We start from the raw sequence: 56,461 nt of genomic DNA on the forward strand, positions 1-56,461 counted from the left end.
CGATATCGCCGACCTTGATGGGTTGTTCGGTCATGATTTTTCCCTTTCGAAGATGGGCTCCCCGGCGGGAAGCCGCTCGTTTTCGTCGTGGGCACCCAAGGGTGCATCGGAAATCTCCATCGCGTCCAGCAGCGCGGCGATCCTCACCGTGGCGAAATGGCAGAAGCTGTCCGACACCGCATAGGGCAGGACGATCATATCGCCGTGGCGCATCGCGCCGCAGGTGTAGACGACGTTGGGAACGTAGCCTTCCCGTTCCGAGGGCTCGGGCTGGACGAAAGGCTCGCGCAGGCGAGCCAGCACCTTCGACGGATCCGCCTTGTCGAGCAGAACCGCGCCGATCGTGTATTTCCGTACCGCTCCGACGCCGTGGGTCAGCAGCAGCCAGCCCTCGTCAAGTTCGATCGGGGAGCCGCAGGTGCCGATTTGAACGAACTCCCACGGAAATCGCGGCGTCAGGATCTCGACCCCGCCGTTCCAGACAAGGAGATCGTCCGAATAGATCAGATAGAGGTTCTCATTGTCCTGTCTCGCGATCATGGCGTAACGGCCGTCGAGCTTGCGCGGAAACAGCGCCATGCCCTTGTTCACGGCGGCGGAGCCTCGCAGCGGCGACAGCCGGAACGACAGGAAATCACGCGTCTCGATCAGCTCAGAGCGGATCGCCCTGCCGTCATAGGCGGTATAGGTGGCGCGATAGACGGTCTCGCTGTCCTCCTCGCATGCGACGAAGCGCGCATCCTCGATGCCGTTCGCCTGAGGCGCGGTCACGGGAAAGATCACGCGCTCGCTGATGTCGCTATCGGCCGCGAAGACGACCTCGACGTCTTCACCGTCGAGGCGCGCCATGCGGTTGTGCAGAGTCGCGATCGTCGCCAGGCGCGAGGTCGGATCGATGCTGATGCCGCCATCGGCCGCGATCGATCCGGAGCGGAACGTCAGCGACGAGATATGCCCCTCGCCGACGGCGCGAACGCTCAGGATGAAGCGGCACCCCCCTGCGGGAGCGCCGGTCTGGTCGGGATGCAGCACGATGCTGGGATTGAAGAGCGCTGCCGCCTCGAACGAATACTCATGCAGAAAATAGGCTCCGACCAGCTGGCGCTGAACCCTTGTGAAGGCGCCATGCGTGGCGAAGGCATCCTCCATTTCGTCGGCCCGCGCCTCGAACCTTTCCAGCAGGTTGCGGTGCCGACCGTTGAAATTCTCGAGCACATCGGCAAGCAGGTTCGCCGCCGCCGCCGGGTCGAGCGACAGCACCCGCTCGACGATATGGTTCGCCTTGGCCTTCTCGGCGGCGTTGAAATTCCGCGGCTCGGCCGCGGGCCCGAACCGGCGCACGACGACCCTTGAAGGGTCGGGGTGCAGGGAGAGGGCCTGCCTGTTCAGAAAAGTGGGCTGGGACAAGACGTCCGCCGATCTGTTTGTGCAAGTTCGCCGAAGGCTCAGGCGTGCAAGACCCGAAGCGGCGCCAGTTTCGGGCGATCCCCGCTGATGCGGGCAAGCTGGCGAATCTCGGCGAGACTAAGCAGATAGGATACCACGGATTCGCCGCCGCGGTTCTCATTCGGCCGATCGCGATGCAGCCCGTCGCGGCAGGCGCCGCTGTCGAGGTCGACCAACGGTACCGAGAGATCGTTATCGCCCAGGAACCAGGCGAAAGCGCGCGCGGCTTCGGTGCGCCATTGCGGGTCGCCATCGGCACTCCAGGCTGCCAGGCATGCGGAAATCGTCGCCGTCGCTTCCAGCGGCTGCTGGTCGAACGCTTTCGGCGCGCTGCGCTTGTCGCCGAAGCTCTCCGAGCCGACCGGCCTGAACAGGCCCGCCGGCGTGGTCTGGAGATGCGCGAGCCAGCGCAGCGAGCGCAGGCCGGCCTCGACATAGGCTGGAACCTTCATCGATATCCCCGTCGCGATCAGCGCTTGCGGCAGGCGCGCATTGTCATAGGAGAGCCCGTCCTCGAACCAGACCCAGTCCGGCGTCTCGACCGCCGCCATCAGGCCGAGCAGACGGTCGGCGAGCAGCGCGCGCAACGACGAGACGGCAATGGCCGCCCCGCCGGCGATGGTGCAGTAGGCATCGAGGCCGAGCAGGGCGAAGGCCCAGGCGCGCGGTGAGCTGAAGCTCTCGACGACAGGCAAGGCTTCGGCGAAGAGGGCGGCGGCCCATCGCCGCCGCGAAACGCTCGCGTCGTCACGCGCGCAGACACCGAGCGCCCAGAGCGTGCGCCCATGGCTGTCTTCCGAACCGGCATCCTCGAGCCAGCGCCTGTCGAAGCTCATGAAGTTGCGGAAGCGCCGTCGGTCGGGATTCCAGGCATGCTGGACGAAGGAGGCGAAGCGCGCCGTGAGCACGTCCGCTAGAGGCGGCTCGCCAGTGTCGTTCAAGACACTGGCGAGGAGCAGCGCACGGGCATTGTCGTCGATGCAATAGCCATGCGCACGATCCGGCACGGAGTGGACGGCGTGCTGGAACAGCCCGGTATCGTCGCACATGCTCAGAAGATGGCCGGTCTGCAGCTTGGGCGGTGCCGTCATTGCCGGCACAGGCCTCGGCTCGCCGTCGCCAGCGATGACGCTCAGCATGCGGCCCCGACGGGCCGTCTCGAAGGCGGCGAGATAACGCTTCGCGGTCCGCTCCCAAGTCATCGAGCGACTGCTCGCATAGGCGCGCAGCCTCATGGCCTGGCGCCGGGGAGCATCGGTCAGCAGGCTGGCGATCTCGTTGCCGATCGCGATGGGATCGCCGAACGGCACGAGGATGCCGCGCCCGTCGGCGAGCAATTCTCGGGCATGCCAGTAGGGCGTCGAAACCACGGCCTTGCCGAGCCCGAAACTGTAGGCCAGCGTGCCCGATGTCATCTGCGCCTCGTTGAGATAGGGCGTGACATAGACATCGCACATCGAGATGAAGCCGAGCAGCGTCGCCTGATCGACGAACTGGTCGAGGAAGACGACATGGTCCTCGACCCCCAGCTCGCGCACGCGCCGCATCAGGCTCTCGCGATAGGCCTCGCCACGCTCGCGGACGAGATTGGGATGCGTCGCACCTAGAACGACATAGATCGCATCGGGACGGCGCCTCAGGATCGAGGGCATCGCGTCGATCATCACCTCGATGCCCTTGTTGGGCGACAGCAGGCCGAAAGTCAGGATGACCGAGTGGCCGCTGAAACCCAGCCGCTTCTTCGCCTCATCGGGCTCGACGAAGGCGAATTCGGGAATGCCGTGTGCGATCACCTCGATCTTGTCGGCCGGCAGCCGATAGACGGTGCGCAACAGATCGCGGCCCTTCTCGGCCATGACGATGACGCGCGCCGAGGCATCGACGACCCGTTCCATCACGTTGCGCTGCAGCGGCGTCGGCTCGGCCAGGACGGTATGGAGCGTGGTGACGACCGGCATCGTCAGGCGCGACAGCAGCGTCATGATATGGCCGCCGGCCTCACCGCCGAAGATGCCGAACTCGTGCTGAAGGGAGACGACGTCGAAACGGCCCTCGTTCAGGAAGTCGGCGGCGCGGGCATAGTCCTCGAGCCGGTCGTCGGCGATCTGGCAATGCACGGAGATCGGGTAGTCATAGCCATCACCATGGTCGTTCATGGCGATGATGGAGGTATCGACATCGGAAGACGCGATCGCCTGCTGCAGATCCGTGGTGAAGGTCGCGATCCCGCAGCGGCGGGGCAGCGAATTGCCGATAAAGGCGATGCGTTTGGTCGGACTCATGATCTTACCTCCGTGGACGGAACCGGCGATTGCGCGAATGTCGGAGGCGGTCCGGTCGGCGGGGCGACCGTCTCCCGGAGCGCTGGGATGCCGTGGCCGTCGACACGATGCAGGAGATCGCGGCCGGGCGTTGCGGCGTCGTAGGCGACCAGGCAGGACAGCCCGCCCTCGCCCGGCACGATGCGCACGGTCTGCGCCTCGATGAAGCAGCCTTGGCCGATGCCGATCTGCAAGACGTCGATCGTGGCGTCGCCGGCGATGGCGGCCAGCCAGGTCTCGCGGCGGGCATCGAGATCCCAGATCGATCCGGCAGGCAAGTCGATCCGCTCGAAGACGAAGTAAGGATTTGCGACGAGCACGGTCCGGACATCGCCCAGCCGCCGCACCGGCACGGCAGGCTTCGCAGGCCGGGCATGAGCGACCGCGACGCCCTGCTCGATATGAAGTTCGCGGGCACGGCCATGGTCGAACAGCCGGAACGTTGTATCGCTGCGCTGCTGGATCTCGGCGAGCACGAGGCCCGGGCCGATCGCGTGGATGGTTCCGGCCGGGACGGAGATGACGTCGTCCTTCAGCGGCTGGTGCCACGCCACAAGCTGGGCGATCGAGCCATCGGCAATCGCGGCGCGCAGCCGCTCCGGAGTGATGACCGATGTGAGGCCGACACCGACCGTGGCATCAGCCGCGGCGGACAGGATGTACCAGGCTTCCGTCTTGCCGCGCGGCAGCCCCATTCCATGGGCGGTGGCGTCGTCCGGATGCACCTGGATGGACAGCGCCTCCCTGGTGAACAGCAGTTTGAGCAGCAAGGCCGGCTCCGGTGCATGCGGGTCGCAGCGCTGGAACCAGAGCTCGCCGATCGGAACGCTGGGGTGCCCGGTCGTGCTCCAGGGAAGGAGGTCGGTGGACCCCCAGGGTTTAGGCATCATCTCTATGCAGGCTTGTTCGAGCGCCATGTCGGGCTCCTGGTTCGCAGGCCGGCAATCGCTCGACGGATTGTCGCGCGATGCGGCCATGGTCGGCGGCGGCGTGTCGTGACACCGGTGCGGGCTGCCACCCTTCATGGGCGGTGCCGGGCGGCCGGCGCGCGTCGGAAGGGCGCCGCCTGCGCTCCACATGTTGGAGCAGTCTTCCGAGCGATCGTGCTGAGCGAGCCGCTTTCGACGCAGCGGCGACATACGCGATGGCAGGTGAGGGGCGAACTGCCAGTTGCGCGAAACCGCATTCAACGGGTTTCGCAGAGGTTGTCCGCGCGGCGCCGCCTCGCAGACGTCCGTTTAAGCGCCGACGTCGGCCTCCAGCGCGCTCGCCAGCTCGCCGGAGTTCACCGTGAACACCTGGGAACGGCCGGACGAAGACAGCGCCGGGGTGTGCAGCATGGTGGCAATCTGGCGATAGGCGAGGAAGGAGACGGCCGGAATCTCCTCCTCGTCGACCACCACACGGTAGGTCCCGGCAGGCTGCACGTGGTCGAGCGCGCTCAGCCTGAATGGGTTGTTGAATGTGACCGTGGTTTCCCGGCTGCGAATGTTCACTTCAGCTCTTTTTCTTGGTTTTGCTCGCAAGTTCGAGCGGCGCCGGCATTCCTCTGACCGCTACGGCCACCGCCGCGGCTTCCTTTTTCTTCTTGGGTTTCTTGGCCTCTCGATTCCCGCGTGTCTGTCCCTTGGCCATTGTGATCTCCGAATGTCGGGTTTGCAGGTGCCCAGCATGCCCAATGCTCCGCGCGGATCGCATGGAGCAGCGCATGCCAGCTCGATAGACGTCGCATCCTTCGCGGCGATCGCAGCGATCGGGCTCAGGTCTTGGGCATGCCGAGAGTTTCGGCACAGGCCTTTGCGACCGCCGAGTCCGCCGACGTGCTGCCGACCATCGTGGCCCAGCCGCCCTTGGCGATGAAATCGCCCTGACTCCACGAACTGATCTTCTTCAGTTCAGAGAGTGCGGCATCGGCATTGGGTTGCTTTTGAAAATTGCTCACGCAGATCGGCGACAGGACGGAGACAACGGCGTTCTCGGCTCTCAGTTTCGCCAGGCGTTCACTTGACGAGGCCGTTGACCAGCCGCCCCAAGTGAACCCGACAACGGCAAGGGCAATCGCACCACCAACGGCGCCCCAGATGGCAGGCTTGGTTTGTGTGGGGATTTTCATGGCACAGCCTTCCGTTCTACGGAAGAAAACACCTTCCGAAGAACATAATAGCACATTGCGGCGCAAAATATTTATAATAATTCACTTTTAAAGCTGAGGCCGAATATTCCGATTTATCTGGTAACTTCCTCATCAATCCAATTGATTAATCAGGTTTTGCGCGAAAACGATCGGTCATCGAGACGCTATTTGCCGCTGAAATCGCTAGAATATTAGAGATTGCGACTGCGGGCTGTGCAACAAGACCGATCGCGAGTGCCAGGCGCGCGGATACTGGTCCAGAGAGCGTCGTGGCCGAATTCGTCATGCCAATCCACTCCGGTGGGCGATCGACGAGATCGGCGCAGAGATCAGTTCGAGGCTGTCCACCGGGCGCCGTGCCGGCTCAACGGCCAACAGGCATGGCATTCCAAAGACACATGCGGGCGGAGGCCGGCGCGGCCTGGATTGCTCGCGGTGCCCGTTCAGGAGCTCGCTGCCATGGAGATCCTCTTCTCAGACCGGCGAAGCGGAGGTCCGAGACAGGGCTGTGTTGAGATCGGCGGCGAGGTCCGCGTCCAGCGGAGCGCCGTCGCTCCAGCAATGGCGGACGATGGCGATGCGGCCGGAATCGATCAGGCTGTTCTCGTCGCCCGGGCGGCTGGTATGCGGCCGGCCGCGGCGGATGCGCCAGACGATGCGGTCCCCGTCCTCGGCCTGTACGTCGGCGGCGCCGGCGATCTTGTCGCGGCCGATCGTGGCGAGGCCGATCGTGGCCGGAAGCTCCTTCGGCAGGTTGACGCTGAGATAGGCGCCTTCGCGGCTCCAGGCGGCGCGGCGCTGCCAGAGATTGTCGATCAGGGCCGCCAGCGCGGCGACATCCCGCTCCTCGGACGTCCCGCCCTTGGTGCGGGAGAAGCCGATGGCGGGAACGTCCCAGAAGCTCGCCTCGCGGGCGATCGAGAGCGTGCCGGAATAGGCGGCGTCCTCGGCGGCGTTGCGGCCGTCATTGACGCCGGAGAGCACGAGGTCCGGCTTGCCGCCGTCACGGAACAGCACGGTCATCGCGGCAACGACGCAATCGGCCGGCGTCCCGTCGAGCGCATGGACCTGCTTTTCGCGACGCGTCAGCGTCAGATCGCGATCGAAGGAGAGGTGATGGCTCGCCGCCGTCCATTTCCGCTCGGGCGCGACGACCCAGATGTCGGTGGCGACACGGGAGGTTGCCCGTCGCAGCAACGCGATGCCGGGGGCGTCGATGCCGTCGTCATTGGCGATCAGGATACGCATGGGTCAGATCTCGATGATATCGCCGGGCTTGAGGTCGGCGATGAGGTTTGGAATGTCGGCTGCGAGCGCGCGGGCCGTCGCCGCATCGCAGGAATGGGCGAGGACGCGGCCAGCCCCGCTCGCCGCGGCGATGGCCGCGTTCTCGGCCAGGGTCGGATGGGTCGGGAAGCGCAGCCAGTCCGCCGCTCCGGCAGCACGCATGGCATCGGCGGGGCTGCCTTTGGGGACATGGCCGGTCAGCAGCACCGGGTGCCCGTCGCGGCGTGCCTGGGCAAGCGCGGCCTTGGACGGACCCGAGAGCCCCATGCCGTCGTCGCACAGCAGCGCCGCCGGCGGCAGCTTCTGCCCTTCTTCCCACAGTGACGCCTCGGCGAAGCGCGCCGACAGCAGGTCGACGCTCCCCGGTTTCAGCCAGGCGGAGGCCGCTATCTGTTGAGCCAGTGCGGCGTGCATCGACTGGTGGATGGCGATGGGGCCTTCGATGAGCCCGATCAGCTCGATGGAACGGCCGGATAACGGCGTCGGCAGTACGGCGCCCTGCGGATGCCCCGCGAGCCAGCGCCTGATGGCAGCGCCGCGTTCGGCCGCCGGGATACGGTCCTCGCCATAGGAGGCATCGACCAGCAACAGGTCGCAGGGCGGCAGCGGGTCCATGGCGAAGACCGGGCTCGCCGGCACGACATCGCCGCAATAGCCGACGCTACGACCTTCCGCACTCAGATGGCACCAGACGCCGCCGACGACATGCCCGCTGCGGCCGGTCCGGACCGTGATCGGGCCAATCCCGAAATCCTCGCCAGCGGTGATGATCTCGGGCTTGGCCTGCTTGGCAAGCGCGCGCTCCTGCGGTGTCGCATAGGCCGCGAGTGTGGCGTCGGTTTCGGCGGCACTCTCGGCCGTCATCAGGATGCGGCCCGAAAAGCCGTTGGCGATGCACCAGCCGAGGGCCGCGACATGGTCCTCATGCGCATGCGTCACGACGATCGCATCGAGCCGCTTCAGTTCGTCAGGCGTGATCGCGGGATAGTAGCCGGGCCCTCGCGGCGCGCTGGTGTCGACGCCGACATCGAGCAGAAGCCGGGTTCCGCCGTGTTCGATACCGATGCAGGTCCGGCCCTTCTCGCCGATCCCGCCGTGGATCTTCAGTTTCATGCGGCCGGTCTCACGCGGCTTTGTCCATGATTCCGGCTTCGGGGATAACCCAGCCGTCATGGATCGCGATGCGGATCGCGTCGCCGGCCTGGGCCGGCGTGGGTTCGGCGGCATCGAGATGCAGCACGAGATCGTTGCTGGCTGCGGGGCGGGCTTCGAGCCTGAAGAACCCACCCTGATAGGACAGGCGCTCCACCGTTCCGGTGAGCCCTTCCGCGCCCGCCGGGGCAATTCCGATGTCGCGCGCCCGCAGGCAGAGCTTCGCCTGGTCGGTCACGGCCTGGTCCGGCCGGCAACGCACCACCGCCTCGACGCCGAGCACGCTGACCTTGCAGCGGCCGGCCTGGGGCGCCGACAGCACCGTCGCGGGCAGCACCATGCCGTCGCCGATGAAGCCGGCAACGGTGACGTTGGCGGGCTCGCGATAGAGCATCGAGGGCGTGGCGAGCTGGAGCAAACGGCCCCGATCCATCACGGCGATGCGGTCGGCCAGCGCCATCGCCTCGGCCTGATCGTGGGTGATGTAGACCATGGTGGTGCCGGTGCGCTCATGGAAACGGGAGAATTCCTCCTCCATCGAGGCGCGCAGGTGGACGTCGAGATTGGCGAGCGGCTCGTCGAGCAGCACCAGCGAGGGCTCGGTGACGAGGCAGCGGGCGAGCGCGACGCGCTGGCGCTGGCCGCCGGAAAGCATGCCCGGCCGGCGCTCGGCGAAGCCGTTCAAGCCGACGAGATCGAGGGCCGCCGCGACGCGACGCGCCCGCTCGGGATCGCGCACGCCGGCGACGGTCAGCCCGTAGGCGACGTTTTCCGCCACCGTCATATGCGGCCAGAGCGCATAGGACTGGAAGACGATGCCGAGCTTGCGATGCTCGGGCGGAACATGCTGCTCGGGGGAGGAAACGAGCCGGTCGCCGATGCGGATCGCACCGCCGTCGAGCTTGTCGAAGCCGGCGATCTGGCGCAGCAGCGTGGTCTTGCCGCAGCCGGAAGCGCCGAGGACGGCCAGGAACTCGCCGTCCTCGACATCGATCGAGACGTCGTCCAGGGCGATATAGGAGCCGAAGCGCTTCTGCGCCCGGTCGATGGTCAGTCGCGCCACGGCAGGACTCCCTGGGGCAGTTTTTGGGCGAAGAGGGTCGTCGAAGCCATCAGGGCGACCGTGACGAGCACGGTGATCGTCGCCAGCGCCGAGGCGTAGGTGGAATCGCCGCCCTGCTCGAAGGAGAAGACGACGACGCCGAGCGTCTCGGCCCCGGACGACCAGAGTAGCGCGGACACCGTCAGCTCGTTGAAGGCGGTGAGGAAGATCAAGAGTGCGCCTGCCACCGCCGCCGGCGCGACCAGCGGGAAGATGATGGTGACGAGGCGGCGCGGCAGGCCGGCACCGGCGATCTGCGCGGCCTCCTCCAGCGTGCGGTCGATCTGCAGATAGCCGCTGACGATCGGCCGCAGGCCGAGCACGAGGAAGCGGGCGAGATAGGCGAAGACGATGATCCAGACCGTGTTGTAGATCGAGACGCCGAGCACGGGCAGCGGCTTCAGGAAGAGCAGGATGGCGGCAATGGCGAGCACCACGCCGGGCATGGCGTAGGGCAGCTCGGCCGCGAGGTTGAGCAGTCGCAGAGCGCGCGACTTCTTCCAGACGATGAAGTAGCCGAGCGGCACGCAGATCAGCACGATCAGGATCGCGGCTCCGGCCGACATCAGGAAGCTGTTGACGAAGGCGCGCTTCGAGGCGGCGTGCTCGAACAGCACATAGGCGTAGTTCGCGAATGTCGCGGTCGCCGCGTTAAGCGGCACGCCGAAGGCCGGGATCAGCGAGGTCGAGAGCAGGCCGAGGAAGGGCAGCGCCAGGACGAGGATGGCGAAGGTCCAGATCAGCGTCTCGACCGGCGCGCGCCAGCGCCCGAGCTCGAAGGGCCGGGCGGCGCTCGAGGTCGTGGTGATGCGGAAATCGCGACGGCGCATCATGAAATCCTGCAGGAGGATGCCGACCATGGCGATGATGCCGATCAGCAGCGACAGGATCGCGACCTCCGAGAGCACGCCCGGTCCGAGGCCCGCGAGGCGCTGGTAGATCAGCGTCGGCAGAACGAGGAAGTTGCCGGGAATGCCGAGGAAGGCCGGGATGCCGAAATTGCCGAGGCAGGAGACGAAGCAGAGCGCGATGCCGGCGACGAGCGGCGGCGTCATCAGCGGCAGCACGACGGTGCGCAGCACGGTGAGCGGGCTGGCGCCGGCGGCAAGGCCGGCCTCGATCAATTCCTTGGGCAGGGCGCGCAGGCCGGCGCGCAGCGTCAGGAAGACCAGCGGCGCATATTGCAGCCCGAGCAGCAGGATGATGCCCTCGCGCGAATAGAGCGGGTTGCGGCTGCCGAGCGGCGGCGCCATGCCGATCAGCTTGAGCAGCGTGCTCGACGGGCCGAAGAGCTGGAGCCAGGCGAGCGCCGTGACCTGCGGCGCGATCATCAGCGGCAGCACGAAGCAGAAGGTGAAGGCGTTGCGGGCGCGGATGTCGGTCAGCGTCGCCAGCAGCGCGACCGTGCCGCCGATCAGGACGGCAAGCACGGTGCCGGATATCGCGGTGATCAGGCTGTTAGCGGTCGCCGTCCAGGTCGCCGGGCTGGCGAGGACCTTGCCGAGCGCCGTCGTCGAGAGCTGGCCGCCCGGGGCAAGCCCCTCGACGACCAGCCGCCCGATCGGCAGCAGCGAAAGCAGCGCGACGAGACCGACGAGCCCCCAGAGGAGGCCCGTCTCCTCGACGCGCGTGCGCAGCGTCGCGGTATCGGCGAGGGACATGCGCACCCGTCCGGAGCTCAGTTGCCGAACATCGTGGCGAAGCGGGCCTTGTCGGCCTCGGTCGCCTTGACCACGGCCGCGATGTCGGAGGCCATGACGTTGATCTTGGTGCCCTCCGGCAGCCAGGCGGGCGAGCCGACACTCGGCTTGGCCGGGATGTAGCCCATCGAGAGCGCGAGCTTCTGCCCGTCATCGGAGAGGATGAAGTCGACGAAAGCCTTGGCGGCCGCCTCGTTCTTGGTCGATTTCACGATCGCGACGGGTTCGGTCACGGCCGGAGCGCCTTCCTTCGGGAAGACGAAGTCGATCGGCGAGCCCTGCTTCTTGGCGTTGTAGGCCATGAAGTCGACCAGCACGCCATAGGCCTTCTCGCCGGTGGCGACCGAGCGCAGCACGGCGCCGTTGCCGCGCACGGCGACAGCCTCGTTGGCTTTCAGCCCCTCGAAGAGCTTCCAGCCGAGATCGGGGCGGGCCGTCATGGTCGAGAGCATGATCGCGGCCGCACCCGAATAGAGCGGGCTCGGCATCGAGATCTGGCCCTTGTAAGAGGGCTTGTCGAGATCGGTCCAGGAGGTCGGCTTCTCCTTGGCGGCGGTGTTGTAGGCAATGCCGGTGGTGATCAGCTTCGAGCCGAAATAGGTCTTGTCGGCGTCGAAGGAGCCGGCCTGCAGGCCGTCGGTCTTGGCGCCGGGATAGGCGAGAAGCTGCTTCTGGCCCTTCAGGATCTCCATGCTCGCGGCATCGGCGATCAGCAGCACGTCGGCGCTGGGCTGGCCGGCCGAGATCTCGGCGGCGAGCTTGCCCATCACCTCGGTCGTGCCGGAGCGGAAGATATCGATCTCGACATTCGGGTAGGCCTTTTTGAAGGCCGCCGTCGTCTGGGCCGCATCCTTCTCCGGCTGCGAGGTGTAGAGCACGAGCTTGCCCGAAGGCGCTTGCGCGAAGGCCGGAGCAGAGGCGATCAGCGCGCCGAAGGCCGCCGCCATCATGAATTTGCGTCTCGTCTGGGTCATCATTTCATCTCCTCCGTTGTTCGCCGTCGACCTTTACGCCCGTTGCGATGGCCGATCTTGCACTGCGATGATCTATAGCCGGCAATTCGCGTCCTTGCTCGGCCGCGAACGCCCTTCAATCACAAAAGTACCTCGGGGCTTTCCAGCGCCTCGCGCAGATCGGCCATGAAGCGCGCGGCGGCGACGCCGTCGACGATCCGGTGATCCGAGGACAGCGTGAAATTCGCCATCGGCCTGAGCACGATCTGCCCGTCCCGACCCACCGGCTTGTCGACGGTGCGGCCGACCGCGAGGATCGCGCCCTGCGGCGGGTTGATGATCGCGGTGAAGCTGTCGACGCTGTACATGCCGAGATTGGAGATGGTGAAGGTGCCACCGCCGAGCTCTGACGGGGTGAGCGTGCGCTTCGCCATGCCGTCGCGCAGCCTCGCGAATTCGCGCGCCATCGCCGGCATGTCCATGCTGCCGGCATCGCGCAGCACGGGGACGACGAGATCGCCGTCACGCTCCATGGCGATGCCGATGTCGACGCGCTCGTGGAAGCGTGTCGCCTCGCCCTCGGCGGATGCGTTGATGACCGGGTGGTCGCGCAGGATGCGGGCGGCGATGCGGGCGATCAGCACGGTGATGCTGGGCTTGGGCGCGCCGATGCGCTCATGACGGGCGGCGAGGCGGCGCAGCAGATCGCGCGATGCGCTCATCTCGATCTCGGAGGTGAGATAGAAATGCGGCGCCGTGCGCATACTCTCGGAGAGCCGGTTCGCGACGATGCGGCGGATCGCCGAGAACGGCTGCAGCCGGCCTTCGGAAGCGCTCGCGGTGGCAGGCGGGGTCGGGCGTGCCTCCTGCGCCGGAGCGCAGCGGGGCCTCTGTTCCAGATGGCGCTTCACATCCGCTTCGCCGATGCGTCCGCGGGGGCCGGTTCCGGCCACGATGCTGAGATCGAGGCTGTTCTGACGCGCGATGCGGCGGGCGAGCGGCGTGGCGCGCAGACCGGACGTGGTGGATGCGGTCGGAGCCGGAGCGACCGGTGCCTCCGGCGGTGCGAGTGTGGCAGCCGCTACGGGAGCCGCAGCGGCTGCCGGCTCGGACGGCGTGGTGGCGGCCTCGCCGTCGAGGTAGATCCATGCGACGGGCGTGCCGACCGTGATCGGCACGCCGGTTTCGAGCTTGAGGCCGCGGATTGCGCCTGTTGCCGGCGCCTCGACCTCCATCACGGCCTTGTTGGTGCCGATCTCGAAGATCGTGTCGCCCTGGCGGACGAGGTCGCCTTCCTTGACATGCCAGGCCTCGATCGTGCCCGTCTCCATGTCCATGTCGACCTTGGGGAGGATGACCTCGACCGGCATCAGGCTTCCCCGCGGCGGACGAGGTTGGTGGCCGCGGCGACGATGTCGTCCTCCTGCGGGACGGCGGCCTTCTCCAGCACCGGATTATAGGGGATCGGCGCATCGGCGCCGCCGAGCCGGATGATGGGCGCGTCGAGGAAATCGAAGACCTCGCTCTCGGCGATCATCGCCGAGATCTCGGCACCGATGCCCATGGTCTTGACGCCCTCGTAGACGACGAGCAGGCGGTGCGTCTTGCGCACGCTCTCGGCGATGGTGGTGAAGTCGATCGGCCGGATCGAGCGCAGGTCGATGACCTCGGCCGAGATGCCATCGGCGGCGAGCCGCTCGGCGGCGGCTTCGGCCTTGCGGGCCATGATCGAGGAGCCGACGATGGTGATGTCCCCGCCCTCGCGGCGGATCGCCGCCTGACCGATCGGCACGCGATAAGCCTCGGCCGGGACGTGGCCCTTGGTCTTGTAGAGCAGCTTGTGCTCGAAGATCAGGACGGGGTTGGGGTCGTCGATGGCGGCGAGCAGCATTCCCTTGGCGTCATGCGGGGTGCTCGGCTGCAGGACCTTCAGCCCCGGCACATGGGCGAACCAAGCTTCCAGGCTCTGGCTGTGCTGGGCAGCGGCGCCGGTGCCGGAGCCGCCGGGCAGGCGCACCACCATCGGAACGCTCGCCTTGCCGCCGAACATGAAGCGGATCTTGGCCGCCTGGTTGACGAGCTGTTCCATGGCCAGCGTGACGAAATCCGAGAACTGAATCTCCAGCACAGGGCGCATGCCGGTGATCGCGGCGCCGACCGCGGCGCCGGCAATGCCGAGCTCGCTGATCGGCGTATCGATCACGCGGTCCTTGCCGAAGCGGTGGACGAGGTCACCGGAGACGCCGAAGGCGCCGCCATAGACGCCGACATCCTCGCCGAAGAGGAAGACGCGCTCATCGGCCTCCATCGCCTGGCCGAGCGCCTCGCGCACCGCCTCGGCATAGGACAGCTCGCGGATCTCGTTTGCGGCTTCGAGCGTGTCAGAGGGCATAGACGTCACGGGTCAGGTCTTTCGGATCGGGGTCCGGGCAGGTGCGGGCGAATTCGACGGCGGCGTCGATGTCGCGCTGGGCGTCCTCTTCCAGCTTCATCAGCGCGGTGGCGTCGAAGCGGTCATGCGCCTTGAGCTCGTCCTCCAGCCGCCGGATCGGGTCCTGGTTCCGCCACTCCTCGATCTCTTCCTTGGTGCGGTAGAGATTGCGGTCGCTCTTTGAATGGCCGCGCCAGCGATAGGTCTTGCACTCGATCAGGGAAGGGCCTTCGCCGGAGCGGGCCCGCGCGATCGCTTCCTTCGCCACCGCCGCGACGCCGGCGAGGTCGTTGCCGTCGAGGCAATGGCCGGGCATGCCATAGGCGCTCGCGCGGTCCGCGACGTTCGCCACGGCCATGGCGCGGTTGATGTCCATCGACATGCCGTATTTGTTGTTCTCGCAGACGAAGACCACCGGCAGCTTCCAGATCGAGGCCATGTTCAGCGCCTCGTGGAAGGCACCTTCATTCGAGGCACCGTCGCCGAAGAAGACCATGCAGACCCGGCCGTTCTTCTGGGCCTTGATGCTCATGCCGACGCCGACCGCGATCGGCAGGCCGCCGCCGACGATGCCGTTGGCGCCGAGGTTGCCGCCCTCGACATCGGCGATGTGCATCGAGCCGCCGCGGCCCTTGCAGTAGCCGGTCTCCTTGCCGAAGAACTCGGCGAACATCAGCTTCGGCTCGGCGCCGCGCGCGATGCAGTGGCCATGGCCACGATGGGTCGAGAGGATGTAGTCGTGCGCTTCGAGCGGCAGCGTCGTGCCGACCGCGCTCGCTTCCTGCCCGATCGAGAGATGCATCGTGCCGTGGATGAGCCCGCGCATATAGCTCGCCTCGGCGGCTTCCTCGAACTTGCGGATGAGGTGCATGCGCATCAGCGCGCGCGCGATCGTCTCGTCGTCGAGCGCGGCGAGCTCCGGCCGCTGGTTCGGCTTGAGCCCGGCGCTCGCCATCTCGTCTGTCTTGCGTGCGCTCATGCCTGGGCTCCGGAGGTCAGCGCGGCGATCATCGCGTCCTGGGCGCGGCGCACTTCGACGATCTTGAGCCGCTCGTCGGGGGTGGCGTCGGCCAGCGTGATCAGCTCACCCTTGCGGACGGGACGCGTCATCGTCGCACCCTGGGCGAGGCCGATCGGCAGGGCCTTGCGCGCCTGCGCATCGGCTCGCGACAAGGCGAAGCCGCGATAGCCGTATTCGCCGATGGCATCGAGCGTCTCGCCGGCGGCAAGGTCGCGCTTGGCAATGCAGCCGACTTCCGAGGTCGGTATCGGCAGCGGGCGCATATGGCTCTGGTTGAAGATCGTGGCTGCGGCGGCGGAGAGCGGCACTTCCAGGCTGGTCAGGTGATAGGGCCTGAAGAAGGAGTAGTAGGGGCCGGGGCCGAGATGCAGGTCGCTCATCCGCTCGCGGACGCGGGGATGGCGCATCTCGGCGATGGCGAAGACGCCGGGCGCGACGCCCTTGGCCACAGAGAAATCGACCACGCCCTTATGCGAGAGCAGGCCGCCCTCCTCCTTCGGGCAGAAATAGTTCTGCAATTCGTCCTTCGGCGCGGCCGGGCCGTGCATGCCGGGGGTATCGGGGGTGAAGCCGCAGGCATTGGCGATGGCGACCATCTCGACCATCGTCTTCGAGCCGTCGACGAACTCGACGAGCATGCGCGGGTTCATGTTCCGGCGCTTGGCTTCCTCGACATAATCGGCCGGGACGGCGTCGATGCGGAAGGGGTTGTTCTTGCCCTTGCCGGCAGCGACGACCGGGTAGCCCATGGCGCGGATGAAGTTGATCAGCTCCATCGCGGCGGCGGGCTCGTCGCCGGCGCCGAGCGTGTAGACGACGCCAGCCTTGGCCGCCTCGACAGCGAGATAGGAGCCGATGGTGATGTCGGCCTCGACATTCATCATCACGATGTGCTTGCGCGCGGCGATCGCGGTCAGCGCGACGCGCGAGCCGGCCTCGGGATTGCCGGTGGCGTCGATGATGACGTCGACCGAGGGCGAGCGGCAGATCAGGTCGAGCGAGGTCGTCGCGGCGATGCGACCCTTACGGCGGGTGGCTTCGAGCCCGGCTTCGTCGGAGACCGAATCGACCTCGCCCTTGCGGCCGGCGAGCGCGGCGGCCTCGGTGACGCGGTCAGGTGCGATGTCGGCCACCGCCGCGATCTCGATGCCGGTCATCTGCGAGATCTGCACGACGATGTCGGTGCCCATCTGGCCGGCGCCGATCAGACCGACGCGCACAGGCTTGCCGGCCTTGTCGCGCAGGTCCAGCGCCTCGGCCAGGGACAGGCCGGCGGCGGGCGCGCCGAGAGGCGGCTGCGTCAGGATCGCGGCCATGTCGTGACATCTCCCTAGGACATATGTTCTTTGACTGGCACAAAAGAACATAGCTTTGGTGCTGTCAAGCGCACAGATGTTCAAACAGGTTGCCTTCGGGGGCGTGATGCTGTGATGCTGCAGGAAGACAGCCGGAGGCGAGGCTGCGGGAGCAACGGTGGAAGACGCATTCGGAGCGGGACAGATTCACGGCGATGTGCCGGTCGCGGACGCCAAGGTCCGCGCCGCCTGGCTCTATTATGTCGAAGGGCTGACTCAGGAGCATATCGCCGAGGCTCTGGGCCTGAGCCGGATCAAGGTGATCCGCATGCTGGCGGCGGCCCGCAACGAAGGCCTCGTCAAGATCAGGATCGACGCGCGTTCGGCGCGGCAGGCCGGGTTGGAGCGCGGCCTCGTCACGGCCTTCGGCCTGGATGAGGCTGTCGTGGTGCCGGCGGCACGGGATCCGGCCAATGTCTCGTCGCTCGTCGGCTACGCTGCCGGCCTGTGGCTCTCCGACAAGCTGACGGACAACATGTCGCTCGCTGTCGGCTGGGGTCAGACGCTTAATCAGGCCCTGCGCGGCATCCAGCCGCGCCAGATCGAGGCGATGTCGGTGGTCTCGCTGCTCGGCGGGCTCACCCATTCGCGCAGCATCAACCCGTCTGCCGTGGCGCGCCGCGTCGCCGACATGTTCGGGGCGGATTGCTTCCAGCTCACGGCGCCGGTCTTCGTCTCGAATGCCGAGCTGCGAGAGGCGCTCTGGCGCGAGCCGACGCTGCGCGAGTTGCGCGAACGCGCCAGGGCGGCGGATATCGCCCTGGTCAGCGTCGGTGACCTCGTTCCGGGTTCGACCCTGTTTCGCGAAGGCCTGTTGCCGCAATCGGATTTGGCGTCTCTTAGAAAGGCCGGAGCCGTCGGCGACCTGGTCTGTCATTTCATCGATGCAGAGGGACAGCTGGTCGACCACCCGGTCAACCGGCGGGTCATGGCTGTAAGCCCCGCCGATCTGAAGGGGATCGGGCTCGTCGCGATCGCGGCCGGCGGTGCCGACAAGGAGGCGTCGATCCGCGCGGCTTTGCGGGCCAGCGACGCGAAGGTGCTGATAACGGACGAACGTGCCGCCGAGGCGCTTCTGAAAACCAGCGCCTCGCAGATTCAAAAAGAAGCGCGAATCAGCGCATAGGGAGCAGGTACCATGGCGAACAACTTCGAGCAGTTTGCTCGTAACTCGTTGCAATTTCGGCCGTCGGATATCCGCCTTGTCCTGGAACGGGTGCATTCGCACGTTGTGAAGCCGCGGATGTCCCCGGAAGAGCTGCTCGACGTCGTTCGGGGCCTCGGCTTTGAAACGGTCGAAGCCTTCGGCGATCAGATCGGGCTGGAACGGCGGACGGCAGAAAGCTGGGCCCGCTACGGGCTTTCGCGAGACGCCGCTCAGTTGCTGCTGGCCTTGCTGAGCTATCGGCAGCGGCTCGTCGACGCGATGGATGATTTCGAGAAGACGACGCAGATTCCGTTGGACGGCTTCTTCGAAAACCAGCACCTGCCGTGACGGCGGGTTCACGCTTCGAGACACGGCTGGGTCCGGATCGCGAAACGCTCCGCGACTGCTGACGCTCTATGTTCCAGGGTATCCATGGTCGGGGGACAGCGTCGAGCCCCCAGGCGCCGCTACGTGTAGCGACGCCTGACCTTGCCCGGGCGGGTCAATGCCCGGCCCGCGCGCCGGTCGGGTTGGTGCTCAATCGCGGCAGGAACCAGGCCAGCAGTCCGATCAGCGGAATGAACGAGCAGATCTTGTAGACCGCCTCGATGCCGATGATGTCGGCGAACTCGCCGAGCAGCGCTGCAGCCAGGCCGCCGAGACCGAAGGACAGGCCGTAGAAGAAGCCGCCCACCAGCCCGACGCGGCCGGGCAGCAGCTCCAGCGCGTAGATCAGGATCGCCGCGAAGGCGCTCGACATGATCAGGTTGATCAGGATCGTCAGCACGCCCGTCCAGAATAGATCGGCATAGGGCAGGATCAGCGTGAACGGCAGCGCGCCCAGGATCGAGAACCAGATGATCTTGTTGCGGCCGATCCGGTCTCCCAGCATGCCGCCGCCGAGCGCTCCCGCCGCCGAGGAGGCCAGGAAGAGGAACAGCATCACCTGCGAGTTCTGCACGGAAATGCCGAACTTTCCGATCAGGTAGAAGGTGTAGAACGAGGTGAAGCTCGCCGTATACGCGTTCTTCGAGAACAGCAGCACGATCAGGATCGTGATAGCAAAGGCGACCGAACGCCGACCGGGCCGGGCCGGTGCGGCGCCGGCTGGGGCCGCAGTCTTGGCGGGACGCGCCTTGTCGAGCCGGGCATAGCTCGCGGCGGTCCAGACCATCAGCACCATTGCGATGAGAGCCGCGACCGAAAACCAGGCGAGGCTGCCTTGCCCGCGCGGCACGATGATGAAAGCTGCCAGCAGCGGCCCGAGCGCTCCGCCCGTCTGCCCGCCGACCTGGAAGATGCCTTGCGCCAGCCCATGCTGCCCGCCCGAGGCATTGCGCGCCATGCGCGTCGCCTCCGGGTGGAAGATCGAGGAGCCGACGCCGACGCATGCGGCCGAAGCCAGCAACAGCCCGTAGCTGCCGGCATAGGACAGGCCCACGAGGCCCGCGAGCGTGAAACCCATGCCGACGACCATCGAATAGGGCATCGGATGTTTGTCGGTGTAGAGACCGACCGCGGGCTGCAGCAGCGAGGCCGATACCTGGAAGGTCAGCGTGATCAGGCCGATCTGCCCAAAATCCAGCCGGTAGCTTTCCTTGATGATCGGGTAGATCGCCGGGATCAGCGACTGGATCATGTCGTTGAGCAGATGCGTCAGGCTGAGCGCGATCAGCACAGGCATCATGGCGCTTTGGGTCGGGGAGGCGGTCGGTGCGCTGGCGGTCATCTCGGAAACTTCCGGCAGGTCTCCGGCAGGAAAGCTTTCCGGTAGACAGCAAGACGGGCTCTAGACGATCCCGAGGGCGCAGACAATTCGTTAGCCGGTCTGAAAGCAACGCGCGTGCTGCATGGCGCAGTCGAAGAGGCTCGTCGGCTCCCGGCGGCGAGCAGCGAGCGCGAACAGCGCGCAAACATTCCGATCGGCCCCCTCCGGTGCCACATGCATCTGGTGCAGGTCGGCCCACTCTCAACCGGTCTCGACCGCGCCTCTGCATTGCAAGAAGACCCGTCCAAGGCTGCGATCCGCCGAATCCGTTGCGGATGTTCGTGGACGCGCCGTCGCGGGCATGCGGCTTGGAGGAGCGGGATTGAAGCTGCCATTGTGGGTGAGCGCCCTGAGCGCGACTCTCGTTGTGCAAGTCGTCAGTTCGTTCGCTGCCGCCGCGATCCCGCTTCTGGGGCCGATCCTGACCCGGCGCTGGGGCCTGGCGCCTCAGGATATCGGCTATGTCTCGGCCGTGGTCTCGACCGGGATTTGCTGGTTCCTGGCATGTGGCGGCCCGATGCTGGATCGCTACGGACCCATCCGCACCTTGCAGTTCGGCCTCGTCTTCGTTGCCGCGGGCCTGGCGTGTCTGGCGCAACCGATGGCCTCGGTCGGCTTCATCGGTGCGCTGCTGGTCGGGCTCGGTCTGGCGCCAAACACGCCTGCCGGCAGTCAGATCCTGATGCGCGCCGCGCCGCCGGACCATCGCACCCTTATTTTCTCGATCAAGCAAGCGGGAGTGCCGCTCGGGGGAGCCATCGCCGGCATTGCCGTCGCCCCGCTGGTCCTCGCATTCGGTTTCGTCGGTGCCGTGTCGACGCTCGTCGCCGTCGTGCTCCTCTGCACGTTGTCGGTTCAAGCTTTTCGGCACAGTCTCGACACGGAAAAAGGGCCGCAGAACAAGGCTTGGGCTCGCCTGTTCCTGTCGCCCTCGTCGCTGACGAGATCGGCCCGGGTCCTCAACTCGCACCCGGTCTTGCCGATGCTCACCGCCATGGGCGTGTCGTTCTCGATCACCCAGGCATGCATTACGGCGTTCACGGCGACCTATATGGTCACGCAGCATGGAAAGAGCCTGGCGGAAGCGGGCTTCTACATGTCGGCGCTGCTGGCGGCGAGCACCGTCGCCCGCATCTTCTTCGGATGGCTGGCGGACCGCCTGGGCGCCGGCCTCTTGCTCCTGTCGGTTCTCGCGCTGGGGGCAGGCGGTTCGATCCTGCTGCTGGTGTGGTCCGCCGCGGCCAGCCCCTGGCTGATATATGGCTGCATGGCATTGGTCGGCGCGACCTCGATGGGGTGGAACGGCGTGCATATGGCCGAATTGGCCCGGGCCTCACCTCCGGCGCTGATCGGGGAGATCACGTCCGGTGCCAGCCTGTTCGGCTTCGTCGGCTCGATCTGCGGGCCGCTGGCCTTCGCCATCGTCGCCAGTAAAACCGGAGGCTTCACATGGCCATTCGTGCTTGTTGCCGGTCAGCTGATCGTTTTCGGCGCGTTCGCCCTTTGCCGCAGGCCAAGTGCTGCGCCGACCGGATAGTCCGGCCGAGTGGAACGGCTTCCCGCTGCGCAGCTATGCGGTGCGCCCACCACGTGCCAAATAGAGGCCCTCCACCTCCGAGGACGGTTGGCTGCTCCTCGAAATCAACGACGTCGATCCGGTCTGATATGCCCATGGCCCGCACACTTTCCGCTCTTGCCGACGATCTCGCCTCGGGACGGACGAGCTCGCTTGCCCTCGTGCGCGAGGCGCTCGCGCGGATCGACGCGCCCGACGGGGAGGGCAGGCTCGCCTTCATCAAGGTCCATCGCGAGGCTGCGCTGATCGCGGCCGAGGCGATGGACAGGTTGCGCGCCGCAGGGATCGCGCCATCACCCTTCGCCGGCATCCCGATCTCGGTGAAGGACCTGTTCGACCTTGCGGGCGAGCCGACGACGGCAGGCTCCACCGTGCTCGCCGATGCGGCGCCGGCCGAGCGCGATGCGCCGGCGATCGCGCGGCTGCGGCGCGCGGGCTTCGTCGTGATGGGCCGCACCAACATGACCGAATTCGCCTTCTCAGGCCTCGGTCTCAACCCGCATTACGGCACGCCGGCCTCGCCCTATGACCGCGCGACGCGCCGCATTCCAGGCGGCTCCTCATCGGGGGCTGCCGTCTCGGTGGCGGATGGAATGGCCTTCGCCGGGATCGGGTCGGACACCGGCGGCTCCTGCCGCATCCCAGCGGCGTTCTGCGGGATCGTCGGCTACAAGCCGACCGCGTCGAGCGTGCCGCGCGAGGGCGCCTTTCCGCTGTCGCAGACGCTCGATTCGATCGGGCCGCTCGCCAACAGCGTCGCATGCTGCCGCATCCTGCATGAGATCATGAGCGGGGCGGAATTGACCCAGGAGGGGCCGACCGGCCTCAAGGGCTTGCGCATCGCCGTGCCGCAGACCGTCGCGCTCGACGGGCTCGACGCGCATGTCGCTGCGAGCTTCGCGCGGGCGCTGGATACGCTGTCCAGGGCCGGCGCCATCGTCACCGAGGAGCCCTTCGCCGGTTTCGCCGAGGTTGCGCGCCTGAACGCCAAAGGCGGCTTCGCGGCGTCCGAGGCCTATGCCCATCACCGCGCGCTGATCGAGGAAAAGGGCGACGGCTACGATCCGCGGGTGCGGATGCGCGTGCTGCGCGGCCGCAACCAGGATTGCGCCGACTATATCCAGCTCACGCACGCCCACGCCGCCTTCGTCGCGGCGATGCGCGAGGAGGCCTCGGCCTTCGACGTGCTGGCCATGCCGACCGTGCCGACGATCGCACCGACGATCGCCGAACTGGCGGAGGACGACGAGGCGTTCACCCGCATCAACCTGCTGATGCTGCGCAACCCGAGCTTGATCAACATGATGGATGGCTGCGCGATCTCGCTGCCGATGCATCCTGCGGGCGAGGCGCCGGCCGGGCTGATGCTGGCCAGGGCCGGGGGAGGCGATGCCGCATTGTTCTCGATCGCCGCGGCGGCGGAAGCCGCGCTGGCGAGTGGTCGCTGACGGCTGGACGATCCCCAGGCGAAAACGCTGGCATCGGCAAAGCAGCGGCTCGATGGAAAGCCGATGCGAGGCCAGTCATCGACCGGCCTCGGCTCTCCTCGACGCCTAGACGAGCTTCAGCTCGACATCGATATTGCCTCGCGTCGCCTTGGAATAGGGGCAGGTCCGATGCGCCTCGTCCACGAGTTCCCGCGCCAGCTCCGGATCGAGGCCGGGCAGGCTGACAGTGAGGCGGGCCTGCAGGAAGTAGGCCCCGTCGGTCATGCCCAGGTCGACCTCGGCATCAACAGCGAGATCGGCCGGGAGAGCCACCTTGCGCTTGCCGGCGGCGAGGCCGATCGCTCCGATGAAGCAGGCCGACCAGCCGGCGGCGAAAAGCTGCTCGGGGTTGGTGCCCGCCCCCGAACCACCCGGAGGCGACAGCTCGATGGCGAGCCGGCCGTCGGAGCTGCGCGAGGCGCCGTCGCGCCCACCCGTCGTATGGGTCTTGCCGGTATAGAGAACCTTGTCGATTCTGCTCATGGAACACTCCATCTCTGTTGCCGCTCCTGTCGGCGGCTGGCGATGGGGTGTTTCCCAAGCCGAGATGTCCGGTTTGTTTGCGGATCGTGCCGATCTGCAAGGAAGCGTCTGCTTTTCCCGCTGCGATACAGTGCGATACGATGTCTTGCGGCGCTTCGCGGGCGCCGAGGGCGCGGAAGCCGGCCGGCGGATTGTATCCGTTCGTATCCGGAGCGCCCGATCCTACGCAGGCTTGCAGTTCCGGTCCGGGAGGACACAACGCGGATACAGCGGACGGGCTCTCTTTGCTTGCAGTCCACGCAATCGGGAACAGAACCATGTCGGAACAGATCGATCAGCCGCGCCGCAGCTTCCTGAGCACCCTGGCGCTCGGAGCAGCCTTCGCCCCGTTCGGCGCAATGAGCGGGGCCGGAGCCCAGACACGCGCGCCCTCTCCCACTTCGCCTGCCGCCGTCGCGCGGGGCGGCCATACCGCCTTTGCTACGCTGAAGCAGGTCGCGGCCGGCGTGCTTAATGTGAGCTATGCCGAGGACGGCCCGGCCGATGGCCCGCCGGTGCTGCTGCTGCATGGCTGGCCCTATGACATCCATAGCTATGTCGACGTCGCCCCGATCCTGGCCAGAGCCGGCTACCGGGTCATCGTGCCCTCCCTGCGCGGTTATGGCGGCACCCGCTTCCTGTCATCCGAGACGCCGCGCAACGGCCAGCAGGCGGCTCTTGCCACCGACATCGTCGCGTTCATGGATGCGCTGAAGATCGAGAAGGCGGTCATCGCCGGCTTTGACTGGGGCGCGCGGACCGCCAACATCCTGGCCGCGCTCTGGCCCGAGCGCTGCAAGGCGATGGTCTCGGTCAGCGGCTATCTCATCGGCAGCCAGGAACTCAACAAGACACCGCTGCCGCCCAAGGCGGAATTGCAGTGGTGGTATCAGTACTACTTCGCGACCGAGCGGGGCGCGGCCGGCTATGCGAAGTACACCCACGACTTCGCCCGGCTGATCTGGGAGCTCGCCTCGCCGCAATGGACGTTCGACGACGCCACCTTCGCGCGTTCGGCTGCTGCTTTCGACAATTCCGACCATGTCGCGATCTCCATTCACAACTACCGCTGGCGGCTCGGCCTGGCGCAGGGCGAGCCGCAATTCGACGCGCTGGAGAAGAAGCTCGCCGCCTTCCCGAGCATCGGCGTGCCGACGATCACCATCGAGGGCGATGCCAACGGCGCGCCGCATCCGGAGCCGGCCGCCTACGCCAAGCGCTTCACCGGCAGATACGAGCACCGTCTGTTCAAGGGCGGCATCGGCCACAACCCGCCGCAGGAGGCGCCAGCGGAGTTCGCCAAGGCTGTGATCGACGCCGACAGGCTCTGACGCCTTCGTTCTTCCTCTCCGGGAGCCGCCCTTGTGGCGGCTCCTTCTGTTTGCAGGCGACGCGGCGCCGCTTCAGGGCCGCTTCCTTGTTTTTGAGAAGCCATGAATGCGGCGGAGGCCGCTGGTCGCGTAGAACGCCACCATGGCGGATTGGGTCGTACCATGACGGCGTTCGTCCAGCCTTGCCCGTGCCCGCGGCACGGCGAGGACCGAGGCCGGGCTCAACCTCGCGGCGGAGCCCGATTGCTCTTCCCGATCAACCGAAGGTGAAGGCGTAGGCTTCCGCGCCTGCGTCGAGGAAGCGGATCTCGAAGACGCGCTCCCGCACCTCGCCGGACTGGCGGACGAGCTGGTAGAGCCGCGTTTCCGCGACCGTACCGTTGCCCTCCGCGTCGATATCGGCGCCACGATCGGCGCCCGGTGAGGCGCCATCGACCGTGACCCGGAAGCGCACGGGCTTGCCGGCCGGACCCGGCCCGAGCACCAGATGCAGGTCCCGCGCGCTGAAGCGGAAGGCGATGCCGCCACCTGCCCGTTCGAGCCCCGCACTCTCCGGGCCGACCGTCCAGCTGCCGAGGAGACCCCACTGATTGAGCCTGAGCGTCCGGATGCTGTAATCCTGCGGCCGGTCGCTTGCCACGCTTTCGGGCGAGGCGAAGCCCGCTGCCTTCAGATAGCCGAGATAGGTCTCGCCCGAACGGGCGTTGGCGAGGTCGGCCGGAGCCTGCGCGCCCGGCGCCTGCGGCGTCACGGACGCGCTCCCCGCGCCGCGATGACCCGCGGCTTCGGCCAGGAGGTCCTGGATGACCCGCTCCGTGCGTGCCTCGCCGCCTTCGCCGAACTGGCTGTAGCGGATCCGCCCCTGCGCATCGACGACATAGAGCGCGGGCCAGTAGCTGTTGCGGAAGGCGCGCCAGATCCGGAAATCATTGTCGGCCGCAACCGGATAAGCGATGCCGAAACGGGCGATCGCCTGCCGGATATTCCCGACCTTCTTCTCGAAGGCGAATTCCGGCGTGTGGACGCCGACCACGGCGAGACCCTGGTCCTTGTACGTCTCGGCCCAGGCACGGACATAAGGCAGGGTGCGGATGCAGTTGATGCAGGAATAGGTCCAGAAATTGACCAGCACGACCTTCCCGCGCAGTTGCTCTGCGGTCAGCGGACTGGAGTTGAGCCAGCCCGTCGCGCCGGCGAAACCGGGAGCCGCGCCGAGGTCCGGCAGATTGCTGCGATAGGGCTGAACGGCATTCTCGGCCGTGCGAAGCCCACCGGCTTCCGCAGGGCGCGGGCCGAGCTTGTCCAGCAGGTTCTGCTCGACGCCGACGGTGCCGGCAAAGGAAAGCTGGGTCAGGAGGCCGGTATCGAGCCCGAAGCCGATCGCGAGCACGCTTGCTAGAACCGCGATACCGACGCCTTGGCGGATACGTTCGCCAAGCCCGAGAGAGCGCTTCAGCGCCGCGAAGATCGGGCCGCCCGCCCGCAAGGCCAGGGCGAGGGATGTGGCCGCACCGGCTGCATAGGCGGTCAGGAGCAGGGCGGTTTCGGCGTTGGCTCCGTGCAGCGCAGCACCGGTCAGCACCAAGCCGAGGATCGGGCCCGCGCAGGGCGCCCAGAGCAGACCGGTCGCGACGCCGAGCAGAAGCGATCCGCCAACGGAGCGTGCCCCTTCACCATTGCTGGAAAGCCGATGGCCGAGCGCGACGATGGGGCGGGCGAAGATCGCGGCCGCGCGCTGCGAGACCAGCGTGGTGCCGAACAGGGCGAGGAAGGCGAGCGCCACATAGCGACTGATCTCGTTCGCCTGCACCGCCCAGCTGCCGCCGATGGCGGCAAGGCTGGCGACGGCGGAGAAGGTCGCCGCCATGCCGATCAGCATCGGCAGGATTCCACGGAGGAAGGGCTGGTCGGCGCGCGAAAAGACGAAAGGCAGAATGGGAAGGATGCAGGGGCTGAGGATCGTCAGCACGCCGGCCAGATAGGAAATGACGAACAAGGTCATGGCTGGTCCTCTTCAGGGCGGCGGAGGCGTTCCTGATGGAGCCTCCGCCGGATGCGCCAGCACTCGACCTTGCCGACGTATCTCCCGTGTTTCCCGAGGAGGCCGATCTGTAACGGCGTGTATCGACGGTGCCAGGCGAGCGATTGCGAAAGCCCGCCCGGTACTTGGTTCCGCTATGGGGAAACGGCCTTGGCCGCCTCGACGACCGGCTTCGAGACCTTCCGCCAGCCGGAGCCGCCAGCGAAGGCGCCGTGGACGATGACGATGTTGCGGATGGCTGCGGCTTCCACGGCCGAACATGTGCCGGCGATCGGCAGCATGAGCCCGCCGATGACGGCCGAGATGAGACGCTTGTGCATTGAAGCTTCCTTCCTGCGCAGTCGAGGACGATGAAGGCAGGCAGGCCGAATGATGGGCGGCTGCGTGCGGGCGCACCCTGCCGAAACAGGACGAAGCGTTCGACGGGATTATTGTCCGCGCCGGTATCGCGCCTGACAGCCGATACACGCGCTTACAATTCTCCTGCGCAAGGCCCGAGCAAACCGCGGAGGCTCTGCTATTTCTACGGCGACGGAAGCGGAAAGCCTTGCTGATGGACCATATCGACCATGTGCTCGTCGTCGACGACGATCGGGAGATCCGGGACCTGGTCTCGGGCTATCTGAAGAAGAACGGCCTGCGCGTGACCACCGCGGCGGATGGGCGGCAGATGCGCGCCTTCCTCGACGCCGACCGGGTCGATCTCATCGTCCTCGACCTGATGATGCCGGGCGATGACGGGCTCGTGCTCTGCCGCGAATTGCGCGCGGGCAAGCACAAGGCGACGCCGATCCTGATGCTGACCGCGCGCAATGACGACACCGACCGGATCGTCGGGCTTGAGATGGGCGCCGACGATTATCTCGCCAAGCCCTTTGTCGCCCGCGAGCTGCTGGCCCGGATCAAGGCCGTGCTGCGCCGGACGCGCATGCTGCCGCCCAATCTGCAGGTGACGGAAGCCGGCCAGCTCATCGCCTTCGGCGACTGGCAGCTCGACACCATCGCGCGCCACCTCCTCGACAAGGAAGGCACGGCCGTGGCGCTCAGCGGGGCGGAGTATCGCCTGCTGCGCGTCTTCCTCGACCATCCGCAGCGCGTGCTCTCGCGCGACCAGCTGCTCAACCTGACGCAGGGGCGCGAAACCGAATTGTTCGATCGCTCGATCGACCTGCTCGTCAGCCGCGTCCGGCAGCGCCTGCGCGACGATGCCCGCGAGCCTGCCTATATCAAGACCGTGCGCAGCGAGGGCTATGTCCTCGCCATGCCGGTCGAGATCGTCACGGCGCGGCAATGAGCGTCGCCACCCGCATCGGCGGTCTCCTGCATCTGCCGCGCACGCTGCGCTGGCGGCTCTTCCTCATCCTCTTCGCCGGCCTCGCCGTGGCGCATGCCCTGTCGTTCGGCGTGCAGTTCTACGAGCGCACCATGAGCGCCAAGGCGACGATGTACACGACGCTGGAGAACGACGTCGCCACCTCGATCGCGCTGCTCGACCGCCTGCCGCCGGAGGAGCGGGCGCAATGGCTCGACCTGCTGGCGCGGCGCACCTATCGCTACGAGCTCGGCCCGGGGCTGCCCGGCATTCCGGAACTGAGCCGGCGCGCGGCGGAGGTGGCCGAGACCATCAACGTCGCTGCCGGAAAGCGCTTCCCGGTCCGCGTCGAAAGCATTCCCGGCGGGCGGGAGCATCTCCAGGCGCATGTCACGCTCAGCGACGGCTCGCCGGTGACGATCGACGTGCTGCCGGCGCTGATGCCGCTGGCGACCTGGCTGCCCTATGTGCTCTTCGCCCAGCTCTGCCTGCTCGTGCTCTGCACCTGGTTCGCCGTGCGTCTGGCGATCAGGCCGCTGCTGCGGCTGACCAATGCCGCCGAAGCGCTGGACCCCAACCGCAAGACCGCGCGGCTCGAAGAGAACGGCCCGGCCGAGGTCGCGCATGCGGCGACGGCCTTCAACGCCATGCGGGACCGGATCGCGCATTACCTGCAGGAGCGCGTCCAGATCCTCGCCGCGATCTCCCATGATCTGCAGACGCCGATCACGCGGATGAAGCTGCGCGCGGAGATGGCGGAGGACAGCCCGGAGAAGGACAAGCTCGTCAACGATCTCTCCGAGATCGAGCGCCTCGTCCGCGAAGGCGTGGCCTATGCGAAGAGCGCCCATGGCGACACGGAAAAGCCGGCGCGCATCGATCTCGGCTCCTTCGTCGAGAGCATCGCCTTCGATTATCAGGACACCGGCAAATCGGTCGCGGTGTCGCGTTTGGTCGATGCCGTCGTGGTGACGCGACCGCATGCCCTGCGGCGCATCCTGACCAACCTGATCGACAATGCCCTGAAATTCGCCGGAGCCGCCGAAATCCAGCTTGAAAGGACACCCGGCGGAAAGCTGCGAATTCTCGTCCTCGATCGCGGCCCCGGCGTTCCCCACGATCAGCTCGATGCCGTCCTGCAGCCCTTTTTTCGGCTCGAACAATCCCGCAGCCGCGACACCGGCGGCACGGGCCTCGGCCTCGCCATCGCCCAGCAGCTCGCAATCGCGATCGGCGGCGGATTGAAGCTGGCCAACCGCCCGGACGGGGGCCTTCAGGCAGAGGTGGTGCTCAACTGAGATCGTCCGCTTTGTGCATCAAATCAACTCGGCGCGAGCCGTGGCACATCTCGATGCTTCACCGTCATCCCGTACGGTTCCGGGGTGTTTCATAACCGTTCAGAATACCCCATCCCCGATTTCGACTTGGACAGCCTGGGATCGCTGCGCCCACATTCGGGCAAAGAACAGAAATCGAGGGGACTACATGATCAGGAACTCTGTCATCGGGCTTGCCGGCCTGGTGTTTGCCGCCTGCCTGCCTGTCGCGGGCTCGGCTCAGGAAACCGTGCTGCGTGTCGCCGGCGATGGCGATGTTTCGACACTCGACGCGCATCGTGCCAGCGCCACCAGCGACAAGACCGTTATCGGTTGGTTGTATAACGGTCTCGTCCGCTTCAAGCCGGGCAGTGCCGATCCCAAGGATATCGAGCCCGATCTCGCCGAGCGCTGGGAGCAGTCGCCCGACGGCAAGGTCTGGACGTTCCATTTGCGCAAGGACGTCAAGTTCCAGGGCGACTGGGGCACGCTGACCGCCGACGATGTCGTCTATTCGCTGCAGCGCTCGGCCGACCCCAAGCGCTCGACCTTCTCCTCGGATTTCGCCGCAGTCGACAAGGTCGAGAAGCTCGACGACCTGACCGTAAGGGTCACGCTGAAATATCCGGACGTCAACTTCCTCGGTCGCGTCACCAATTATCACGGCGGCAACATTGTCAGCCGCAAGGCTGCCGAGGAACTGGGAGACAAGTTCGGCGGGCGCCCCGTCGGCACCGGACCCTTCGCCTTCGTCGAGCAGGTGACCCAGCAATACGTGAAGCTCGCCGCCAACCCGAACTATTTCCGCGGCAAGCCGAAGATCGACACGATCATGGTTCGCGTCATCCCCTCGGACAGCGCCCGCGAACTCGCCTTTACCTCGGGCGAGGTCGACCTGATGTATGCCAAGCGCGAGCAGCGATGGGTCGATTCCGCCCGCCGCCGCCCCGGCTTCAACGTCGAGATCTTCCGGCCCGGCGAATATCGGTTGCTTCACATCAACCAGAGCGTGCCGCCGCTCGATGACATCCGGGTGCGCCGTGCCATCGCCGCCGCGGTCAATGTCGACGACCTCGTGCGCTATGTCGGCAAGGATGTGGGTCCCAAAGGTTGTTCGGTCGTGCCGCCCGGCTATCTCGGAGAAGACTGCTCCGTCCGCTACGGTTTCGACCTCGCCAAGGCGAAGGCTTTGCTGGCCGAAGCCGGTCACAAGGACGGCATCACGATCAAGGCGATCGTTTCGAACATCTCGGCGCAGCAGCCGATCATGGAGATCATCCAGGCGCAACTCGCCAAGGCGGGGATCAAGCTCGAGATGCAGGTCGTCGACCACGCGACCTATCAGAGCCAGACGCGCAAGGACCTGAGCGGCCTCGTCTTCTACGGCGCGGCGCGCTTTCCGATCGCCGACACCTATCTCAGCGAGTTCTTCCATTCGCGCGCCACGGTGAATACGCCGACCGCGGCGACGAATTTCTCGCATTGCAAGGTCGCCGACAAGGAAATCGAGCAGGCCCGTACCGCCTCGGACGCCGAGGCGCAGAAGACTCTGTGGAAGGAGGCCCAGCACAAGATCATGGACGACGTCTGTGCCATTCCGCTCTTCGAGCTCCGACAGGTCTGGGCGCGCAGCGACAGGCTCGATTTCGGCTACGAGCTGAAGGGCGCGATGAATCTCGCCCCGCCGATCACCGAAGCGGCCACACTGAAAGCGCGCTGAGGGCGGCCGGCGCCGGGGACATCCGACGATGGAGACGGTGCGTCAGCTCGCGAGCTATGTCGCTGCCACTCGCCGGCCCTTGACGCCGGAGTTGCGGGAGGCGGCCTGCCGCAGCGTGCTCGACCTTGTCGCGGCTGCAGCCGCCGGCATTGGGGCGCCGGGTCCCCGCGCGGTTCGGCAAGCCGCCCGCGCGACGATGGCCGATGGCGCCCTTCCGGTCTGGTTCACCGGGCAGAGCTCGGTTCTTGCCGGCGCGATCTGGTGCAATGCTTCGGCAGCGGCGGCCCTTGATCTCGACGACGGGCACCGGATCGCGCGCGGGCACCCCGGAGCCGCGATCATTCCAGCCGCCTTCGCCGCGGCTCAGGAAATGGGCGCAACCACGGACGAGCTGCTGCAGGCGATCGTCGTCGGCTACGAGGTTGGCGTCGCGGTCGGGGCCGCCCGGCGCTTCTATGCCAATACCGGTATGTGGTCGGGCTACGGCGTGGTCGCGGCCCTCGGCTTTCTGAGACACACCCCTGCGGAGCAACTGGCGCACGCGCTCGCCATCAGCGGCATGAGCGCGCCGAACCAGCTTCATGCCGGGGCGGGTCCCGCCTTCCGCGCCCAGGAAGGCAGCGACGTCAAGGAGGGCATCCCCTGGTCGAGCGTCACGGCTGCGCACGCCGTGCTGCTGGCCGAAGCCGGGCATACCGGCCCGCTGACCTTGCTCGACAATCACGAGCATTTCCGGCTCGAAGGGCTGGCAGACGGGCTCGGCCGGCAACACTACATCATGCGCAACTATATGAAATTCCTTGCCTGCTGCCGGCATGTCCATGCCCCTGCCGATGCATTCCTCGGTCTTCTCGCGGAGAATCGCATCGACCCGCGCCGCATCGACTCCATCGACGTCGCCACCTATAGCGGCGCGCTGCGCCTGGCGAACCGGCCGCGCCCGCAGGGTTTCACGGACATCCAGTTCAGCATCCCCTATTGCCTCGGCCTGATCGCGATCGACGGGCCGGAGGCGCTCCTGCCGCTGACCGAGGCGGCGGTCGATCGGCCCGATATCGTCGCGCTGGCGGAAAAGGTTTCGCTGCACCTCGATCCCGAGCTCGACGCCCGTTTTCCGGCCGAGACGCTGTCCCGCGTCACCATAAGGGCCGAGGGCCGCGCATTCGTCTCTCCGGTTACGGCGCCACGCGGGGAAGCGTCTGATCCTCCGTCATGGGCCAATCTCGAAGACAAGCTGGAGCGGGCCTGCCGCTTCGTCGCCACGCCGGCACAGCGGCATGATGTGATCGCCGCGCTTCGCCGCCTGCGCGAGGGCGATCACGCGCCATTGCTGCAAGCCTTGGCGACGGTGAGGCTCAGCCCGGCGTAAGGATCGTCCGCGATATCTCCGCTGCCGCCTGTCGGGCGCCGTCAAGGAACGCCTCGACGAGCCGGGCATTGCGGCTGTCGCGGATGCGGCAGAGTTGGAAATCGAGCTGAACGGCGGGATCGAAGCTCCGGATCGCCACCTTGCCCCGCAAGCCCCCGATGGCGGAGGGATGAACCAGCGATATGCCGACGCCGGCGGAGACGAACTCGCACAGCGTCGGCGAAATGCTCACGACCATGACGATATTCGGCGCGACGCCGTGTGCGTCGAAGACCTGGCCGATCCGCCGGGCCGTAAAACTCTCCGGATCGAACGAGACGAAGGCGACGCCGTCGATATCGGCCGGGGTGATCACGCTCTTTTCCGTCAGCGGATGGTCGAGCGGCAGGATGCAGACGAGCGGATGGGCCATCAGCGGCTCGGCGACGATGTAGGGATTGTCGATCGGCGCGACGGTGAATCCGACATCGAGCTTTCGGGTGACGAGCCCATCGGCGATCCATTGTGAACTGCGCGACTGCACCGAGCAGAACACCCCCGGCTGGCTGGCGAGAAAACGCGATGTCGCCTGCTGGATGAAGGAGCCCGAGAGCGCCGGCATGACGCCGATCAGCAGCCGGCTCTGCTCGTCGCGGCGGATCGCTTCCACCGCGTTCTCCACCTGGCGCACCCCGGCAAAGATCCGGTCGATCTCCTCGTAGAGCCGCATGCCGCGCCGGGTCGCCGTCAGCCGCCCCTTCACCCGGTCGAACAGCTGCAGGCCCGTATCCGCTTCGAGATGGGCGATCAGCTTGCTCATCGCCGGCTGGGAGATGTTCATCATATCGGCGGCGCGGCTCACCGTGCCGTATTCGATGACCGCCTTGAAGGCCTCGATCTGCCGCAGGTTGAGCCGTCGGACCATTGCATAACCCTGCGGAATAGGAGGCCGATAAAAACGACTTTGACGAAATACAACATGGCTCCCTAACGTCGAAGCCGGCAAGGGAAAATCGCATGCGGCCCGACATCGTCGTCATCGGAGGAGGAACTGTCGGGGCAGCCATCGCCTACGGCCTCGCCAAGCGACGCCAGAACGTGTTGCTGCTCGATGGCGACGACGGCGACTTCCGCGCGGCGCGTGCGAATTTCGGCCTGGTCTGGCAGCAGGGCAAGGGGCTCGGCATGCCCGCCTACCAGGCCCTGACACGCCGGAGCATCGCGCTGTGGCGTTGCCTTTCCGATGCACTCCAGGCCGAGACCGGAACCGACCTGTCCTACGAGCAGAATGGCGGCCTTGCCTTCTGTCTCGGTGAACAGGCCTTCGAAAAGCGGCGCCTCGATCTGCTCCGCCTGCACAACCAGCGCGGCGAAGGCGAGCCCGACTGGGAGATGCTCGACAGATCGGCGCTGGAGCGCCTGCTGCCCAAGGCGGGTTTGGGGCCGGAGGTGACGGGAGCGAGCTTCGGCCGGCACGACGGCCATGCCAATCCGCTGCGGCTTCTGGCGGCGCTGCATGACGGGCTGACACGCCTTGGCGGTCGCATTCGCCACCGTTCACGCGTCGAGCGCATCGAGCCGGCGGGCGCGGATTTCCGTCTCGTCCTGGAGGGCGAAACGTTGACGGCGCCACGCATCGTCATTGCCGCCGGGCTCGGCTCGGCGGAGCTCGGCCGGCAGGTCGGCCTCGATGTGCCTGTTCACCCCGAGCGCGGCCAAGTGCTCGTCACCGAGCGGCTCGCCCCCTTTCTGCCGCTGCCGGCGAGCGGCCTGCGCCAGACGGCGGAAGGCACGGTGATGATCGGCGCGACCAAGGACGAGGTGGGCCTCGATACTTCGACCACGGCAACGGCGGCTGCCGAGCTGAGCCGCAAGACCGTCAGGCTGGTCCCGGCGCTCGCGGCGGCGAAGCTCGTCCGCCAATGGGCGGGCTTGAGGATCATGACGCCCGACGGCTACCCGATCTATGCCCAATCACAGAGCCATCCCGGCGCCTTCATCGCGCTCTGCCATTCCGGCGTGACGCTCGCGGCCATCCACGCCGAGCTTCTGGCCGGGGCGATCATGGACGGCTCGTTGCCTGAGACCCTTCTTCCTTTTCACCAGAGACGCTTCGATGTTCCGCAAGCTGCATGATCCGGGGCCGGCCGCCGTCACGGTCTATGTCGACGGGCACCCTTTGCTAGCCGAGGCCGGGGAGAGCGTCGCCGCCCTGCTGTTGCGTCAGCCAGAAGGCTGGAGCCGGACCACGCCGGTGTCGGAGAGTTCCCGCGCGCCCTACTGCATGATGGGCGTCTGCTTCGAATGCCTTGTCGAGGTCGATGGACAGGGCTCCGTGCAGGGCTGCCTGACGCCGGTCCAGGACGGCATGTCCGTCACGCGCCAGCAAGGACGCCGGAGCCTCTCGGCATGAGCGATGTTCACACCGACCTCCTCATCGTCGGCGCGGGGCCGGCAGGCATGGCCGCCGCCGTGACCGCACGCCGCCATGGCCTCTCGGTGCGTGTCATCGACGAGCAACCGGCGCCCGGCGGCCAGATCTGGCGCGCGATCGAGACTGCCGCGGCGACGCCGCGCCTGGCAAGGCTCGGTGACGCGTATCGTGCTGGCGTCGATCGCGCCGCCGCCTTCCGTGCCTGCGGCGCGCTCTACGAGGCGCAAAGCCAACTCTGGCAGATCGAACCGGGCTTTCGCGCCTTCCTGACGCGGGAAGGGCGGGCCCGCAGCGTGACGGCAGAGGCCGTCATCCTCGCCACCGGTGCGCAGGAACGCCCGGTGCCGTTCCCGGGCTGGACGCTGCCGGGCGTGCTGACGGTGGGCGCCGCGCAAATCCTGCTGAAGACGGCCGATTCCGTGCCTGAAAAGCCGGTCTGGATCGCTGGCTGCGGACCGTTGCCCCTGCTCTACATGACTCAGCTTCTGGCCGCCGGCGGGCGGATCGCCGGCTTTCTCGACACCACGCCGCGCGGCCGGCTCGGTGCGGCGCTCCGGCATCTGCCGCAGGCGTTCGGACGCCTCGGTGACCTCGCCAAGGGCCTGTCCTGGTCGATGGCGCTCAGGCGGGCCGGCTTTCCGATCATCCGCCATGTCACGGAGCTTCACGCCGAGGGCGCCGGTCATCTCGAGCAGCTGCGCTATCGCACGGAGGACGGCATCGAAGGCAGCGTCGCCGCCGAGGTGCTGCTCGTGCATGAAGGCATCGTGCCGAACATCCACGCGCCGCTCGCGCTCGGCTGCGCGGTCACCTGGCATCCCGGCCAGTCCTGCTACATCCCGACCCTGGATGCCTGGGGCGAGACCTCGCAAGCGGGCGTCTTCGTCGCAGGCGACGGCGCGGGCATCGGTGGCGCCGAGGCGGCCGAGCCGCGCGGGCGGATCGCGGCACTGCGCGTCGCCGCCAGATTGGGAAAGCTACGAGAGGAAGCGGCCATCGCGGCGGCACGCACCGAACGGACGGTGCTTTCGCGTGCGCTCGCCCTGCGCCCCTTCCTCGATGCGCTCTACGCGCCGCGCCGGCAGGTCTTCGCCCCCGCCGACGAGACGCTGGTCTGCCGCTGCGAGGAGGTCACGGCGGGCGAATTGCGCATCCTCGCCAAGCAGGGGCGCCCCGGCCCGAACCAGCTGAAGGCCTTCACCCGCGCCGGTATGGGCCCCTGTCAGGGGCGGCAATGCGGTTACACGATGGCGCATATCCTCGCCGCGGCTCAGAACCGGCCGGTTGAAGAGGTCGGGTTCTATCGCATCCGGCCGCCGCTGAAGCCGGTGACGCTGGGCGAACTTGCCAGCCTCGACGAGCGGGAGCCGGCTGCATGACCGCCGAACCGGTCGATGTCGCGGTGGTGGGCGGCGGGTTGCACGGCCTGTCGGCCGCGCTGCATCTGGCTCGCGCCGGCCGGCGTGTCGTGGTGATCGAGCGGCGCTGGACGGGCCGGCATGCATCGGGCGCCACCGCAGCCGGCGTGCGGACGCTCGGCCGCGACATCGCCGAGATCCCGATCTCGCTCGAAGCCATGGCGATGTGGCACCGGATCGCGGAGATCGTCGGCGACGACTGCGGCTTTCATGCGCATGGGCAGCTCCGCATCGCAGAACGGGAGGAGCACATGCCGGACCTGCTGCGGCGCGAGGCAAAGATGCACTCGCTCGGCTATGGCCATGAAGAAATGATCGATGCGAAGGAGCTTCGCCGTCTCGTGCCAGCGCTGAGTCCGCATTGCGTCGGGGCTCTGGTGGCGCGACGCGATGGCGCCGCCGATCCGCACCGGACCATCCTCGCCTTCCGCCGCGCCTGCCTCGCGGAAGGCGTCGTCATCGCCGAGGGCTGCGGCGTCGAGGCGCTCGACCGGCAGGGATCGGACTGGCTGCTGATCTGTGGCGAGCGCCGCTTCCGCGCTCCGGTCGTCGTCAACGCCGCGGGGGCGTGGGCCGCCCGGCTGGCGGCGCTGTTCGGCGACGGGATCGCGCTCGGCGTCCGCGCCTCGATGATGATGGTAACGGAACGCCTCGCGCCGCTGCTTGACCCGGTCGCCAGCGTGGTCGGCCGGGCGCTGTCATTCAAGCAGTCGGACCAGGGCACGCTGGTGATCGGGGGCGGCCTGCAGGGTGCGGCCGATCTCGACCTCGAACGCAGCACGGTGAACTTCAGCGAGCTCGCCAAGGGTGCGCGCGCCGCGAGCGACCTCTTCCCGGCGGTACGGGGCGTTCGCATCGCCCGCTGCTGGACGGGCATCGAGGCGCAGACATCAGACCATCTGCCGGTGATCGGCGCTTCGCCGAACGCGCCCGGGCTGTACCATGCCTTCGGCTTCTCGGGGCACGGCTTCCAACTCGTCCCGGTCGTCGGGGCCATCCTTGCCGAACTCGTGGTCGAAGGCCGGACCCGGCGCGAGATCACCGCCTTCGCTCCCCAGCGCCTGATGCAGGAAAGGGCCGCCGCATGACGAGCTTCGTTCTCAGGCGTCTCCTGCTCGCCATACCCACGCTGTTCGTGATGCTGACGGCGATATTCGTGCTCGTGCGGCTCGTGCCGGGGGATGCGGCCTCCGTCATCCTCGGCGACCAGGCAAGCGCCGCTTCGCTCGCGGCGCTGCGCGAAAAGCTCGGCCTCGACCAGCCGGTCCATCTCCAGTATCTCGCCTTCGTCGGCAACGTCCTCACCGGCGATCTCGGTCAGTCGCTCAGCAGCGGCCGCAGCGTCGTCCAGGAGGTCCTGCTCGTCCTGCCCTCGACGATCGAGCTGACGATCGCCGCCATCGCGATCGGCCTCGTCTTCGGCCTGCCGCTCGGTGTCGCGGCCGCGCTCAGCCGCAACGGCTGGGTCGACTATGTCGCGCGCGTCGTTTCGCTGGTCGGACTGTCCTTCCCGGCCTTCGTCTCCGGCATCCTGATGCTGATCATCTTCGCCATCCAGCTCGGCTGGTTCCCCGTGCTGGGCAACACCAGCGGTTCCGGCGACCTGACCGACAGGCTGCGTGCGTTGGCGCTGCCGGCCCTCAATCTCGGCATCATCATGACCGCCTATGTGATGCGCGTGACCCGCGCGGCGATGCTCGGCGTCCTGACCGAGGACTATATCCGGACGGCCCGCGCCAAGGGCGTGAGCCCCGCCCAACTCGTCGTGACGCATGCCCTGCGCAACAGCCTGATCCCGATCATCACGGTGGTCGGGCTCTATTTCGGCACGCTGATCGGCAATTCGGTGCTGACCGAGATTATCTTCAACCGCCCGGGGCTGGGCAAGCTGATCATCGGCGCGCTGAACTCCCGCGACTACACGCTGCTGCAGGGGCTGATGATCATCTTCGCCATCTGCGTGATCATCGTGAACACCGCGACGGACATGGCCTATGGCCTCGTCGATCCCAGGGTGAAATACACATGAGCGCCGTCACCAGCACGACCGTCGACCTGCGGCCGGGTGGCCTCTGGCTCGCCTTCAGCCAGAACAAGCTCGCCTGGATCGGCCTCGTCCTTCTCGCCTTCATCGTCTTCGTGGCGGCGTTCGCGCCGTGGCTCGCGCCTTACGATCCGCTGGAGCAGAACATCGTCGCGCGGCTCGAGCCGCCATCGGCCGAATTCTGGCTCGGCACCGATTCCTACGGCCGCGACGTGCTCTCGCGCCTGATCTACGGCGCCCGCATCTCGCTCTTCGTCGGCTTCGTCGCGATCCTCATCGCCATGCTGATCGGCACCGCGATCGGCGTGGCCGCCGGCTATATCGGCGGGATCTTCGACCAGCTCGTGATGGGCGTCCTCGACGTGTTGCTCGCCTTCCCGACCTTGCTGCTCGGCCTGATGATCGCGGCGATGCTGGGCGCCAGCCTGGAGAACCTGATCATCGCGATCGCCGTCACGGAGATCGCGCCTTTCGCTCGCGTCGCCCGCGCGCCGACGATCACGCTGCGCCAGCGCGATTTCGTCGAGGCCAGCCGCTCCTATGGCTGCGGGCCGTTCCGGATCATGACCCGGCACATCCTGCCCAACATGCTGTCGGACGTGGTGGTGATGAGCTCGCTCTGGCTGGCATCCGCGATCCGGACGGAGGCCTCGCTCAGCTTCATCGGGCTCGGCGTGCCGCCCCCCGCCGCGACCTGGGGCAGCATGATCCGCGAGGGCTTCGAGAACATCCTCGACGCCTGGTGGCTCGCGGTTTTCCCGAGTCTCGCGATCCTCGCGACGGTGCTGGCGCTCAACCTGCTCGGCGATGCCCTGCGCGATGCATCCGATCCACGCATGCGGTCCAGGTGACGAGAAGACCAGCCCCGTGCTGGCGTCAGCGCGCCAGCCTACCGCGCTTCACGGTCTCGCGCGGACTTTCTCCGAAAGCCTTTCGGTAGGTCAATGACAGGCGGCTCGGGTGCACGAAGCCCCAACTGGCGGCGATCTCGGCAACGCTCCGGTCGCCACCTGCTACAAGCTCGTCCCTGAGCCCTTCGAGGCGATAACGCATCAATGTGGAAAGAGGGGTTTCGTCGCGATAGCGTTTGAAAGAGTACTGCAGAGCTCTCACCGAGATGCCGAGATGCGCGGCCGCATCGCTTACGCCGATGGGCTCCTTGCGATTGGCAAACATGAAATCCTCTGCCTTTGCCACCTCCGCCAAGGCGATGGTTTCTCCGCGCGCAGATAATCCCAAGAGTTGGTCTTTGCCCAAGCTTGCCACTGCCAGCTCGATAAAAGCATCCTTGCATCTTCTGAGTTTGATATTGGATGACTCGAGCATATTATGGCTGAAAAGCAGATCCATGATGATGTTCGTGTAGTTGAAAAACGCCGATCCCAATAAGCTGCTTTTGTCGATAACGAATACAAAATCGCTCAAGTTGCGAATCGGATACCCAAGATGGGTAGCGAGATTGGCTCGCACGGTGTCGACGCGCGCCATGAATATTATATCGCGGCGGCCAGCAGAGTATGCGATGGATTTTATTGTTCTCGCGTTGCAGAATGTTATCAGATTATCATTGCTTATGGAATCGTGTTTTGAAAATCTGATTTCGGAAGATCCGGAAATCGGAACATGGCAAAGTACGAAATCACCTTCAGTCGACGGATTAAATCTGATCCCGTTGATGAATTCGCTTCGCCCCATGACGAAATCATCATAAGCGACAAGGTCGGAGCGGACATCGAGTCTTGAGCGCTCGACTGGAGTTGCAATACAGGGAGCGAAGAGGCGGCTCAGCGTCTCCGAAACATAATCCACGTCATCCGACGCGATATTGATTCTCCAGTTTGATTTCTCTTCGGTCAAGGCGGTCCCCGCTAACAGCTTCACGCGTGCCCTAACCGCCGGCTCTAAGCCATCGCCATAAAGTGCGCCGATATCACCGGTAGATCGACGATATCGTCTTCCAAGCCAACCACCTGACGCAGAGCCTGCCTTGGAAACAGCGACGTTGGCGTTGTCTCCGAGGTGGGCGCTCTGGCGTGCGCTCCGGAGAAGCCGCCAGGGACATCTTCAACTTGCCTCAAATATACCCTGTTGGCCCCGACGAGTGTCAAGCGTCACTATCGCCTCTAAGCAGGAGGGGTCAGCGCATCGGGTATCAAAATATTGTAACTCTAGCCTGTCATCTAGCAAGAAAACGAACGGTATATCCATAAAGCGAATATCAATTCATAAAAATAGCCAGCTAATTCGATGAATTAACTATTTAGTGTCAGATTATTGCCAGTTTTCGCTCACGGAATGTCAACGACAGTTGCGGGAGCGGAACTTGATTCCTGATCAACCAAGAACAGAAGCGCTTCTGTTGGAGGCTTCCCATACGATCGGCAATGCCGGGGAGTTGAGACATAGTCTAGATGCGGCGCTTTCGGCTCGCCTGCCCCTCGAACTCGACGCTTCCCGTGTCGAGCACGCGGATCTGACGTTCGTCCAGCTCGTCGTTTCCGCAGCGAAGTCCTTCGAAGCGTGCAGGCTGCCGTTTTCCATCCTGCGCGCTTCCAAGCCCGCCAGCGCGGCATTCGCCCGCGCCGGCGTAGTGCTGCCCGCGCATCTCAATCCTTTTGAAGGGGAAGGAGCTGGCCATGGCGACGATACTCACGGTCGATGATTCTCCGAGCATTCGCCAGATGATCAGGCTGGTGCTCGCTCCAAACGGGCACGTCATCGTCGAGGCCGGCGATGGTTCCGAGGGGCTTGAGAAGGCGAAGGCCGAAAGCTTCGATCTGGTGGTCACTGATCTCAACATGCCGGTGATGAACGGCATGCAGATGATCCGCGGCCTGCGTGCGCTGCCGTCCTTCACGGGCGTGCCGATCGTCTTCCTGACCACCGAATCCGACGATGCCGTCAAACAGGAGGCCAAGGCCGCCGGTGCGACGGGATGGATCACCAAGCCCTTCAAGCCCGAACAGCTTCTCGCCGTCGTCGCAAAACTGGTGCGCAGATGACCGCCGGCTGTCCCATGCTGTCGCCACTTGAGGAACTGTCCAGGCATCTGCGGCAACTGGAAGCCGCTCTCGTCGATCTCTGCGGCGTCGCTGACAGATGCCATGAAGCCGCGAGCGCCCTCACGATCCTGAAGATGGTGAAGAAGGCCCGCGCCGCGACCGATCAGGTGCGCGAAGAGGCCGGGTCCGCCGCACACCCGTCTCCTAGAGAGACCGTCGTCCTCAAGCTGTTGTGCAACTGATGGAACTCGATCCGATCGAAACCTTTCGGCAGGAAGCCGCCGAGCTGCTCGACAGCCTCGAGACGGTCCTGCTCGACCTCAGCCAGACCCCGCGGAACCGGGATCTGATCGACGCGGCCTTCCGGGCGCTGCACACGATCAAGGGCTCGGGCGCGATGTTCGGCTTCGACAAGGTCGCTGCCTTCACCCATGATTTCGAGACGGCCTTCGATCTGATCCGCAAGGGCAAGATCGACGCGAACCGCGACATCGTCACGGTCTCGCTCTCGGCCAAGGACTATATCCGCACGCTGATCGACGATCCCGACTCCACCGACCCGATCATCGGCGAGGCGATCGTCGAGGAGCTGCAGCGCATCGTCGGCGGCGGCCCAGGACAACCGGCCAACGCTGTCCGCGATACGAACGGCCTGTCGGCGGCGGCCGAAGGCGAGGGGGAGATGCAGTCCGAGCCGGCTGACGATCTCTTTTTCTCGCCCGCCGCGCCGTCCGGCTGGCTCATCGAGATCGGGTTCGAGCCGAATATCCTCCGCAACGGCACCAACCCGCTCGTCCTGCTCGACGATCTGCGGGCGCTCGGCCCCTGCACCGTCGAGGCCGATCTCGACCAGGTGCCGGAACTCGGCGCGCTCGACCCTGAAAGCTGCCTGATCTCCTGGATGGTGACGCTGTACAGCGCCTGCCCGAAGCAGGAGATCGAGGACGTCTTCATGTTCGTCCGAGACGAGATGACGCTCGTCATATCCGCGCTCGACGGGCCTGCCGTTTGCCTTCCTCCGGCGCTGGATATGTCGATGCCGGACACCGCGCCGGAGCCGGTCGCCGCTGTGCCGGCTGCAGTTCTGCCGGCCGCTATCCCCGAACGCACCGCCGTTGCCGCGCCGGAAAAGGCCGAGCTGAGTCGTCGCGCCGAGGACAAGACCTCGACCGTTCGCGTCCAGGCCGAGCGGCTCGACGAATTGATGGATCGTGTCGGCGAGCTCGTCATCGCCCAGGCCAGGCTCTCCCAGCTCGCCCATTCCGGCACCGACCTCGCGATCAAGGCGATTGCCGAGGAAATCGAGCGGCTGGCCTCCGGCCTGCGCGATTCCACCATGGGCGTGCGCATGGTCCCGATGGGCGCGCTCTTCGGCCGCTTCCGCCGCCTCGTCCACGACCTGTCGCGCGATCTCGGCAAGCCAGTCGACTTCGTCACCGTCGGCGAGGATACCGAACTCGACAAGACGATGATCGAGCGCCTCGCCGATCCGCTGGTCCACCTCATCCGCAACGCCATCGACCACGGCATCGAATCGACGAAGCGGCGGGGCGAAACCAGCAAGCCGGCGACGGGCCGCATCGAGCTCGCGGCGCGTTACGTCGGGGCGCAGGTGCTGGTGACCGTGCAGGATGATGGCGCCGGCCTCGACACGGCCCGGATCCGCGCCAAGGCCGAGGAACAGGGCCTGATCCAGCCGGGCGTCGCGATGGGCGAGCACGACATCCACCAGTTCCTGTTCCATCCCGGCTTCTCGACCGCCAGGACGATCTCGGCCTTGTCCGGCCGCGGGGTCGGCATGGACGTGGTCAAGCGCACCATCGAGGCCATGCGCGGCACGATCGACCTCGCAACGGTGCCCGGCCACGGCTCCAGCGTGACCCTGCGCCTGCCGCTGACGCTCGCCATCATCGAAGGACTTCTGATCCGCGTCGGCGAGGGCTGCTACATCATCCCGCTCTCGGCGGTCGAGGAATGCGTGGAACTGACGGCCGCGCAGGAGGCCCGCTCGCGCGGCCGCAACTTCTTCAATGTGCGCGGGGACCTCGTACCCTTCCTGCGCCTGCGCGATCTCTTCGACGCGCAGGGAGAAGCCGATCCGCATCAGAAGATCATCATCACGACGATGGGCGACACCCGCATCGGCCTCGTCGTCGATCAGATCATCGGCAGCCACCAGACCGTGATCAAGTCACTCTCCAAGCTCCATTCCGACGTCACGATGTTTTCCGGCGCGACCATCCTCGGCGATGGTTCCGCGGCGCTCATCCTCGACGTCGCCCAACTCGCGACGCTCGGCCAGGGTCGGGCCGAGAGCGACAAGACGCCGGAGGCCGCATGATGCAGCAGGTCCAGACGTATGAGGCCGTGCAGGCGGCTCCCGCAATCGCGGATACCCGGCTTCAGGTCCTGATGGTCGGGCTCGGCAACGAGATCTTCGCGATCGAGACCGATCTGGTGCGCGAGATCATCGACCCCGTGCCGGTGACCCTGGTGGCCGGGGCGCGCAGTTTCCTGCAGGCGCTGATCAATGTCCGCGGCAACGTCATCCCGCTGGCCGATCTGCGCCTGCGCTTCGGCATGCCCCGGACGCAGCAGACGGCCGACACGCGAATCGTCGTTATCGAGGTCGAGATCGACGGCGACCCGGTCACGCTCGGGCTTCTCGCCGACAAGGTCTACGAGGTCACCGAGATTTCGATGAAGCACGCCCAGCAGACGCCGCGGCTCGGCAGTCTCTGGCGGCCCGAATTCATCCGCTTCATCACCAAATGGGCCGACGAATTCGTGGTCGTTCCCGACATCGAAAAGATCCTGTCCTGAGTTTGCGAGATCAAGACTTCACGTTGCTTATCTGGGCCTTTTGCCCTTCGGGACGCCTACGCCGAATCCGCCTCTCCCTTACCCTCCGTTTTCCAGCGAGACAGTCATGCGTATGACCATCAAGACCAAACTGGCCGGCGCCTTCGGCGTCGTCATCGCCCTGTCAATGGCCGCCGGCGGCCTCTCCTATGTCAAGCTGACCGAAATGACGGAGACCCAGACGGCTCTCGTCAACTGGACCAACCGGATGGACCAGCTCGGCGATATCCGCGAGAGCCTCAACATAGGCATCCGTTCGGAAAAGAACGCGGTGCTTTCGACCACGGACAAGGACACGGCCGACTTCGTCGGCCGGTCGAATGTCGCGCTGGCCAAGGCGCGCAAGGAAATCGCGGATCTGGCGGCGGTAGCGAGTGCGGACGGGCGGCGTCGCATCGATGCGATGCAGCCGAAATTTGCCCGGTACACGGCTGTGCAAGAGGAGACGCTCCGCAATGCGAAGCTCAACTCCAGCAACCGCGCGGTGCAGCTCTGGGAGACGGAAGGCAAGCCTGTACGCGACGCGTTCGTCGCGATGGTCAACGAGATCAAGTCGGAGCTCGATGCCAAGAACACGAGCGAATCCCAGCGCGCGGTCTTGGCCCTCCTCGATCTACAGCTGGTGAACCGTCAGGTCCTGATCACGATGGCGGAGAGCTTCGGGGCGGGTTCGACAGACGAGCTGGCCAGGGCCGTAAAGGAGGCCGGCGCGGACCTGGCGGCCCTGAAGGCGGCTGTGCCGAAGACCGCGAGCACGATCGCCGCGGCCGGCGTGTCGGCGGGCAATCTGTCGCCGATGACCGACCGTTTCATCGCGAGCGTCGCTAAGGTCGTCAGCGTCGTGGCGGAGGGCGGCAACCTCAAGGCAACGAACCTCTCGATGGGCGAGGGGCGAGACGCGATCAACGACCTGTTGGCCTCGTTCAACGAGTACAACGAGTTCATCAAGACCTCTTCCTACAACGCCGCAAAGAATGCTGCCGAGCAGGCCGACTTTGCGAGGAACCTGCTGCTCGCCATCATCGTCGGCTCGCTGCTCATCGCCATCGGCGCCGCCTTGTGGATCGCGATCAATATCGGCCGCGGCCTGTCCAGCGCCGTCGCCCTCGCAAATGCCGTTGCCATCGGCGATCTCGGCCAGACGATCGCGGTCAAGAGCAATGACGAGATCGGCGATCTCGTCATCTCGCTCAACACCATGACGGCCAATCTCAACGCGACCGCCGCCGTGGCCGATGCGATTGCCAATGGCGAGCTGACGGTCGATGCCAAGCCGCTGTCCGACAAGGACACGCTCGGCATCTCGCTCGAGAACATGGTGATCAAGCTTCGCGACGTCGTCGGTCAGGTCACGGCTGCCGCGGACAACATGGCCGCGGGCTCGCAGGAGCTGTCCGCCAGCGCCGAGCAGCTGTCGCAGGGCTCGACCGAGCAGGCCTCGTCGACGGAGGAGGCGTCGTCCTCGATGGAGGAAATGGCCGCGAACGTGAAGCAGAACGCCGAGAACGCCTCGACCACCGAGATGATGGCGGGTCAATCGGCAAAGGATGCCGAGGCAAGCGGTATCGCGGTCAGCAAGGCTGTCGAGGCCATGCAGACCATCGCGGCCAAGATCAACATCGTCCAGGAGATTGCCCGTCAGACCGATCTGCTCGCCCTGAACGCGGCCGTCGAGGCTGCCCGCGCCGGCGAACACGGCAAGGGCTTCGCCGTGGTGGCCTCCGAAGTACGCAAGCTCGCCGAACGCAGCCAGGCGGCAGCGGCCGAGATCGGCACGCTCTCGGTCGAGACGGTCAAGGTCGCGCAGGAGGCCGGCTCGATGCTGGCCAAGCTGGTGCCCGACATCAAGAAGACCGCCGAACTCGTCGAGGAGATCACCTCGGCCAGCCGCGAGCAGGATGTCGGAGCGAGCCAGATCAACCAGGCGATCCAGCAACTCGACAAGGTCACCCAGCAGAACGCTGCGGCCTCCGAGCAGGTCTCTGCGACCTCCGAGGAACTCTCGGCCCAGGCCGAGACGCTGCAGGCAACGATCAGCTTCTTTCGCCTGGGGGAGGCCGGTCATCGCAACCCGGGCAAGCCGGCCTCACTCGACCGCGCCGTGACCCAGCTGCGCGACAAGGCCGCGACGATGAAGGCTGCGGTGACACCGAAGAGGTCCGTGGCCTCCGCTGTCCGGCAGCCGAAGAAGGTCGCCAATGGCGGCTTCGCCTTCGACATGAACGGCGGCGCCGACGAGCAGGACGAAGCTTTCCAGCGCGGCTGACGCGAGAACGATCCCCGGCCATGCCATCCCGGCGTCGTCGGGGATCCGGTTCACACGCCGCTCGCCTTCCTTTCCATGGTCCGGAGGTCATCATGGCCGACACCGCTCAATATCTGACGCTCGGCATCGATCAGGAACTGTTCGGCATCGATATCCGCAATGTCCGGGAGATCCTCGACATGCGGCCGATCTCGAAGCTGCCGCATGCGCCGGACTTCATGCTCGGCATGATCGATGTCCGCGGAACCGGCTATCCCGTCATTGATTTGCGCATCAAGCTTGGCCTCCCGGCCGCAGGTGCGACCGAGGCCACGCGCATCATCATCCTCGACGTGCCGGTCAAGGGCCGCACGATGGGCGTGGGCTTCGTCGCCGACCGGGTGTTCGAGGTCACAGGCCTCGATGGCGACGACACCGAGGCGGCGCCGGATGTCGGCGGCCGCTGGGAGTCGAACTACATCGCCGGCATCGGCCGCAAGGGCGAGGCGTTCATCGTCGTGTTCGACCTCGCGCGACTGATGGCGGGCGGCGAGCTGGAGTTCCTGCCCGCCTCTGCCGATGAGAAGGCCGCCTGACCGATGACGCTGCCTCGATCCGACGCCTTCGACCACCTGACCGACAAGCATTTCGCCGCGATCGCACATGTCATCGAGACCCGCGTCGGCATCAAGCTGCCGCAGACCAAGAAGACGATGGTCGAGGGACGCCTTCGCAAGCGCGTGCGCGCGCTTGGGCTTGCAGATCTGACGGCGTATGGCGACCTGCTGTTCAAGAAGGACGGGCTCGACGCCGAACTGATCCATCTGATCGACTGCGTCACCACCAATAAGACCGACTTCTTCCGTGAGCCCAGCCATTTCGAATTCCTGCGTGACAAGGCGGTCCCGCAGCTCGCCCGCCAGCGTGGTGACCGGCAACTCGATCTCAAGGTCTGGAGCGCCGCCTGCTCGACAGGCGCCGAGGCCTATTCGGCCGCCATGGTGCTGCAGGATCTGGTCAATGCCGGCCTGCCGATGCGGTTCTCGATTCTGGGCACGGACATCTCGACCGAGGTGCTGCGCGAGGCTCGGGAAGCGATCTATCCGCGCGAGTTCGTCGCGCCCGTGCCGGTGCCCATGCAGCAGCGCTATCTGATGCGCGCGAAGAACCCTGCCGAAACCATCGTTCGGGTGGCGCCGGAGCTGCGCCGCTTGGCCCACTTCGATCGCCTGAACCTGATGGACGACAGCTATCCGTTCGACCGCGACGTCGATGTCATCTTCTGCCGCAACGTGCTGATCTATTTCGACAAGCCGACGCAGCAGGCGGTGATATCGCGGCTCGTTTCACATCTGCGGCCGGGCGGCTATCTGATGCTCGGCCATTCGGAATCGATGGCCGGGAGCGGCGTCGCCAGCCTCCGATCGGTCGCGCCCACGATCTATCAGGCCGGTCCGGCCGCTGCGAGGAGGGCCGCAGCATGACCTGCAAGTCCATTCGGGTCCTCATCGTCGACGACTCGGCTTCCGTACGTCAGGCGATGAATTCGATCCTCGGCGACGATCCGGGCATCGAGGTGATCGGCCTGGCGGCGGACGCCTTCGCCGCAGCCAGGCGGATGAGGGACGAACTGCCCGACGTGATGATCCTCGACATCGAGATGCCGGGGATGGACGGGCTGACCTTCCTGCGCAAGATCATGGCGCAGCGGCCCATTCCGGTGATCATCTGCTCGACGTTGACCGAAGCCGGTTCCCAGGCGCTGTTCGATGCGCTCGAGGCCGGCGCGGTCGATGTTCTGCCCAAGCCGCGCATCGATACGCGCATTGCGCTGATCGAAACGGCGGACCGTCTGCGCCATGCCGTCAGGGCGGCCGCGCAGGCGCGGCTGCGGTCGCGCGAGCCGCGGATGGTGATCGAGAAGAAGCTGACCGCCGACGCCATCCTGCCACCACCGGTGGCGGGCCGAGCCGGGCATGCGACCGACCGCATCGTCTGCATCGGCATCTCGACCGGCGGCACCGAGACCTTGCGCGAGGTCCTGGAGGCGCTGCCGGCAAACTGCCCGGGTATCGCCATCGTCCAGCACATGCCTGAAAAGTTCACTGCCGCCTTCGCCAAACGGCTCAACGGCCTCTGCGCCATGGAGATCAAGGAGGCCGAAGATGGCGACGAGGTCTCGACCGGCCGCGTCCTGCTCGCGCCCGGCAATCGGCACATGCTGCTGCAGCGCTTCGGCCGGCAATATCGCGTCGCCATCAAGGACGGACCTCCGGTATCCCGCCATCGCCCGTCCGTGGATGTGCTGTTCCGCTCGGCGGCGCAATATGCCGGAGCCAACGCGCTCGGCCTGATCATGACCGGCATGGGCGATGACGGCGCCCGCGGCCTGCTCGAAATGCGCAAGGCCGGTGCTCGCACGCTGGCCCAGGACGAGGAGAGCTGCGTCGTCTTCGGCATGCCCAAGGAGGCGATCAAACTGAGCGCTGCCGACAGCGTGGTCGGCCTTGCCCGGGTGCCGCATGAAATCATGACGTGGACGGCAATGCCGCGATCTGCCGGCGCAAGTATTGCGCGCGGCGCGTGACCCATGTCGTATTTGAGCCGGAGGGCATAATGCGTTCGCATGACGGCATGCTGCCGCGACTGATCGATTCCCTTGAGCGCAATAGCCGGGAGATCGACCTCACCTTCGCGACGGCAGGGCATAGGCTCGGTGAAGGTCTCGAGCTCTTCGAGGCACTCAAGCGACGGCTTTCCGGGCTGTCATCCGAGCTCAGCGGGAGCGAGCTCGCTCGGGCACGCAACGCGCTTTCGACGCTGGCTCACGAGCTCGGCATGCTCGACCAGGCCCTGCGCACGGAAGCAGTGGCGCTTCGGGACCTGGCGACGCACAGCCAGATGGCGTTCCAGGCGCTGGAGCGCCTGCTCCAAAACATGGGGCTGATTACGATCCTGGCTCGGAGCGCACGTATTGAAGCCGTCTCGGTAAGGTCGATCGACGACGATTTCGGCGATTTCACCAATGAAATCGTCATGCTGACCACGAAGGCCCAGAGCGCCATCCAAACCTCCGTTCGCGATCACGGGCAGATGAATGGCCTGCTAGCGACGGCGGTTTCGGCACAGCGCGACTTCCAGAGCCGTTACGGCAGCGTTTTGACGACGCTGGCCGCGAAACTGCTGCAGTCGCTGGCCGAGGTGGAGGCACGACAGGCCAGCGCCGTCATCTTGACGAGCGATGCGGCCGCTCATTCCGGCAAGATCGCGCTCGCCGCCGGCGGCGCGATCATTGCGCTGCAATCGGGCGACAGCATCCGCCAGAGGCTTGAACACGCCATCGCGGGGCTGAGGTTCAAGGGCGCGATTTCCGAGAGCGCCAGCCCAGCCGCCACATTGAGCGAGGAAGCCAAGGCTGCGACCGGCACCGTGCTTGCGCGCCTGGAATCCACTCAGCTGCGCGCCTGCGCGACGGAGCTCGGCCGCGATGCGGATTCGATCCAGTCCGCACTGACGTTGCTCGCAGGAGACACCGCCGCGCTGATGGATCTCGTCGCGGTCGTCTATCGCAATGGCGGCGACGGGTCCGCGTCTTTCATGCAGAAGCTCGAACTGGAGCTGGGCGAGGCGTCCGATCTCCTGCGCAAATGCGATCAGGGACGCGCCCAGGTCGATGCGGCCGCATTTGCGCTGAGATATGTGCTGGAAGCCTGCCAGCAGACAGTGGCGTCGCTCTCCGACACGGTGGCGGACATCGTTCTCATCGGCCTCAATGCGGGCTTGCGCGCGGCAAGACTTGGCGCAGACGGGCGCAGCCTCGTCATCATCGCTCAGGAGCTGAAGAATGCCGCCAATCAAATCTCGAAAGATGCTTCGAGCCTGACGCCGACTTTCACCTCGATCGACGCCGCGACCAAAAGGGTGCTGAGTGACGAGCGGCCCGACGCGCGCCGTTTCGCGGAGCTCAACGATACGATGAAGGCGTCGCTTCAGGCGATGCACCAATCCGGCCAAAGGCTCGACATCGCACTTGATCAGCTCGGCCTCGACAGCAGCAGCTTCGCCAGCGTGGTCGCACAGGCACGGCTCGCCTTTTCCAATACAGGGGCAATGAGCGACCTGATCCAAGCTGCGGCCGACCAACTTGCCATTGCAGCGCAGGATGTCGTGCCTGACGACGCCGCGACAAAAGAGGCCGTTGAGCGGCTTCTGCGAGAACACATCTGGCCGAACTATACCATGGCGGCTGAGCGCACCGTCTACGCTACCGTTCTCGACACATTGAACATATCGGCGTTGGAGAAAGTCGATATGGCTGCTGGTTCTGCCGACAATGACGCTGACGAATTCCTGTTCTGACACTCTCGCGGGCACATGAATCCGCAATAGCTCCGTGGCGGCTCGTCAAGCCGAAGCCGCCCGAATCTAGCGCGCCGGGGTCAACGCCTCCAAGATCGGCCGCACCCATTCGTCGCGCTGCAGGTCATAGAGCACGAAGTCCCCGGTGAACTGCCAGTAGGCCCATGGCCATCCGCGCCTCTCGGCAGCGCGGGCGACAGCAGCAGTCCAGGCCACGCGGTCGGGCATCGTCGCCCGGTCGTAGACGCCGAACTCGCCGAGGTGGATCGGACGTCCTTCCGCACGAGACCACGCTTGCGCCGCGTCGAAATCGGCCTCAATCCGCGCCCGCTCGTCCGGTCGGCCCCAGGTAACCCCGGAGAGATCTCGCAGATTGGTCCAGCCGGCGCCCTGGTGGGTGAACTTATAGGGATCGTAGTAGTGCTATGCGTCCTCCTACGGCGACAAGATCGTGGGTGCCATCGGCATCGGTTCGCCGATCTACAAGATGGACAATTCCGTCATCGGCAGCATCTGCATCACGGTGCCGCAGGTTCGCTTCGACGCCGGCAAGGAAGAACAACTGTCTGCGCTGGTGCGCAAACAAGCGGAGCTGCTCAGCCGAGCGCTGGGCTATCAAGGCTCATACCCGGGCAAGTAACACATTGATGAATAACGGCTTTTCCGATCGGCTTGTGCATGCGGTGCGCAACTGCGCGATCGACGATGCCGTGACCCGCGCACTGGTGGCGCGCTCCATAGCTGACACCATCTGCGTCGCCGCGCCGGGATTCCTGGAGCCTGTCACGCGCCATGCGCTATCGGCCTATGCCGGAAGCGGTGCGGCGACATGGTCGGGCGAGCCGTGCGAAAGCATTGAAGCCGCGGTGATGATCAATGCCATCGCGGCGCACGCGCTCGATTTCGACGACGTGTATCTCGACGGCATGGCGCATGCCAGCACGGTCATCGTGCCCGCGGTGGTCACGGATGGACCGCGAAGCAACAATGCGGACGAGGTCATCGCATCGTTCGGCGCCGGGCTGATTGCGGCGCATGCGGTCGCTCGGCGTCTGGGGCAGGGGCATTACAACAAGGGATGGCATGGCACCGGAACCGTTGGGGCGTTTGCCGCAACGGCCGCTGTCGGGCGTCTTCATCGGCTGTCGCATGAACAGATGACCGCGGCCTTTGCCCTTTGTGCATCGATGTCGGGCGGGCTCCGGGTCAATTTCGGAACGCAGGCCAAGCCCGCTCATGCCGGTTTCGCGGCCGTTGCCGGGCTTCGCGCAGTGCGCCTCGCCTTGGCCGGAATCACTGGCGCGCCGGACGTGTTCGGCGCGCAGGGTTACTCTGATCTCTATGGCGGCAATGACGGCACGCTGACGCCGAGCGATGACACCTTCATCGCGCAGCCCGGCAGGGTCTCGATCAAATTATATCCGTGCTGCTACGCGGCGCATCGCATGATCGGCGTTGCGCTCGATGCGCGCGCCGCTCTTGCCTCCAGTGGGACCGAGATAACAAAGCTGCGGTTCGTTCTGACGGCGCCGGCGGAAAGTTTCGACGCCCTCAAATATGATCGCCCCACATCGGCGCTCGAAGCCAAATTCTCTGCGCCATTCAACCTTGCCGTTGCGTTGCTGGAAGGCGTTCCCACCCTGCAGCACTATTCGAAGGAAGCGACGCAACGGCGTGACATCGCGATGCTGATGGATCGTATCGAAATCGTGGTGGACGCTGCGCAACCCAGTGGCGGCGATATCGAATTCGGAAAGGTTATCCTGGACGTACGCGACGGCGCCCGCAGTCTGCATCGAATCGAGCGGGCGGCCATTCCCGGCTCGCCGAACGACCCGCCTTCGACCGACGCGCTCGGTCGGAAGCTGCAGGGATGTCTGGCCGGCTATCGTGAAGCGACCAATAAGTCGTTTCACGCCATCGAGCAGCTGCGCCGGTTGGGCGCCGATCATTGGCTGAGAATGGACATGCAGCCGTTCCGGCCGGTTTCGCCGGACCCGGATCGTCGCGATGCCGGTCCGAGATAGGCGCCCGCGCTCGACGATCGTTTGAAGCGTGCGGTATCATCGAATGCGGACTCGTCAGATCGAGCCCGTTCGTGGCAGGGTTTACCGCCCGAAGCACGCAGCCCACCCGGAGCGGACGTGAATCTCCGCCAACTCAAGTACTTCGTCCGCGTGATCGAAACCGCCAACATGACGCGCGCGGCGGAGGAGCTTCGGATCGCGCAACCGGCTTTGGGCATGCAAATCAAGCAGCTCGAGGAAGGCCTTGGCGTCACATTGCTGACGCGTCACTCGCGCGGCGTTTCGCCCACCGTCGCAGGCGAGAAACTGTTCCAGCGCGCCGTCGAGATCCTCGACCTCGTCGAGCTTGCGCGCCGGGAGGCACGCGACGACGCGCATGAAGCCGTCCGGTTCGGCCTCACTCCGAGCCTGATGCAGATCATCGGTCCGGAACTGTTGCTGCGGATATCGGAGTGCGCCCCTCGGCTGGCCGTCAGCCTCACCGAGGAGATGAGCCACCTCCTGGTGGACAATCTGCATCGGGCCGATCTCGACCTGGTCCTGGCTTACGAGGTGCCGGAAGCGGCCGGATTCTGGAAGCGCGCCCTCTATCAGGAAGACCTCGTGCTCGTCACGGCGACGGGATACCCGGACGAGGCCCCCATCACCTTCGCGGAGGCTCTAGCGTACCCGCTTATTCTGCCGGAACTGCGCGATGGCGTACGCTCACTCGTCGAGAAGACCTCCGGCGAACACGGGCTCTGCATCAGGCTGGAGCATCAGGTTCGTTCGATCTCCGGCATCAAGACGCTGGTCGCCCGCGGGTCCGGCGCCGGCATCCTGCCTTACGGGACCGTGCTCGCCGAAGTCGCCGCCGGGACGCTGTTCGCACGACCCATCGTGGCGCCGGTTATCAGGCGCACGCTTTACCTCGCGGGTTCCCGCAAGGCTGGGCAACTCGCCTCGCTCCCGATTATCCGCGAGGCCGTCAGCTCGGCGATGACGACGCTTTCCGCGGCGATGGCCGGGTTGGGGCACCCGTTATCCGCTGCCGAGCCATAGCAAAACGCTTAGTGCTGACCTAAGCGCTTCGCATTGGATTTTCCCCGGCGGAATGGATGATCCTGCCTCGACGGCGCAGATGCGCGCAGTGATCGAGGTCATCCCATGCTGTCGAACGCGCCCGTTCATGCCGGCGAGGCTCCGCTCCGACAGGGCTCTCCGGAGCTCGATGCGATCGTCGCCGACCTCGTCCTCGCCAGCCGCATTCTCGCTCATGAAGGGATCATCGACAGCTTCGGGCATGTCTCGGCGCGCCACCCCCATCGCGCGGACCATTATCTGATGCCGAGAACCCGGGCCGCCGAACTGGTCACCGTCGAGGATATCCTCGTCTTCGACCTGGAGGACGCCCTCGTTTCGGTGACGGATGCCCGCATCTTCGCAGAACGCAGCATCCATGGCGCGATCTACCGCGCGCGTCCTGACGTGCTCGCGGTCTGCCACCACCACGCGCCGGCGATGATGCCGTTCTGCACCAGCGACGCGGAGCTCGTCCCGGTCTTCCATCTCGGCGCGACCATGGGTGCGACGGTGCCCTCTGGGACAGCCAAAGCGAGTTCGGCGATACGAACCTGATCGTCTCGACACATGCGCAGGGGGATTCGCTCGCTCGTGCTTTGGGCAATAACTGGACCGTCCTGATGCGCGGCCACGGCGCCACCGTCGCAGGCCGGTCGATCCGGGAGCTCACCTTCCGGTCGATCTATGGCGCCCGCAACGCCGATGTGCAGCTGAAGGCGGCCCAGATCGGCACGATTCGCCGATTGACGGCCGCAGAGGCGCTGTCCGCCGCCGAATTCAACCTGACGCCCTTCGCCATGGACCGCGCCTGGGAACAATGGACCCGGCATGTCCATGCCGCCGACCGTTCTTGATCATCGCCTCAACGACAACGAACAACTGGATGGGAGGTCAACATGTCCGGGCAGATGTCTCGCCGGGCCTTTCTGGCTCTTGCCGGCGCGGGTTCCTTCATCCTGCCGGGCCTGGCTCAGAGCCAGCCGGTCTATCCCGCCAAGCAGATCCTGCTGGTCGTGCCCTATCCCGCCGGAGGCGCTGTCGACCTTGCGGCGCGGTTGGTCGCGGAAAAACTGCGTCTCGATTTCGGCCAGTCGATCGTCGTCGAGAACCGGCCCGGCGCCAACGGCATGGTGGGAGCGGCAGCCGTGGCGCGGGCACAGCCTGACGGCTATACGCTGCTGATGGCGCCGCGGGAGGTGTTCGGGATCAATCCGATCCTGATGCCGCAGCAGGCGATCGATGGGAAGCGCGATTTCGCCTATATCGGCGTCGTTGCTACGGGCCCCTACGTTCTCGTCGTCAATCCCGGGCTCGGCGTGAACAGTTTCGCGGAGCTGGCTGCGCTCGCGAAGCAGCGCGAACTCGCCTATGCCAGCTTCGGCAAGGGCAGCATGGCCCACCTCAACATCGAGGCGCTGGCGCGGCGGCTTGGCGTCAAGATGGTCCATGTGCCCTATCGCGGGGCGCCGCCAGCCGTCACCGCGGTCGCGACGGGCGAAGTCGCCTTGACCATCACCACGCCGCCGGCCGCGATCTCCCTGATGCAGGATGGGAAGTTGAAGGCGATTGCGGTCGGTAGCGACCGCCATCTGCCCCAGATGAACGACGTGCCGACGATGGCGGAACTCGGCCTCGCCGACGACCCCCTGATCCCGAATTTCTTCGGTCTCGTCGCCCCGGCCGGGACCCCTGCGCCGATCGTCGAGCGGCTGAATGCGGCTGCCGCGAAAGCGATCACCGCTCCCGAAATCGCGGCCAAGCTCGAAGCCAGCGGCCTCGTTCCCGCGCCCGGCTCGCCTTCGGACATGGCGCGTCTCGTCAACGCGGACGTCGAGCGCTTCGGTCGGCTGATCCGGGAACTGGATATCAAGGTCTCAGAGTAAGCCCCTGCGCTCGCAGGAAGCGGCGGCTCCCATCAAAGCCGCATGCCGCCATCCACCGCGATCTCGGCGCCGTTGATATAGCTTCCCTCTGGAGAGCAGAGCAGCAGCGCCAGACCTGCGCAATCATCGGGGAGGCCGATCCGGCCGAGCGGGATGCGTGCGAGAGCCTGCTCCTCGCGGCCGGGCTGAGCCAGGATCGAGCGATTGCGATCGGTGCGGATGGCGCCGGGCTGGATGACGTTGAAGGTGATGTCCCCGGCTCGCGTGGTCCGGGCGAGGTTCAGGATCATGTTCGTCTGCGCGGCCTTGGTGGCGGCGTAATAAAGGCAGTCGGCGTTGGCGCGCGCCTCCTGCACGGAGCCGATCGCGATGACGCGGCCAAAACCGCCGGCTTGCATTGCGGGGAGAAAGGCTTTCAGGAGCCGCGCCGTCGCGTGCAGATTGACCTCGCTCTGCACTGCCAGAGCCTCGTCGCTCAATTCGGCAAGCGTCTGGCGGATCTCGACCGAGGCGCAGAGCACGAGGATGTCGGGCGCGAGCGCCTGCCTATCGAGTTCGGCGTGCATCCGGCCGATGGCGTCCGGCTGGGCGAGATCGGCGATGAGCGGTGTCGCCTGTCCGCCGCTGCCAAGGCGACGGGCGACCGCATCGGCCT

52 protein-coding genes and 4 pseudogenes (2 of these 56 running past the window's edge) are annotated in these 56,461 nt (G+C 66.1%); 32 read left to right on the plus strand and 24 right to left on the minus strand.

Translation table 11 applies throughout. The features are described from left to right. The 16 genes from AC2FAN_RS13585 to AC2FAN_RS13660 all read right to left on the minus strand — a co-directional run. A protein-coding gene (locus tag AC2FAN_RS13585) for a hypothetical protein (protein WP_265050805.1) crosses the window boundary here: on the minus strand, positions 1-34 show its 5' portion. Its footprint begins 200 nt before the window's first position; 34 of the gene's 234 nt are visible here — the first part of the coding sequence; the start codon lies at positions 32-34; its stop codon lies beyond the left edge, outside the window. Continuing rightward, positions 31-1,407, minus strand: coding sequence for a glycoside hydrolase family 130 protein (locus AC2FAN_RS13590; protein ID WP_485174673.1), 1,377 nt, complete (start codon positions 1,405-1,407; stop codon positions 31-33). The genes AC2FAN_RS13585 and AC2FAN_RS13590 overlap by 4 nt, the downstream gene beginning before the upstream one ends. A gap of 38 nt (positions 1,408-1,445) precedes the next feature. Beyond that, positions 1,446-3,728, minus strand: a complete 2,283-nt coding sequence (locus AC2FAN_RS13595) for a glycosyltransferase family 4 protein (RefSeq protein ID WP_485174675.1) — start codon at positions 3,726-3,728, stop codon at positions 1,446-1,448. Further along, a complete protein-coding gene (locus tag AC2FAN_RS13600; RefSeq protein ID WP_485174677.1) occupies positions 3,725-4,684 on the minus strand; it encodes a class I mannose-6-phosphate isomerase in 960 nt (319 codons plus the stop codon). Before AC2FAN_RS13600 ends, AC2FAN_RS13595 begins: the two co-directional genes overlap by 4 nt. A 321-nt stretch (positions 4,685-5,005) precedes the next feature. Further along, the gene (locus tag AC2FAN_RS13605; RefSeq protein WP_265050801.1) at positions 5,006-5,263 is read right to left on the minus strand and encodes a hypothetical protein; all 258 of its coding nucleotides are present in this window, start codon (positions 5,261-5,263) and stop codon (positions 5,006-5,008) included. A gap of 1 nt (position 5,264) precedes the next feature. Continuing rightward, positions 5,265-5,402 (minus strand): hypothetical protein, encoded by a 138-nt coding sequence (locus tag AC2FAN_RS13610; protein ID WP_485174680.1) that lies wholly within the window; start codon positions 5,400-5,402, stop codon positions 5,265-5,267. 124 nt (positions 5,403-5,526) lie between these two features. Then, on the minus strand, positions 5,527-5,880 hold the full coding sequence (locus AC2FAN_RS13615) for a hypothetical protein (protein ID WP_265050799.1): 354 nt from the start codon (positions 5,878-5,880) through the stop codon (positions 5,527-5,529). Positions 5,881-6,375: 495 nt separating this feature from the next. Next, on the minus strand, positions 6,376-7,149 hold the full coding sequence (gene surE, locus AC2FAN_RS13620) for a 5'/3'-nucleotidase SurE (protein WP_485174682.1): 774 nt from the start codon (positions 7,147-7,149) through the stop codon (positions 6,376-6,378). A 3-nt stretch (positions 7,150-7,152) separates the two neighbouring features. After that, positions 7,153-8,301: an MBL fold metallo-hydrolase gene (locus tag AC2FAN_RS13625; RefSeq protein ID WP_485174684.1), complete on the minus strand. Its 1,149-nt coding sequence runs from the start codon at positions 8,299-8,301 to the stop codon at positions 7,153-7,155. Positions 8,302-8,311: 10 nt separating this feature from the next. Beyond that, a complete protein-coding gene (locus AC2FAN_RS13630) occupies positions 8,312-9,403 on the minus strand; it encodes an ABC transporter ATP-binding protein (protein ID WP_476805465.1) in 1,092 nt (363 codons plus the stop codon). Continuing rightward, positions 9,391-11,103 (minus strand): ABC transporter permease, encoded by a 1,713-nt coding sequence (locus tag AC2FAN_RS13635; RefSeq protein WP_485174687.1) that lies wholly within the window; start codon positions 11,101-11,103, stop codon positions 9,391-9,393. The genes AC2FAN_RS13630 and AC2FAN_RS13635 overlap by 13 nt, the downstream gene beginning before the upstream one ends. Before the next feature lie 17 nt (positions 11,104-11,120). Beyond that, entirely contained in the window at positions 11,121-12,089 is a 969-nt protein-coding gene (locus AC2FAN_RS13640) for an ABC transporter substrate-binding protein (protein ID WP_485175236.1), read from the minus strand. 146 nt (positions 12,090-12,235) lie between these two features. After that, positions 12,236-13,465: a dihydrolipoamide acetyltransferase family protein gene (locus tag AC2FAN_RS13645; RefSeq protein ID WP_485174689.1), complete on the minus strand. Its 1,230-nt coding sequence runs from the start codon at positions 13,463-13,465 to the stop codon at positions 12,236-12,238. Beyond that, on the minus strand, positions 13,465-14,487 hold the full coding sequence (locus tag AC2FAN_RS13650) for an alpha-ketoacid dehydrogenase subunit beta (RefSeq protein WP_265050792.1): 1,023 nt from the start codon (positions 14,485-14,487) through the stop codon (positions 13,465-13,467). Before AC2FAN_RS13650 ends, AC2FAN_RS13645 begins: the two co-directional genes overlap by 1 nt. Then, the gene (locus AC2FAN_RS13655) at positions 14,477-15,505 is read right to left on the minus strand and encodes a thiamine pyrophosphate-dependent dehydrogenase E1 component subunit alpha (protein WP_485174691.1); all 1,029 of its coding nucleotides are present in this window, start codon (positions 15,503-15,505) and stop codon (positions 14,477-14,479) included. The genes AC2FAN_RS13650 and AC2FAN_RS13655 overlap by 11 nt, the downstream gene beginning before the upstream one ends. Next, on the minus strand, positions 15,502-16,863 hold the full coding sequence (locus AC2FAN_RS13660; protein ID WP_485174693.1) for an NAD(P)H-dependent oxidoreductase: 1,362 nt from the start codon (positions 16,861-16,863) through the stop codon (positions 15,502-15,504). The genes AC2FAN_RS13655 and AC2FAN_RS13660 overlap by 4 nt, the downstream gene beginning before the upstream one ends. A gap of 157 nt (positions 16,864-17,020) precedes the next feature. Between AC2FAN_RS13660 and AC2FAN_RS13665 the strand changes: the two genes are divergently transcribed. Together AC2FAN_RS13665 and AC2FAN_RS13670 are read left to right on the plus strand one after the other, a co-directional pair. Next, positions 17,021-18,028 (plus strand): sugar-binding transcriptional regulator, encoded by a 1,008-nt coding sequence (locus AC2FAN_RS13665; RefSeq protein ID WP_485174696.1) that lies wholly within the window; start codon positions 17,021-17,023, stop codon positions 18,026-18,028. A gap of 12 nt (positions 18,029-18,040) precedes the next feature. Then, entirely contained in the window at positions 18,041-18,397 is a 357-nt protein-coding gene (locus AC2FAN_RS13670; protein WP_265050788.1) for a hypothetical protein, read from the plus strand. Positions 18,398-18,551: 154 nt separating this feature from the next. On the opposite strand, the gene AC2FAN_RS13675 is transcribed toward AC2FAN_RS13670, so the two are convergent. Next, positions 18,552-19,778, minus strand: a complete 1,227-nt coding sequence (locus AC2FAN_RS13675; RefSeq protein ID WP_485174698.1) for an MFS transporter — start codon at positions 19,776-19,778, stop codon at positions 18,552-18,554. A 361-nt stretch (positions 19,779-20,139) separates the two neighbouring features. Here AC2FAN_RS13675 and AC2FAN_RS13680 point away from each other — a divergent pair, with 361 nt between their 5' ends. Together AC2FAN_RS13680 and AC2FAN_RS13685 are read left to right on the plus strand one after the other, a co-directional pair. Continuing rightward, positions 20,140-21,354 (plus strand): MFS transporter, encoded by a 1,215-nt coding sequence (locus AC2FAN_RS13680; protein WP_485174700.1) that lies wholly within the window; start codon positions 20,140-20,142, stop codon positions 21,352-21,354. 128 nt (positions 21,355-21,482) lie between these two features. After that, entirely contained in the window at positions 21,483-22,841 is a 1,359-nt protein-coding gene (locus tag AC2FAN_RS13685; protein WP_485174702.1) for an amidase, read from the plus strand. 105 nt (positions 22,842-22,946) lie between these two features. Here the strand turns inward: AC2FAN_RS13685 and AC2FAN_RS13690 are convergent, their stop codons facing one another. Then, on the minus strand, positions 22,947-23,363 hold the full coding sequence (locus tag AC2FAN_RS13690) for an organic hydroperoxide resistance protein (RefSeq protein ID WP_485174704.1): 417 nt from the start codon (positions 23,361-23,363) through the stop codon (positions 22,947-22,949). A gap of 317 nt (positions 23,364-23,680) precedes the next feature. On the opposite strand from AC2FAN_RS13690, the gene AC2FAN_RS13695 reads away from it, so the two are divergent. Beyond that, positions 23,681-24,733 (plus strand): alpha/beta fold hydrolase, encoded by a 1,053-nt coding sequence (locus AC2FAN_RS13695; protein WP_485174706.1) that lies wholly within the window; start codon positions 23,681-23,683, stop codon positions 24,731-24,733. Between the two features lie 256 nt (positions 24,734-24,989). Here AC2FAN_RS13695 and AC2FAN_RS13700 read toward each other — a convergent pair whose 3' ends face one another. Continuing rightward, positions 24,990-26,735: a cytochrome c biogenesis protein DipZ gene (locus AC2FAN_RS13700; protein WP_485174708.1), complete on the minus strand. Its 1,746-nt coding sequence runs from the start codon at positions 26,733-26,735 to the stop codon at positions 24,990-24,992. A 173-nt stretch (positions 26,736-26,908) separates the two neighbouring features. Beyond that, positions 26,909-27,094: a hypothetical protein gene (locus AC2FAN_RS13705; RefSeq protein WP_265050781.1), complete on the minus strand. Its 186-nt coding sequence runs from the start codon at positions 27,092-27,094 to the stop codon at positions 26,909-26,911. Between the two features lie 233 nt (positions 27,095-27,327). Between AC2FAN_RS13705 and AC2FAN_RS13710 the strand changes: the two genes are divergently transcribed. The 4 genes from AC2FAN_RS13710 (at position 27,328) to AC2FAN_RS13725 (ending at position 32,491) form a co-directional block, all read left to right on the plus strand. After that, a complete protein-coding gene (locus AC2FAN_RS13710) occupies positions 27,328-28,068 on the plus strand; it encodes a response regulator (protein ID WP_485174710.1) in 741 nt (246 codons plus the stop codon). Then, entirely contained in the window at positions 28,065-29,384 is a 1,320-nt protein-coding gene (locus AC2FAN_RS13715; RefSeq protein WP_485174712.1) for an ATP-binding protein, read from the plus strand. Before AC2FAN_RS13710 ends, AC2FAN_RS13715 begins: the two co-directional genes overlap by 4 nt. A gap of 187 nt (positions 29,385-29,571) precedes the next feature. Then, on the plus strand, positions 29,572-31,122 hold the full coding sequence (locus AC2FAN_RS13720; protein ID WP_485174714.1) for an ABC transporter substrate-binding protein: 1,551 nt from the start codon (positions 29,572-29,574) through the stop codon (positions 31,120-31,122). 28 nt (positions 31,123-31,150) lie between these two features. After that, positions 31,151-32,491, plus strand: coding sequence for an MmgE/PrpD family protein (locus AC2FAN_RS13725; protein ID WP_485174716.1), 1,341 nt, complete (start codon positions 31,151-31,153; stop codon positions 32,489-32,491). Here the strand turns inward: AC2FAN_RS13725 and AC2FAN_RS13730 are convergent. Next, positions 32,478-33,395 carry a LysR substrate-binding domain-containing protein gene (locus AC2FAN_RS13730; RefSeq protein WP_265050776.1) on the minus strand — a complete coding sequence of 306 codons (918 nt, stop codon included), beginning with the start codon at positions 33,393-33,395 and terminating at the stop codon, positions 32,478-32,480. The genes AC2FAN_RS13725 and AC2FAN_RS13730 overlap by 14 nt on opposite strands. Before the next feature lie 92 nt (positions 33,396-33,487). Between AC2FAN_RS13730 and AC2FAN_RS13735 the strand changes: the two genes are divergently transcribed. From AC2FAN_RS13735 to AC2FAN_RS13760, 6 genes are read left to right on the plus strand one after another with little or no spacing between them, the layout of a single operon-like run. Beyond that, complete coding sequence (locus AC2FAN_RS13735; RefSeq protein ID WP_485174718.1) at positions 33,488-34,606, plus strand: NAD(P)/FAD-dependent oxidoreductase; 1,119 nt, start codon at positions 33,488-33,490, stop codon at positions 34,604-34,606. Then, positions 34,587-34,883 (plus strand): (2Fe-2S)-binding protein, encoded by a 297-nt coding sequence (locus tag AC2FAN_RS13740; protein ID WP_265050774.1) that lies wholly within the window; start codon positions 34,587-34,589, stop codon positions 34,881-34,883. Before AC2FAN_RS13735 ends, AC2FAN_RS13740 begins: the two co-directional genes overlap by 20 nt. Continuing rightward, positions 34,880-36,283 carry an FAD/NAD(P)-dependent oxidoreductase gene (locus tag AC2FAN_RS13745; protein ID WP_485174721.1) on the plus strand — a complete coding sequence of 468 codons (1,404 nt, stop codon included), beginning with the start codon at positions 34,880-34,882 and terminating at the stop codon, positions 36,281-36,283. The genes AC2FAN_RS13740 and AC2FAN_RS13745 overlap by 4 nt, the downstream gene beginning before the upstream one ends. Beyond that, positions 36,280-37,410, plus strand: a complete 1,131-nt coding sequence (locus AC2FAN_RS13750; protein ID WP_265050772.1) for an NAD(P)/FAD-dependent oxidoreductase — start codon at positions 36,280-36,282, stop codon at positions 37,408-37,410. Before AC2FAN_RS13745 ends, AC2FAN_RS13750 begins: the two co-directional genes overlap by 4 nt. Next, positions 37,407-38,351, plus strand: a complete 945-nt coding sequence (locus tag AC2FAN_RS13755) for an ABC transporter permease (RefSeq protein ID WP_485174723.1) — start codon at positions 37,407-37,409, stop codon at positions 38,349-38,351. Before AC2FAN_RS13750 ends, AC2FAN_RS13755 begins: the two co-directional genes overlap by 4 nt. Next, the gene (locus AC2FAN_RS13760; RefSeq protein ID WP_485174725.1) at positions 38,348-39,217 is read left to right on the plus strand and encodes an ABC transporter permease; all 870 of its coding nucleotides are present in this window, start codon (positions 38,348-38,350) and stop codon (positions 39,215-39,217) included. Before AC2FAN_RS13755 ends, AC2FAN_RS13760 begins: the two co-directional genes overlap by 4 nt. Positions 39,218-39,242: 25 nt before the next feature. Here AC2FAN_RS13760 and AC2FAN_RS13765 read toward each other — a convergent pair whose 3' ends face one another. Then, positions 39,243-40,223: an AraC family transcriptional regulator gene (locus AC2FAN_RS13765; protein ID WP_485174727.1), complete on the minus strand. Its 981-nt coding sequence runs from the start codon at positions 40,221-40,223 to the stop codon at positions 39,243-39,245. Positions 40,224-40,629: 406 nt separating this feature from the next. Between AC2FAN_RS13765 and AC2FAN_RS13770 the strand changes: the two genes are divergently transcribed. The 11 genes and pseudogenes from AC2FAN_RS13770 to AC2FAN_RS13820 all read left to right on the plus strand — a co-directional run bounded on the left by AC2FAN_RS13770 (position 40,630) and on the right by AC2FAN_RS13820 (position 50,834). Continuing rightward, a complete protein-coding gene (locus AC2FAN_RS13770; RefSeq protein ID WP_485174729.1) occupies positions 40,630-41,028 on the plus strand; it encodes an STAS domain-containing protein in 399 nt (132 codons plus the stop codon). After that, positions 41,003-41,368, plus strand: a complete 366-nt coding sequence (locus AC2FAN_RS13775; protein ID WP_485174731.1) for a response regulator — start codon at positions 41,003-41,005, stop codon at positions 41,366-41,368. Before AC2FAN_RS13770 ends, AC2FAN_RS13775 begins: the two co-directional genes overlap by 26 nt. After that, positions 41,365-41,610, plus strand: a complete 246-nt coding sequence (locus AC2FAN_RS13780; protein WP_485174733.1) for a hypothetical protein — start codon at positions 41,365-41,367, stop codon at positions 41,608-41,610. Before AC2FAN_RS13775 ends, AC2FAN_RS13780 begins: the two co-directional genes overlap by 4 nt. Beyond that, complete coding sequence (locus tag AC2FAN_RS13785) at positions 41,607-43,709, plus strand: chemotaxis protein CheA (protein ID WP_485175238.1); 2,103 nt, start codon at positions 41,607-41,609, stop codon at positions 43,707-43,709. Before AC2FAN_RS13780 ends, AC2FAN_RS13785 begins: the two co-directional genes overlap by 4 nt. Further along, on the plus strand, positions 43,709-44,191 hold the full coding sequence (locus tag AC2FAN_RS13790) for a chemotaxis protein CheW (RefSeq protein ID WP_485175240.1): 483 nt from the start codon (positions 43,709-43,711) through the stop codon (positions 44,189-44,191). Before AC2FAN_RS13785 ends, AC2FAN_RS13790 begins: the two co-directional genes overlap by 1 nt. A 112-nt stretch (positions 44,192-44,303) precedes the next feature. Continuing rightward, a pseudogene (locus AC2FAN_RS13795) lies at positions 44,304-44,768 on the plus strand (MCP four helix bundle domain-containing protein); the annotation flags it as partial. 489 nt (positions 44,769-45,257) lie between these two features. Further along, positions 45,258-46,496, plus strand: a pseudogene (locus tag AC2FAN_RS13800) (methyl-accepting chemotaxis protein); the annotation flags it as partial. 92 nt (positions 46,497-46,588) lie between these two features. Further along, entirely contained in the window at positions 46,589-47,071 is a 483-nt protein-coding gene (locus tag AC2FAN_RS13805; protein WP_485174735.1) for a chemotaxis protein CheW, read from the plus strand. A gap of 3 nt (positions 47,072-47,074) precedes the next feature. After that, complete coding sequence (locus tag AC2FAN_RS13810) at positions 47,075-47,959, plus strand: CheR family methyltransferase (protein WP_485174737.1); 885 nt, start codon at positions 47,075-47,077, stop codon at positions 47,957-47,959. Further along, the gene (locus tag AC2FAN_RS13815; protein ID WP_485174739.1) at positions 47,956-49,062 is read left to right on the plus strand and encodes a protein-glutamate methylesterase/protein-glutamine glutaminase; all 1,107 of its coding nucleotides are present in this window, start codon (positions 47,956-47,958) and stop codon (positions 49,060-49,062) included. Before AC2FAN_RS13810 ends, AC2FAN_RS13815 begins: the two co-directional genes overlap by 4 nt. Before the next feature lie 251 nt (positions 49,063-49,313). After that, a complete protein-coding gene (locus AC2FAN_RS13820; RefSeq protein ID WP_485174741.1) occupies positions 49,314-50,834 on the plus strand; it encodes a hypothetical protein in 1,521 nt (506 codons plus the stop codon). Between the two features lie 66 nt (positions 50,835-50,900). On the opposite strand, the pseudogene AC2FAN_RS13825 reads toward AC2FAN_RS13820, so the two are convergent. Next, positions 50,901-51,245 (minus strand): annotated as a pseudogene (locus AC2FAN_RS13825) (cellulase family glycosylhydrolase); the annotation flags it as partial. A 25-nt stretch (positions 51,246-51,270) separates the two neighbouring features. Between AC2FAN_RS13825 and AC2FAN_RS13830 the strand changes: the two are divergent. The 6 genes and pseudogenes from AC2FAN_RS13830 to AC2FAN_RS13855 all read left to right on the plus strand — a co-directional run. Further along, positions 51,271-51,474 (plus strand): annotated as a pseudogene (locus AC2FAN_RS13830) (IclR family transcriptional regulator domain-containing protein); the annotation flags it as partial. A 7-nt stretch (positions 51,475-51,481) separates the two neighbouring features. Beyond that, positions 51,482-52,861 (plus strand): MmgE/PrpD family protein, encoded by a 1,380-nt coding sequence (locus AC2FAN_RS13835; RefSeq protein WP_485174743.1) that lies wholly within the window; start codon positions 51,482-51,484, stop codon positions 52,859-52,861. Between the two features lie 117 nt (positions 52,862-52,978). Beyond that, positions 52,979-53,902, plus strand: coding sequence for a LysR family transcriptional regulator (locus AC2FAN_RS13840; protein WP_485174745.1), 924 nt, complete (start codon positions 52,979-52,981; stop codon positions 53,900-53,902). A gap of 105 nt (positions 53,903-54,007) precedes the next feature. Then, positions 54,008-54,478, plus strand: coding sequence for a class II aldolase/adducin family protein (locus AC2FAN_RS13845; protein WP_485174747.1), 471 nt, complete (start codon positions 54,008-54,010; stop codon positions 54,476-54,478). Positions 54,479-54,519: 41 nt separating this feature from the next. After that, a complete protein-coding gene (locus AC2FAN_RS13850; RefSeq protein WP_485174749.1) occupies positions 54,520-54,777 on the plus strand; it encodes a hypothetical protein in 258 nt (85 codons plus the stop codon). A gap of 42 nt (positions 54,778-54,819) precedes the next feature. Next, the gene (locus AC2FAN_RS13855) at positions 54,820-55,806 is read left to right on the plus strand and encodes a Bug family tripartite tricarboxylate transporter substrate binding protein (RefSeq protein ID WP_485174751.1); all 987 of its coding nucleotides are present in this window, start codon (positions 54,820-54,822) and stop codon (positions 55,804-55,806) included. Between the two features lie 32 nt (positions 55,807-55,838). On the opposite strand, the gene AC2FAN_RS13860 is transcribed toward AC2FAN_RS13855, so the two are convergent. Next, positions 55,839-56,461 carry the 3' portion of an SDR family NAD(P)-dependent oxidoreductase gene (locus tag AC2FAN_RS13860; RefSeq protein ID WP_265050766.1) on the minus strand. Its footprint extends 124 nt past the window's final position, so only the last 623 of its 747 coding nucleotides appear in the window; its start codon lies off the right edge, out of view; its stop codon occupies positions 55,839-55,841.

The sequence above is a fragment of the Allobosea sp. RIT-PG3_2 genome (assembly GCF_057321085.1).

Bases quoted from the DNA above. Each gene is read 5' to 3' on its own strand.
- AC2FAN_RS13835 (WP_485174743.1), top strand. From the start codon at position 51,482: ATGAATAACGGCTTTTCCGATCGGCTTGTGCATGCGGTGCGCAACTGC.
- AC2FAN_RS13715 (WP_485174712.1), top strand. From the start codon at position 28,065: ATGAGCGTCGCCACCCGCATCGGCGGTCTCCTGCATCTGCCGCGCACG.
- AC2FAN_RS13820 (WP_485174741.1), top strand. From the start codon at position 49,314: ATGCTCGACCAGGCCCTGCGCACGGAAGCAGTGGCGCTTCGGGACCTG.
- AC2FAN_RS13730 (WP_265050776.1), bottom strand. From the start codon at position 33,395: ATGGTCCGACGGCTCAACCTGCGGCAGATCGAGGCCTTCAAGGCGGTC.
- AC2FAN_RS13685 (WP_485174702.1), top strand. From the start codon at position 21,483: ATGCCCATGGCCCGCACACTTTCCGCTCTTGCCGACGATCTCGCCTCG.
- AC2FAN_RS13780 (WP_485174733.1), top strand. From the start codon at position 41,365: ATGACCGCCGGCTGTCCCATGCTGTCGCCACTTGAGGAACTGTCCAGG.
- surE (WP_485174682.1), bottom strand. From the start codon at position 7,149: ATGCGTATCCTGATCGCCAATGACGACGGCATCGACGCCCCCGGCATC.
- AC2FAN_RS13705 (WP_265050781.1), bottom strand. From the start codon at position 27,094: ATGCACAAGCGTCTCATCTCGGCCGTCATCGGCGGGCTCATGCTGCCG.
- AC2FAN_RS13635 (WP_485174687.1), bottom strand. From the start codon at position 11,103: ATGTCCCTCGCCGATACCGCGACGCTGCGCACGCGCGTCGAGGAGACG.
- AC2FAN_RS13640 (WP_485175236.1), bottom strand. From the start codon at position 12,089: ATGGCGGCGGCCTTCGGCGCGCTGATCGCCTCTGCTCCGGCCTTCGCG.
- AC2FAN_RS13720 (WP_485174714.1), top strand. From the start codon at position 29,572: ATGATCAGGAACTCTGTCATCGGGCTTGCCGGCCTGGTGTTTGCCGCC.
- AC2FAN_RS13855 (WP_485174751.1), top strand. From the start codon at position 54,820: ATGTCCGGGCAGATGTCTCGCCGGGCCTTTCTGGCTCTTGCCGGCGCG.
- AC2FAN_RS13790 (WP_485175240.1), top strand. From the start codon at position 43,709: ATGCAGCAGGTCCAGACGTATGAGGCCGTGCAGGCGGCTCCCGCAATC.
- AC2FAN_RS13845 (WP_485174747.1), top strand. From the start codon at position 54,008: ATGCTGTCGAACGCGCCCGTTCATGCCGGCGAGGCTCCGCTCCGACAG.
- AC2FAN_RS13675 (WP_485174698.1), bottom strand. From the start codon at position 19,778: ATGACCGCCAGCGCACCGACCGCCTCCCCGACCCAAAGCGCCATGATG.
- AC2FAN_RS13670 (WP_265050788.1), top strand. From the start codon at position 18,041: ATGGCGAACAACTTCGAGCAGTTTGCTCGTAACTCGTTGCAATTTCGG.
- AC2FAN_RS13740 (WP_265050774.1), top strand. From the start codon at position 34,587: ATGTTCCGCAAGCTGCATGATCCGGGGCCGGCCGCCGTCACGGTCTAT.
- AC2FAN_RS13645 (WP_485174689.1), bottom strand. From the start codon at position 13,465: ATGCCGGTCGAGGTCATCCTCCCCAAGGTCGACATGGACATGGAGACG.
- AC2FAN_RS13805 (WP_485174735.1), top strand. From the start codon at position 46,589: ATGGCCGACACCGCTCAATATCTGACGCTCGGCATCGATCAGGAACTG.
- AC2FAN_RS13610 (WP_485174680.1), bottom strand. From the start codon at position 5,402: ATGGCCAAGGGACAGACACGCGGGAATCGAGAGGCCAAGAAACCCAAG.
- AC2FAN_RS13625 (WP_485174684.1), bottom strand. From the start codon at position 8,301: ATGAAACTGAAGATCCACGGCGGGATCGGCGAGAAGGGCCGGACCTGC.
- AC2FAN_RS13745 (WP_485174721.1), top strand. From the start codon at position 34,880: ATGAGCGATGTTCACACCGACCTCCTCATCGTCGGCGCGGGGCCGGCA.
- AC2FAN_RS13660 (WP_485174693.1), bottom strand. From the start codon at position 16,863: ATGGCCGCGATCCTGACGCAGCCGCCTCTCGGCGCGCCCGCCGCCGGC.
- AC2FAN_RS13755 (WP_485174723.1), top strand. From the start codon at position 37,407: ATGACGAGCTTCGTTCTCAGGCGTCTCCTGCTCGCCATACCCACGCTG.
- AC2FAN_RS13760 (WP_485174725.1), top strand. From the start codon at position 38,348: ATGAGCGCCGTCACCAGCACGACCGTCGACCTGCGGCCGGGTGGCCTC.
- AC2FAN_RS13695 (WP_485174706.1), top strand. From the start codon at position 23,681: ATGTCGGAACAGATCGATCAGCCGCGCCGCAGCTTCCTGAGCACCCTG.
- AC2FAN_RS13595 (WP_485174675.1), bottom strand. From the start codon at position 3,728: ATGAGTCCGACCAAACGCATCGCCTTTATCGGCAATTCGCTGCCCCGC.
- AC2FAN_RS13700 (WP_485174708.1), bottom strand. From the start codon at position 26,735: ATGACCTTGTTCGTCATTTCCTATCTGGCCGGCGTGCTGACGATCCTC.
- AC2FAN_RS13650 (WP_265050792.1), bottom strand. From the start codon at position 14,487: ATGCCCTCTGACACGCTCGAAGCCGCAAACGAGATCCGCGAGCTGTCC.
- AC2FAN_RS13750 (WP_265050772.1), top strand. From the start codon at position 36,280: ATGACCGCCGAACCGGTCGATGTCGCGGTGGTGGGCGGCGGGTTGCAC.
- AC2FAN_RS13815 (WP_485174739.1), top strand. From the start codon at position 47,956: ATGACCTGCAAGTCCATTCGGGTCCTCATCGTCGACGACTCGGCTTCC.
- AC2FAN_RS13735 (WP_485174718.1), top strand. From the start codon at position 33,488: ATGCGGCCCGACATCGTCGTCATCGGAGGAGGAACTGTCGGGGCAGCC.
- AC2FAN_RS13690 (WP_485174704.1), bottom strand. From the start codon at position 23,363: ATGAGCAGAATCGACAAGGTTCTCTATACCGGCAAGACCCATACGACG.
- AC2FAN_RS13600 (WP_485174677.1), bottom strand. From the start codon at position 4,684: ATGGCGCTCGAACAAGCCTGCATAGAGATGATGCCTAAACCCTGGGGG.
- AC2FAN_RS13655 (WP_485174691.1), bottom strand. From the start codon at position 15,505: ATGAGCGCACGCAAGACAGACGAGATGGCGAGCGCCGGGCTCAAGCCG.
- AC2FAN_RS13775 (WP_485174731.1), top strand. From the start codon at position 41,003: ATGGCGACGATACTCACGGTCGATGATTCTCCGAGCATTCGCCAGATG.
- AC2FAN_RS13810 (WP_485174737.1), top strand. From the start codon at position 47,075: ATGACGCTGCCTCGATCCGACGCCTTCGACCACCTGACCGACAAGCAT.
- AC2FAN_RS13615 (WP_265050799.1), bottom strand. From the start codon at position 5,880: ATGAAAATCCCCACACAAACCAAGCCTGCCATCTGGGGCGCCGTTGGT.
- AC2FAN_RS13710 (WP_485174710.1), top strand. From the start codon at position 27,328: ATGGACCATATCGACCATGTGCTCGTCGTCGACGACGATCGGGAGATC.
- AC2FAN_RS13725 (WP_485174716.1), top strand. From the start codon at position 31,151: ATGGAGACGGTGCGTCAGCTCGCGAGCTATGTCGCTGCCACTCGCCGG.